Source organism: Paenibacillus sp. DRB1-1 (assembly GCF_052119485.1).
Lineage (GTDB): Bacteria > Bacillota > Bacilli > Paenibacillales > Paenibacillaceae > Paenibacillus > Paenibacillus polymyxa_B.
On the sequence record NZ_JBODQH010000001.1, the window covers coordinates 2,018,504 to 2,076,174 of the forward strand.

The window sequence follows — 57,671 nt, forward strand, 5'->3', positions numbered from 1 at the left end:
ATCTTCCAGATTCATATAATTTTTCTTAATTTCCGGCATAGGATAATACTGGTCCAGACGATTGAATGCATCCACTACTCTGTGAAAGTAGACCGTCGTAGGATCTGTACCATTTGCTGTGAGCAGATTGTTCGCAATTGTCTTGAGCTCATTGATATCATAATCAGTTACTATCCATTTGGATTGGTAGTTCGAAAACGCTGTAATCAAATCCGTGTTAGCCTGGTCTACCTGCAGCTGTGTGCTATCCGGAGTATTAAGCACAAGGTTTGCCTGATTAATTTGCCCTTGAAGTTCTTCGTTATCTTGTTCGGTATAATGACGACCGAACGTCTGAACTTCATTATTAGCTAAATTTATGTTGAAATTTAACAACGTGGTATCCACCGCTATTGGTACAGCATACTGGCTCTTTACCTGTTGCAATTCCTCGTATACGGGAACAACGTCTTGTAATTTAAAGCTGGACAAACCCAAGAAGATGGAGGCATGCTCTGAAGCAGAAGACAAGGCTTGCTGGGCTTCAGCGCTTAATGCGCCTGAATTCTGCACCAAAACTTCATTGATCGATGTCTGCATTTCAATGATTTCGTGTCTCAATTGTAGCCTTTTCTCGTTATACTTTTCAATATAGGTCCCTTTAGCCTGGCTTAATTGATTATAAGAGATCACCAATTGCTCCTCAGGGGTAAACGGCATCATGAGTGCAAAGTGCGCTTGTACTGTTTGTTGATCTAAAAGCTGCATTTCCGTATTCAAGTAATTACGAGCCACAGGGTCAGACAGCAGTTTAAGTTGAACATCTTGAACCAGCTGTTGCAGTTTTTCCCGAGTTGTAGCAGGCACTGGCGCAGTGAATTCCGCAAGTCTTTGACTCAGCTCCATGTTCAAGGTCAATACGTCCTGCTGCGTCATAGCGGTGTGCATCTTCTCTGTATATTCCTGAATGAGGTTGTCTAGTTCAGCATTTTGAGAACCACTCTGATCGTAGATAACCTGCGCTTCTTGTAAAGTATTTTTAAGCACTGAGAAGTCCGCTGCTTGTAGTGCCAAGAATGATTCTGTAGCAACTTCTATTTTTTGTGTCCATTCGTCCAACTGCTCAGTTGTAGCTAATGGATTCACATATACATTTAATCCTTCTCTCACTAAGGACTTGTAACGTGCTTTGTCTGTTTTCAAATTCTCCACGCGATCCGTTACATCAAGAAAATGCAGATAGGCATCTCTGAGTTTTACTGATGCATTGTAGACTTCAATTACTCGACGCAAGCTTTTTACTTCCCGATCCACAATATTTTGAGGCGCATTCCCTTCCAACACATTGTTGCCAAATTGAATAGCTTGACTTAGTGATTCATCCCAAAGAGGCGGGAATTCGTCGCCAACCATTCGGTTTTGTTCAAGGGTAGTCGAAGCTACCTGAATCAGTCTAACTAATTCCTGTGTTCCAATCACCGGTTCTGTGACTGAAGCTGTGTACACAGAAACATTCTGTTTCAATGTGCTGAGCGCTTGATCTACTTCTGACTGTGTAGCTGCTGTATTGTTCAGTACCAGCGTAGCTTGATTGATTGCTATGGACAGGCTTTCCTTCGCTACGGCCGTGTAAAGCGCCTGATCCGGTCCACCCTCACCTGCACGCTCCAGCAGTTCTTTGGCTGCATGGACTTCTGTCTCCAGCTGACTTCGGTCTACGCTAACAATGTCGCTGTCGTGTTTTTTCTTATCTTTGCTATCTGTGTCTGTGACAACCGATCCAGCAGAGGTTGAGTTCTTCGTACCATTTACGAGACTAACAGCCTCTTTCATCGCATCATAGTTAATGATAACATCCTGCGGCTGTTTTTGTTCCGGCAGGTTAAGCTGGTTGATTGTAGCTCCCTTAGCCAGCGTAATAAAGGGAACGCCCACATATTGTGATGCATCCAGCAAACCAATACTACCGCTAACCAACAGCTTGCCCAGTCCCTGTTGCAATGAAACACGGCTAATCGCGGCACTTCCCTCGGTCACGATCGATGCATCATTTTTCAGCGTCAGGTTGTCGATCTTCGTCGTCCCGGTTGCGGTCAGCTTGGCATCCTTGGAGCCAAGCTCCACACCGGACCATGCCGTATTTTCCAAAATGGCCGATACAGGCTGAGTTCCTGAGCCTTTGATTTCCAGAACGCCTGTGGAGGACATGTTCTTCAAGGTTACTGAGCCATTAACGATTAGGCGTCCCTCAAAAGATACACCCTTACCGTCAAAAACGCCGCCGTCTGCGTTAATTTCCAGCTTATTTACACCTGTCAGTGTACGCAAATTACGGTTAAGGTCGAATTTTGCCCCTTTTAATACAGCTTTGTTATTTTCACCGAACAAACCTTGCAAAGACCCTTCTAACTGGTAAGGGATATTTCCGATTCGAACGGTATTGCCCTCTGATTTCACTTCTCCTACCGGATGATCCAGCAGGCTGACGAATACTTCTGCACCACTCTCCCGGTTCAATGGATTTTTCAAATCCGTTGCAGAAGCATCCTCTGATAACAGACCGTAAGAGCGGGCAACCTGAACTGCATTTTGCTGTGCATTCGCTGTGCTGGCATCCTGTAAGTCCATTGCACGTACTAGTGACACGATCAGTTCTTCCTTGGTAATGGCATCCCCCGGACGGAACAGTTCCCCGTTGCCTGTCATATACCCGGCTGCACGTACAGCCTCAATATAGGGAGCACCCCATGCATCGGACGATACATCCATAAAAGAAGTCTGCGGCTGATTGTTAACTTCCAACTGGAACAGACTGCACAAAATTTTAGCCGCTTCTGCGCGGGTCAAATTCTTTTGTGCCATAAAATCGCCCTGCTTACCGCCTGTCATCAAACCCAAGGTGCGGGCTTGTGCTACAAATCCAGTTTCGCTTTGCGTATCTGCTGTCGCTGCATAAGCAGTCTGGACGCCGCCCACCCAAGGCAGAGATACGATTGAACCTGAAGCAATACCCAATACCATCGCAGATGCAATCCATTTATTTCGATTTACAAGTTTCAACATTTCCACTCCTAGACGCTATTTATTGGCATATATCCTGTTTTATCAAAGTCTTTAGTCATGTTTAGTTCTACGGATTATGCAACCAAGGAACTATGCTAAGAGAATTATACGAAACCCTACTGAACCGATTCTGAACAATTAGTCCTATATGAAGACATCCCCGCAACAAAATTGCTTGACTTGGAGTGAACTCCAAATGTAATAATATCCGGTGTAAGTAGCTGGAGTAGACTACATTTGAAGAAAACAATATCTAGGAAAGCGAGGTATAATCAAATGGACTATGTGAAACTTGGAAATACCGGCTTGGATGTATCCCGGCTTTGTCTTGGGTGTATGGGCTTTGGGGTTGCAGAACGGTGGATTCACCCATGGATACTAGATGAAGAGCGCAGTCGTCCCATTATAAAAAATGCCCTGGAGCTAGGTATTAATTTTTTTGATACCGCGAATGTATATTCAGATGGAACTAGCGAAGAAATTGTTGGACGGGCTTTAAAGGATTATACAAATCGAGATGAAATTGTCCTCGCGACAAAGGTTCATTTCCGTATGCATCACGGCCCGAATGGTGCGGGACTTTCCCGAAAGGCTATCATGAGTGAAATAGATAAGAGCCTTAAGCGACTGGGGACAGATTATGTGGATCTGTACCAAATCCATCGCTGGGATTACAATACCCCTATTGAAGAGACGATGGAAGCATTACATGATGTTGTGAAGGCCGGGAAGGCAAGATATATTGGTGCTTCTGCCATGTACGCATGGCAGTTTCTAAAGGCGTTACATGTCGCTGAAAAGAATGGATGGACCCGATTTGTATCAATGCAGAATCATTTAAATCTCTTATATCGCGAAGAGGAGAGAGAGATGCTGCCGCTTTGTAAGGAAGAAAAAATCGGTGTGATTCCATACAGCCCGCTTGCAGGTGGGAGATTGACACGTGATGTGCAAGAAACAACACATCGTTCCGAAACCGATCAAGTTGCGAAATCTAAATACGATGCGACTGCAGATACCGATCGATTGATCGTGGAGCAGGTTGCGGCAATCGCGGAAAAACGTGGAGTTCCCCGCGTTCAAATCGCACTTGCCTGGTTGCTACAGAAAGAACCGGTAACAGCTCCCATTATCGGTGCTACGAAAACGTCTCATCTTGAAGATGCAGTAGCTGCTCTTTCGATTACATTAACACCTGAAGAAATTGCATTACTGGAAGAGCCGTATGTTCCTCATCCGGTAGTTGGCGCTCAGTAAATATGGATGAAATGACAGTTTCGAAATAAGAAACGACAAGAACGCCCTATCCATTTACATAGGGCGTTTCTTGATCAGAAATCAGGAGGTGAAGTCTGCATGTTGATCGCAGAAGTAAGCAAAAAATTTGAACTATCTCAGGATACACTTCGCTATTATGAACGCATCGGACTTATTCCGCGTGTGAACCGTAATAAAAGTGGCATCAGGGATTACACGGAAGAAGATTGCAGATGGGTTGAATATATTAAATGTATGCGAGGCGTAGGACTTCCCATTGAAATTTTGATTGAGTATGTTAGGTTATTCCAACAGGGTGATGAAACGATGAATGCTAGAAAAGAACTCTTAATAGAGCAGCGCAAGCAGCTCATCGCAAAAATGAAAGATATGGAAAATGTGTTGGAACGCATGGATTATAAAATTACAAGCTATGAACAGACAATAGGTGAAAAAGAAAAACATCTAATTTAACCCCTGCGTGCTTTACGAGACAATAGGTTGCCCAAGGACTGAACACCTTGTACAAATAAGACTAGAATGATGACGGTAATCAGCATAACCAGCGTATCGAAACGTTGATAGCCATACGCGATCGCCAGATCGCCAATTCCGCCTCCGCCGACCGCACCAGCCATAGCAGTAGCACCAATCAGACCAATAGATGCTGTCGTTAACGACAAAATCAGAGAACTGAATGCCTCAGGAAGCAAAAAGTATCGAATGACCTGGAATGGAGTCGCCCCCATCGCATCTGCTGCCTCCAGTATCCCCGGATTTACCTCCAACAGCGAGTTTTCGACCAGCCTGCCGATATATGGCGCAATATATACAATCAAGGGGACAATTGCCGCACTGGTCCCAATGGATGTATTTACAATCAGACGAGTTAACGGAATGATCGCAATCAGCAAGATAATAAAGGGTAAGGAACGAACAATGTTTATGATTGGATTCAAAATATTGTGCAGCCATTTGTTCTCGAGAATTCCGCCCGGACGGGTGATGACGAGTAAAATACCGATAGGGATACCGATCAGGGCGCCAATGAATAATGATATGCTGACCATGAGCACGGATTCATACAAAGCTTCCCACAGTTGATCCCAGGTTATCGTGGTTCCTGTAATCATCATAGACTCTCTACCTCCTGAATATGGACTCCTTTGCTCTTGATAAAATCAACAGCCTGCTGAACGGCATGCTGCTCACCGCGCAGCTGGAGTGTCATATAGCCAATCGTCGTTTCTTGAATTTCCGTCATGTTGGCAAACAAAATGTTCACATGGATATCATGCTTTCGAATCAATTCATGAACCACTGGGTCGGAAGCTGCCTGTCCGATAAATTCCAGCTTGTAGATGCGTTGCGACTCTTGTTGCTCGAACGTCTGCAGTACACTGTCCGGCACTTGATCGTGAATAACTGTGCGTACAAAGCTTTGCGTCGTCGGGTGCTGCGGCTGCCCGAATACCTCCAGGACATTGCCCTGCTCGATGATTTCCCCTTTTTCCATTACGGCTACCTTGTTGCATATTCGCTGAATTACCGACATCTCATGGGTGATAATCAAAATGGTGATCTTGTATTCCTTGTTGATTTTGCGAAGCAAGTCGAGAATAGACTGTGTGGTCTGCGGATCAAGCGCCGAGGTTGCCTCATCACAGAGCAAAATGGATGGGTTGCTCGCAAGCGCCCGTGCAATCCCGACACGCTGCTTTTGTCCGCCGGAAAGCTCGTTGGGATAGCTGTTCGCCTTGTCCGACAATCCTATGAACGCCAAAAGCTCTTTTACACGCCCCTCTATTTCCCGTTTGTTGCGCTTAAGCAGCACCAACGGAATTGCAATGTTGTCGAACACCGTTTTTGATTCCAGCAGATTAAAATGCTGAAAAATCATTCCAATCTTCTTCCTTACCTTCCGCAGCCCAGAGGTCGAATAGGTATTTAACTGCTCCCCCTCAACAAGAACCTCTCCGCTGGTTACTTTCTCGAGACGATTGACCAAACGGATCAGCGTACTTTTCCCTGCACCACTGAATCCGATAAACCCGAAGATATCTCCTTTATCCACTTTGATATTTATATTTTTTAACGCTTCAATACTTAGGCCTTTTCTCACGTAGGTTTTGGATACATTCCTAAGTTCAATCATGAGTCCTAACTCCTTCCGTTCTCACAAGTATGTAAGATGTTCTGAGCTGATTGCTTTTCTTTGGCATGAACGATCGAATTAAATCCGAGTATTTTAGTAAGTTTTATAAAGTATACTACTTCGATTTAATATTCATGTCAATATGTGTTTTGAGTCTGGTTAGTTCATGTCCTTGCATAAATCGGCATGATATTGCAGATGGTATGAAATATGCCGAAGCATACACACCTTACCCGAACGGGACGGAAGCGGAGGAACATAGATGAAGCGAATATTTACCTTGTGGCTATGCGTTGCAGTTATGGGGATGTTGGCAGTTACGGCGGAACCGGCATGGGCCACTCAGACTATTGACGGACAGCCTTATCATTTTGGGTTTAAAAAAAGTAAGGGAGGGGAGCTTCCTTCTATCGCACAAGAAGGCTTTATGCACCTGATCGAAAGACAAGGTGGCATCTTTCTGGGGGATACGACTAAAAAAGAATTATTTCTCACTTTCGACAACGGCTATGAGAATGGGTATACTCCGAAAGTACTGGATGTATTGAAGGCCAAAAAGGTCCCAGCCGCCTTCTTTGTGACGGGGCATTTTGTAAAAGACCAGCCTGCTTTGATGCGACGCATGGCAAGTGAGGGTCATATTATCGGAAACCATTCATGGAGCCATCCTGATATGAGCACCATTTCTTCGGCAGAGATCCGGTCTGAGCTGGATCGGGTACGAAATGCATCGGCAGAGCTAACCGGGCAAAAAGAAATGAAATATGTCCGGCCGCCTCGCGGCATTTTTAGTGAAAAAGCATTAGCTTCCTGTCGAGAGGCCGGATATACGAGCGTATTCTGGTCTGTAGCTTATAAGGACTGGGACACAAATATTCAGCAAGGAACAGACTATGCCTATCGCCAAGTCATGAGCCAGCTCCACCCTGGTGCGGTCATTCTGCTCCATTCCGTATCCAAGGACAATGCCGAGGCGCTTGCTTCTATCATCGACGAGGCTCGCAAGCAAGGGTATGAGTTTAAAAGTCTAGACGACCTTAAGGTGAAACATTATCACTAAATAGTAACTGAATTTAATGAGAGCCGATACGTTATCAGCCCGATCTCACACCTGCCCATGGTAGCCAGTGTGAATCGGGCTTTTTAGTTTACGACCAAGGAAGGTAATGGATATAATGACTGTAAGAAATGAATTGGAAAGCACTATTTTTTGGAGGTACATCATGCATTTTGTATTTGATCTGGATGGAACGATTTGCTTCAAGGGGCAGTGTGTGTCGGATAAGATCGCAAGCTGTCTGGAACAATTGTCTCAAGCGGGACATGAAGTCATTTTTGCCTCGGCACGGCCGATTCGCGACATGTTACCCGTACTTCCTAAACGCTTTTACACCTATTCTCTGATTGGTGGCAACGGCTCTATGGTCTCCCAACAAGGCAATATAACTCACGTGGAATCCTTTTTACCGGAAGTGAAGAATGCCCTGCTCGCACTACTGGAGGAACACCAAACCACCTACCTGATTGACAGCGAGTGGGATTATGCATATACGGGTGCAGCTGATCATCCTATACTCAACAATGTGGATATCAGCAAGTTGGCGCAAAAGCTGCCTTTGGCTTCCCTGAAATCCATCGTAAAAATGCTCATTTTAACTGCTGACGATATGGATGAGCTGGCCGCCAAGCTTCTGCCGCTCGGCGTAGTCATCCATCAACACCGTAATGAACAAGTGCTGGACATCAGCCCGCAAAATATCCATAAATGGAACGCGCTTCAGAAGCTTGGTGTGCAGCCACGTCAATTTATCGCCTTCGGCAATGATGCGAATGATATTCCGATGTTCAGGGAGGCACACCATGCCGTCATGATTCATCACCATGCTGAACTGGCTGCCTTCGCGACTGAATCGATCCCTAATGAGGGGGAAAATCAAGAAGACCAGATTATCGCCAAAATACGTGAGTTGGCTGCAACAGTTACCATTTAGCCAAACGCCAAGAAAGGGAAGGTCTCTCTATGAGCCTTTTCTTCCCTTTACCATTCTACAGATAGCAACGCCTATTGCACGCTTAGCTTATACACTCTGGCTTCATATGGGCGCAGCTTCAAGGCATGCAGTTGTTCCCCTTGTACCGGCTCGTAGTTGGACAGCAGCAGCTCCGCCTTAGCGACAGGAAAGTCCTCCTCGGGCCAGTGGTACACCGGATCACGATCAAAGAAATTCAAAATGACCAGCAAACGCTCTTTTCCCAACATACGAGTGAATACATACAGCTCCGTATCTAGTGGCAACAGTAGCTTGTATTCGCCATAGACTATGACCTCATGTTGTTTGCGCAGAGCAATTAACTTGCGATAATAATGGAAAACCGAGTCCGGATTATTTCTTTCTGCCTCTGCATTAATGTGTGTGTAGTTATCGTTAATCTTCATCCACGGCTCTCCATCGGTAAATCCGGCCGCAGGACCAGCATCCCACTGCATAGGAGTGCGTGCATTATCCCGGCTTTTTCGCCAGATCGCCGCCATAATCTGTTCCTCCGGTTCACCTATCTTCCGTTGCTGCTCATAATAATTCAACGTTTCCACATCCCGGTAATCATCAATTGACGGGAATGCGATATTCGTCATGCCAATTTCCTCACCTTGATAAATATAAGGTGTACCCTCTAACATATGTGTGAAGGTTGCCAGCATTTTGGCTGACTCCACGCGATATTGTCCATCATTAGCAAATCGCGAGAGGGCCCGCGGCTGATCATGATTGTTCAGATAATTGGCATTCCATCCTTCCTCATGAAGCACTGTCTGCCAGCTGCTCATTATTTTTTTCAGCTCCACCAATGTCCACGGCTTGGATTTCCATTTTTCCGTCCCTAGCCCTTGTGCATCAATAAACATGTGTTCAAACTGGAAAACCATATTTAGCTCATGCCGTTGGTCACCCACATAATCAAGCGCCTGTTCCGGTCCTAAACCGGACGTTTCGCCGACCGTCATTAAGGGATAACGCTCCAGCACCTTTTCATTCAGTACCCTAAGAAGCACATGTACCTGCTCCAAATTGGAAAAAAGCTGATATGCCCTCACCAAGGTTCGTTTGTCAGGATTATCGGCATCCGGCAACCCTTCGGCTTTGACAATATGGGCAATGGCGTCAAAGCGGAAGCCATCGACTCCCTTTTTCAACCACCATTCCACCATGCGGTAGAGTTCGCCCACCATCTCTTCATTTTCCCAGTTCAGATCCGGCTGATGCTCGGAATACAGATGCATGTAATATTCGTCTGTAAGCTTGTCATATTTCCACACTGAACCGGAAAAATACGATTCCCAGTTGTTCGGATATCCGCCATTTTTGCCTGTTCGCCATATGTAGTAGTCCCGCTTCGGATTATCCTTGGACGAGCGTGACTCCGTAAACCACGGATGCTCATCCGATGTATGGTTTAATACCAAATCCATCATGATTTTGATGCCTCGTTCATGCGCCTGGTGAAGCAGTTCGTCAAAATCCTCCATTGTTCCAAACTCATCCATAATGGCATAATAATCACTAATATCATATCCGTTATCGTGATTGGGCGATTTATATACCGGACAAATCCAGATTACATCAATACCCAGCTCACACAAATAATTCAGCCTGGACAAAATGCCTCGCAAGTCTCCTTTACCGTCTCCGTCAGAATCCTGAAAACTGATCGGGTAAATCTGATATACAACGACTTCCTTCCACCATATTTTTCTAGGCATGTTTCCCTCCTGTAGCTTCTCTGTACATCCAATAGCTTATGCTCTTAACATACACGCAATACCTGTTTGCGAATCGTTGGTGAAGGGGAACAACAGTCTTGTAAGCTTGCTTCCGCGCATTAACAGAGCCGCTATAACCTACGGAGATTTATTTTAAAAAATATTTTGCAAAACAGGTTGTATAAGTGAACCTGGCGTTACCTATATTTATGAACTGCCCATATACATGTACTCAAAACGGTGCCACTTTTGAATAAAAGGAGGAATTTACATGAACCATCGACCCAAGGAGCCAAAGGATCTGATTGTGGAAACTGCTGTGATCCCGCCCAACATCCATGTGGATGTGGAGTCAGCCACTGAGGGGGGAACACGCCGCCTGATGCTTAGCGATAACCCGGAGACGCTTACCCATGTGACGGTACCTACCGAGCAAGCCACCCTGTGGCATGATGTGGTTCGCACCACAACGCGGACGGTCAAGCATCGCATTTTCGGCTGGCATTATAACAAACTCGACAGCGCTGCTAAATTGGGCATCACCGTAGAGAACAGAAGCGCTGCTGGACTGGAAGTACGTCATATTGAACGTGCCCTTAAGATTGTGCCTGAGGACGGCAACTGGATTATAGATGTCGGGCAGTCTATTGCCAAAAGTTGTTTGGCGGGTACGATGGAACGTCTGAAGCCAGCAGACCGTCATAAATTCGGCAAAGGCACCGCCCTGCTGGAGGAATTTGAGCTGCCCGAAGGATCGCTGGCCGGATTCATCTATGACCTCACAGTAGAATTTGCTGAAGGTCACGGCACGCTGGATTATGTGATTCGCACCGTGATCAGCAAGGATACGCAGACCGATCTGCGCCAGATTCATACGGATGCGCTTCCTCCCGTACCTCCACCACAGGCGCATCCACGAGGGGTGTGGTCCTTTTGCGAAACGAATGCGCGGATGCCAGAGTACGTGGTGGGGCAGAGCGCCAACTATCGGGCGTGTGCCACCAAAAAGCTGAACGGCGAGACTCCTGCCGATCTGCTGTTTACCGGGGAACGCAGCGAGCTGGGGCCTGCGCTAGATAATCGCGGACAATTCGGAACCATATACAACGCGACGATTCCCATCATTAATGACAGTGACGAGGACCGTACGGTCCGCATCTACGCCAATCCGCGTGGGGGCGCGTTCGCCGGGTCTGTGCGTGTGGATGATCGTGTTTATGGTATCCCTCTGCTACGAGATAATACCAAGGTATGCCGATTGGCTGATATCAGCGTCCCTCCCGGCAGATCCAGCTATGATTTCAGCTTCATGGTCGCCGGCAGTGCAACTACGCCGCTAGGTCTGTACGTCATCACACTATAGCTGTGCTCACGATGACTGAATGAGCGAACGTGGAGCCAAAATTTTCACAGGGTATGGTCTGCTCTATAGTAAATGGAGCTGTCCCAAAGCTGGTTTTAAACTTTATTGGACAGTCATGCTTCTTCATTAGTATAAAAAAAGCGCGAGTGCAAGGGTTATTTCCCCCTGTAGCTCGCGCTTTTTGGTTCATGCTTACCCGGTTTGTGTCAGAATAAATATCGCTCTATTTGAACCGCTGGACCTGCCTCGAAGGCATAATGGTCAACTCTGGAATATTGACATGCTCCGGCTGCTCTAGTGCATAAAGGGCAGCTTCTGCAACATCATCGGGATGCAGCGGCAAAACGCTCGAAGCAAACGCCCGAATTTCCTGCTCGGGATATCCGGCCACCTGCGAAAATTCCGTCGCCACCGCCCCGGGGTGAATCGCAGTTACACGAATTCCTTGTGTACTGGTCTCCAAACGCAATGCAGAGGCTATGGCGCTAACGCCGTACTTGGTAGCGCTGTATAGTCCCCCTCCGGCAACCACTTCCTTCGCTGCAATAGAGGAGACAATGACAACATCCCCCTTGGCCTGTTCCCTCATTGGCTGAAGTCCGTACTTCAGTGTCAGGACAAGACCGTGCACATTCGTCTTGTAAAGCTCCTCCCATCTTTCCAGTTCCACTTCTGCCAGTGGGCTTCGATACCCGAAGCCGGCATTCGCAACGATAATGTCAAGCCGCCCCCAGCGTTCAAGAATGACGTGGACCGCCTGCTGTACGTCTTCAGCTTTTTGGATATCGGCAGGTATTGCCATGACCTCGTACAATTCCTCTTGGTGCAAGTCACGAACCAATTCATCCAATCGCTCCTGACGGCGTGCCAATACAGCTACATACGCGCCTCGCTTTGCTAGTTTTTTTGCAATCGATGCCCCAATGCCGCTGCTTGCGCCTGTTACCAAAGCTACTTTCCCGGCCAGGCTTTCCTTCGCTTTCCAGGATAATTTCAACTCATCCAATATCATGTTAAACCCTCCCCAAGCTTATTTGGTTAAAAGCACGCGATGAACACCCTGGCTGCCTCCAGGAGCTGTACCTATATATAAATATCCGTCATGGTTTACAGCCGTGGTTACCCCATAAAGCGAGCCTTCAGGATCATGCCAGCTTCCGATGAGTTTACCCTGCGTATTAAGCTCCACAGCAAGCCCATGCTTCACAGGTGCGCTTGCACCGCTGAGCAGCGATTGAGGCAATTTGGCCATCATTCCAGCCAGCCACGGGCTTCCATGCATCTGATCTACAAAGGGAATACGTGTGGTGAAGAGACCGATCCAGAAATGGCCTTGATCATCACGCGTAATGTTATCTGGAAAACCGGCGAGATTATCCGCAAAAATATCCGAAGTCCCCTTCTTCGGCCCTTTGAGCCAGTATCGGGTCAATTGGTAGTGATACGACTCTGCCACAAGTACAAAATCTTCGTCCGCAGACAAGGCAACTCCGTTCGCAAAATAAAGGCCTTCCAACAGAACTGTCGTCTGCTTGGTCGCCGGATCATATTTCAGCAAACGTCCATGCGGCTTGTTCTCGGCGATTTCTTTGAAGACTACACTGCCATAATTCGAGGTGTCAGAAAAATAAACGGTACCATCTTTGGCAATATCCAGCTCGTTGGCCAAATAGATCGGTGTGCCGTCGACTTGATTGGTCAACACCGTCACGTTTCCGGAAGGATCTACCGACAGCAGCCCCTTCTTAACATCCGTAACGATCAGATTTCCACTTGCGTCAAACATAAGTCCATTGGGCGTTCCTTTGGTATCTGCATATAGCTGGGCCTTTTGCGGATTGCCCTTAGTATCAAAGGCAACCTTATAAATTTTCCCGTCGGAGTCTCCCGTATATAAATTCCCTTTCATGTCAAAGGTGATAAATTCCGGAAACTTAGGGGCATTTGTAACAAGCTCTGCGGAGCTGAGTTTGTTGTTTTGTTGCCATGGACCCGCTTGTTCAAAAGAGGGGGCCGAAGGTGCAAGCCATTTTGCAGGCTGGACAGGGGAAGGGATGAGCATAAAAATAAACACTCCCAGAAGGATTACCGCCAGCAGCGATAATCCGGTTCTGCGTACCCATTTACGGGGTTTCTTAGTCTTTCTTCCTTGAGAATCTTTGACAGATAAATCAGGTTTACTGGGCATTAGAGTGCCTCCTATGTGATGTGAATAATATTTCAGCATTTTGCATAATTCGATTCCCAACGCTCGAAAGTACACTATATAGACGAACTAAACCGTTTCGATCTATATATTGCTGATTTGAAATCGCTCTTGGGATTTATGCAAAATGCTCATTTATATTTGAACAACGATTTTACCGAAATACTGTTTTCCTTCAGCCAAAAGTGCGAAGGCTTCGCCAATTCGGCTGAGCGGGAATACCCGGTCGATGACAGGATGTAAACGATGGCGGGAAATGGCACGATTCATGTTTTCGAAATGTTCCCGGTTACCGACTTGGCTGCCGCGAATCGTCGCAGCCTTCTGCAAAATGCTGGTGACATCGAACTCAGGAATGGTCAAGCCCGATAAGAATCCGACCATGCTCACAGTCCCTCCGGTACGAAGTACATTGATGGATTGCGCCATTGTTGCCGCTCCCCCTACATCCAGGACATGGTCGACTCCGCCGCCTGTCAGCTCCAGAGCCACCTTATCCCACTCGGGAACTTCCGAATAGTTGATTGTCTGCCATGCGCCGAGAGCCTTTGCCCGTTCCAGCTTGTCATTGCTGCTCGATGTGATAATTACCCGTGCTCCTGCCATCAGAGAGAATTGAAGCCCAAAGATGGAAACGCCGCCTGTTCCTTGCAAGAGCACCGTATCCCCCGCTCGCAGCCCGCCGGATTCCATCAGCATGCTCCATGCGGTTAATGCCGCAATCGGCAAGGTGGAAGCCTCCTCCCAAGAAAGGTGATCCGGAATAGCGACGACCCCTTCTTCATGCAGAACGATATATTCAGCCGCCACTCCACTGAGCGGGCCTCCCAGACTGTCCTTTAAGACCTCCGCTCTCGTGCTCCCGCCAATGAATTTCTGTTGTAAATTTGCCGCTACCCTTTGTCCAACCTGAAATTTTGTCACCCCTTCGCCCACAGCTACAATTTCACCCGCTCCATCGGATAACGGAATGAAGGGAAATTGAATGCCGATCGGCATTACTCCGTTAATAATTACCAAATCTCGGTAATTCAGAGATGCTGCCCTTATGCGGATCAGAACTTCCAGCCGTCCCGGCACCGGTATGTCAAGTTCCGTCAAGGTTAACTCTTCAAAGCCAAAACCGTTTTTCAGTTGCACTGCTTTCATTTGGGTTGTCCTCCCTGTAATGTTAGACTTTTTACCTAGTATGGATACGATGTATTATGAAAGAAACACTGTTTCTTATACAATACACTGTATCCAATTGTCTTCAAGACGTCAATCTTTACTTTGAAAATAAAACGGTCATAAACTGCTTCCGGGCTTTTAACGTTCCTTACCAAGTAAAATTGGAGACTGGGTGGCTTCGATTGTCCAGAACTTGCTCAGGTGGGCAAGCATGACCAAAAAACGCGAGTTGCAGGGGTGAAATAACCTCTGCAACTCGCGTTTTTTACATTAATGGTGATAAAGCGCTGTCCAATAGAATTGAAATTTGCTTATGCCACAGCCTTATTTAAGCTCCAATTTTTATAAACTACGTCTACTTAAATTTGTTCCTGACTATATTACACTACTAAGTATAAAATTGGAGGGCGGACCAGGCTCCGGCTTGCCAAACAAATAACCCTGAGCCAGTGATACACCTGCTTCACGACAAAATTGAAAATCCTCCATCCGCTCTACTCCTTCAGCTAACACTTGGCCTCCAAAACGAAAAGCCGATTCTACAATCCCTGTAATTTGCCGCTTCTGATCACTATTACTATGACAGCCGTCAATTATACTGCGGTCAATTTTAACATAATCCGGCTGAAGGCAATTCATAAGTTCGGTCGTAGAATAACCTGCCCCCACATCGTCCAGGGCTACCGAAACTCCTCGATTGCGATATTGATCAAAGATATGATGCAGAAAATTAAGGTCGTCTATCTCTTCCGTTTCTACGACCTCAAATACAAAATCCTTCGTACTCATGGATAACCGATCAATCGTCTCAAAGGTGTGATTCAAGCAATAAGCCGGATTATAAATGGTGGAAGGAAGAAAGTTAATAAAACGTTTAATTCCCGCCGGAAGGCATGTTGCACTTTTTTCAATAGCGGAAATACGAGCCGAGCGATCCAGATGAGCATGCAAGCCAGCTTCACGGGCGATTTCAAACAGCCGGAAAGGCTGAAAAGGTCTCTCTGCATGTGACGGACGCAGCAAAAACTCAAACCCGATAATATCCAGCTTGTGGTCAACAATGGGCTGCATATGGCTGGAAAAACTTTGATCCTTAATAATACTCACGATATCTGGATGTTGCAGTCTGGCTTGCAATTGACTAAATAAAAGCCAGTCCTCATATCCTTCGATATGATGCAAACCCGTTACCACAACTTGCATATGGTTCAGGTATTCCTGCGGCAGACGAGCCAGTCCGTTAACCAGCTGTTCCAGCTCTGAACGGCTGTCAAAGCGAAACTCTATGCTGCCCTCACGCCCATGTTCCTGCTTCAGTTGTTCCGATAGCATACCCAAACCATCTAATGCTGGAGTAAGCGACACCCTGGAATGCCTAATTATGAGCAATCCTTGATCCTTAATAGGTAATATGATGCTGCAATTGCTGCATGCCATAATGGTCCTCCTCGGAACAATTTTCCGGTTTTTTCACCATTATATCACAAATAACTAGAACAAAAGCACTATATAATTACGTGTTTTTACAAAAAAGTAGCTTATTCTTAACGACAACTTAGGACTTAAGTACATATTCGACAAAAATCAGAAAACTTTTTACAATCATGATAAATTCGGGGCTGTTGTTTTTGGCATCAAAAAAAGCAGCAAATCTCTTGGTTAAAGAGACTTGCTGCTTCATTCTGATATTGAGTGGAAAATCCGAAGTTATTTGGACGCCTTCGGCTTCGTTGTTTTAGCTGGTTTAACAGCTGCAGGTTTGGTCGTTTTAACAGCTGGTTTTGCTGTCGCTTTCGCGGGAGCCACAGCTTCCTTTACAGGAGTCGTTGTTGCACTAGGCTTAGCGCCAGCTTTTAAGCTGTATTTGGCAAAGCCGTCTGCCGCGCTGCTCAAGTATGAAATTTGTTGATTTCCTGCCAGCACGTCTTTGGCATCAGGAGAGGACTCGAAAGTAACCTTTGCCTGACCAAAAGGAGCAAGAGACCAATTGCCATCCGCCGATGGATTAATCGTTCCGTTCGTACGGATATAGTCAATAATGACCTGGCGACTTTCATCCGGTGCTGCCATCACAATTCGTTTGCCATCTGGGTTGGCCAGTTTGGATGAGGAAGCACGATAGTTATTGGTGGCTACGATAAATTTCTGCGCAGGATCAATAGCCTTCCCATTGTATTGCAGATCCTTGATACGATGAGCTGAAGAATCAATAATAGTTCCCTTGGCATCATATCGTGCAGGCTGGGTTACATCAATCTGGTAATTCACACCGTCAATGACATCAAAATTGTAGGTTGGGAAATCTTTGTTGATCAGCGATTGCTCCTCAGTTTGCTTTGGATCAATGCGGTTGAACTGACCTGCAGACCACTCCAGCCACTCCTGAATTTCAGCACCGGTCACTTCTACAGCATGAACCGTGTTCGGATACACATACAGATCGGACACGTTTTTAATCGCTATCGTACCTTCAGGAATGTTGGTGTAATACTCGGCTCCGTTTCGACCACCGGCCTTGAATGGAGCGCCTGCCGACAATACGGGAAGTTTTTCGTATTCAGTTCCTTTAAGATGGTTTTGAACATACCATTTCTGTGCATTCGTTACGATTTGAATAGAAGGGTCGTCCTGCACTAATGCAAAATAACTGTTAATCGGTGCAGTCGTTGTTCCAACAGGTTGACGAATATAGTCCAGCGTTCCTTTATGCTCTTCCCTGATCGAATCTGTCAGTTTGTAGTCAGGAGTAAACTGCACAGCCTGGTTTGTGGTACTCACAACCGGACGCACTTGAGACTGGGAGTTGATTACGTTCCACTCGTTTTTTTTCTTTTCCAGGCTCAGATCAATAATCCCCAGATCCTTGCCCCATGAAGAAGCTTCCACGGCCGGTACGCCATTAATGGTTCCCTTATCCAGATCTACACCCTTCATATCTTTAAAATCAGGGCCAGGGAAAGATTTATGAGCATGCCCAAACAGAATAGCGTTAATTCCGTCCACCTGGCTCAAATATTTAACGGCATTCTCCATCATTGGCGTTTGTGGCACATCCTCATAACCTGTATGCGCAAGAACGACAATAATGTCGGCACCTTCCGTTTTCATTTGAGGAATAAACTTTTTCGCCGTTTCCACAATATCCTTCGTAACGACTTTATCCTTTAAATTGGCTTCATCCCACTGCATAATTTGAGGTGTGACCAAGCCGATTACGCCCACTCTAAGGATATGCTCTTGGCCCTTCTCGTCGGTTACCGTTTTATCAAGAATTCGATAAGGGGTAAAATAATTTTTAGTAGCTTGCCCCCCCTTATCAACATAAACATTCGCATTTACGTAAGGAAAATCGGCTCCCTTGAGCGACTTCTCCAGAAAGTCGAGGCCGTAGTTGAATTCGTGGTTGCCCACTGTCGCCGCATCATAGCCCATCAGGTTCATCATCTTGTAGACCGGATGGACACCGCCTTCTTTCTCGAAGGTTTTATTTCTGGCCATATAATCGCCTAATGGATTGCCCTGTAACAAATCACCGTTATCGAACAGCATGCTGTTTCTCGTTTCACTACGCGCCTGTTGGATCAAACCGGCTGTGCTAATCAGGCCATATTCGTTGGTTTCTTTGTCCGAATAGTAATCATAGTTCATCAGGGACGCATGAATATCCGTTGTTTCCATAATCCGCAAATTCACTGTAGCGCTATCGCGAGAATTGCTAGCTGCCCAGGATGGAGCGGCTGAAAACACCAGCATACTACAAGCTACAACTGCTGCTGTAAACCCTTTAAACCAATTTTTACGAAATAACAAAATATACCCCTCCTCATTAAGGTGTATGCCTCATATACATACTTTTGCACATATATGTAAGCCTTGAACCCACCATTTCTATTTTAATCCAACGCCAGGCAAAAGAGTAGTCATTTACTTAAATTATTTATGAAAAAATAATTAATTTTCTCAAAAAATAAAAACCAGCAAACCTCCTTAAAAACTCGGAGATTCACTGGTTTGTCGATTTATATTCTTATTATTTATTCCACACTTGGCGCTCAGTTTGCTGACCCACATACTCAATGCGTGTCGGATTCACGTCCAGAATGACATAATCGGGATCATCCGGTCCGGAAAACCATTCCTTCAAGGAATCGTTCCACACTTGTTTGCGCAGCCCCTCATCAGCTGTGATCTGGACGGTAGCCTCCACTTCTACGACTTCCTTCGTACCACCAACTTCATAACCCAGCAGCAGATAAGCATTCGGATTGTCCTTTAGCTCATCCACTTTATGCGTTTTGCGATCTGTCGCCAGATGAATGTTCATTCCATCGTTAAAAAGGGCCATATAGCGTACTTTTGGTTTGCCACCCTCTACCGTACCTAACGAGCAAAATTTGTTGTTATCCAAAGCCTTCACAATGGCTTGTTCCAGTTGGTTGCGATCCAATGTTTCCGTTTTACCCACAGTACAACAACTCCTTTTCACGAATTAGAATTCTCTACGGCCACGCCATTGGGCACCAGCCCATCTGAACCTACCTGCGTAGCTGTTCTAAAAATAACATGACCGGATCGAATCGGATTGATTCATGCTCATTTTCAGATCAAAGCTCACAGTAAAAGTGTACCCTGTCGTTCGGCAAATGAACCGTCATCTCTCCCTTCATGCTGGACAGACCCGCATTCAAGGCATATAATCGTCGTAGTAAACCCGAATAAATGAACCCATTAAACCATACAATGCCAGGGGTGCTGGAATCGGCCGGCTGAGAGTGTGTCCCAAGACACTGACCCTTACAACCTGATCTGGGTAATGCCAGCGTAGGAATGCTTAAGCAAGATGTGCCTTTTTTACATAGGACCATCCCTTACTTTGGTATATACAAGCGCAAGCGTCCCGGAAACTCGGGGCGCTTTTTTTATTGAAGATTATGTTGTTGGAAAGATCGCGTCCGGCAGATGTTATTTTTAGAAAATGGGGAACTTAAGCTGTCTGATTGGACGGATAACGGGTAATTAAAGGAGAGAACACAACGATGAAGCGCATGAAAATGTTAAGCCTGGGACTGATCAGTCTGTGGCTCATGGCCCTGATCCTGACCGCTTGCGGTGGAAGTGCCCCCACATCCCAAGAAGCGGCTCCCGCTACCGACACCCAAACGTCTACTCCGGCAAAGGGGCTCAAAGATGTTAAAGTCGTGCTCGACTGGACACCCAATACGAATCATACGGGACTCTATGTCGCTAAGGACAAAGGATTTTACGAAAAAGCGGGTTTGAATGTCCAAATTGTTCAACCTGGTTCAGGCGGAGCCGATCAAATGGTTGCTTCTAATGCTGCTCCTTTTGGTATTAGCTACCAAGAAGGCGTCACACAAGCTCGTACGCAAGGTGTGCCGCTTGTATCCATCGCTGCAGTGATTCAGCATAATACCTCAGGCTTCGCAGCCCCAGTAGATCGCGGAATTAAGAGCCCGAAAGATTTTGAAGGTAAAAAATACGGCGGTTGGGGCTCTCCCGTAGAAGAAGCGGTCATGAAATCCATCATGGATTCAGACAAAGGCGATGTGAGCAAAGTGAAGATCATCAACATGGGCAATGCAGACTATTTTACAGCCGTGAAGCGGGATATTGACTTTGCTTGGATTTTCTATGCATGGACCGGAATCGAAGCCCAGCTTCGAGGTGAGCCATTGGATATGCTGTATGTAAAAGATTATTCCAAAAGCCTTGATTACTATACGCCTGTAATTGTAAGCAACGAACAGACGATAGAAAATGATCCAGAGCTAGTCAAAGCATTCATGGACGCTACCGCACAAGGCTATGAATACACTATCGCCCATCCAGAAGAAGCTGCGGACATCTTAAGCAAAGCTGTACCAGAGCTGGATAAAAAACTGGTGCTCGCCAGCCAAAAATGGCTAAGCCCGCGTTATCAGGACGATGCCGCGCAATGGGGCGTGCAAAAAGCAGAGGTATGGCAAAACTATTCGGACTGGATGTACGAACGCAAGCTGCTCAGCAAGCCTTTGGAAGTCGATAAAGCCTTCACAAATGACTTCTTGCCCAAGCGCTGATCATTTGTTAAAACGCAAAATAAGACCGAACTAGAGAAGTGAACGAAGCGCCACTACGCAGTCGGATGCTGCCTCCCATCGCTGTTGTACCCAGAATTCTTTTATGAATATCCAGAGGTTGAAATCTGGGTACAAAGGCGAACGCTAACGCTTGTACAGCACCATTCCGCCCACTTCGTTCTCGTTCCACTTGGTTTATTCTTTAGTTTTTCATATTATCTAAGCGCTAAGTAGGTGCGCTTGTGTGTTAAAAATGCCACACAAACCAGCTTTAAAAACAGGGTGCTTTTAAGGCGGTTGGCAGCGGAGCGGTTCATTTGAATCTGGAAAAGCGCAGCGTTCGCCTTTGCCGTTGGATTCTTACCTTTTAAAATTTATTCAAAGAATCCCACGGCAACAGCGATCGTAAGATCAAATGAAACGCGAAGCGGTCTCCCCGCCTTAAACCACCATATTTTTTTAATAACACTCCAAATAAAGGACAGGTGAATTTGCATGGCTAACACACTGCTCAGTATTCAAGTAATCCCTAAAACTCCTAATAATGAGGACTCTTACCCGTATGTAGATAAGGCGATTGAGGTCATTCAGCGCTCCGGCGTCAAACATCAAGTGAATCCATTGGATACGACCATGGAGGGCGAGCTCGACGAGTTGCTGAAAGTGGTCAAAGAAATGCACGAGGCTTTGACGGAAGCGGGCAGTCCCAGCGTCATTTCACAGATCAAAATCGCACATAACCCACAAGGCATCAGCATGAACAAGCTGACCGAGAAATATCGCCCATGAATCCGAAAGGCAAGAACGCATCCTGGTGGAAAAGCGTATGGCCGCCCCTTGTGGCGGTCCTCTTCTTTTTAGCGGCCTGGCAGGGGGCGGTTTCCTATTTGCATGTTGAATCCTGGCTGCTGCCTGCTCCATCCCTCATCGTACAAGAGGGCATGGCACAAACGGCGCTGCTTGGTGCCCATACATGGGCTACGATTCGTCTGACACTTGCGGGATTCGCTATAGGGACAGCAACGGGACTGTTGATCGCCATCGTTCTTCATACAATTCCTTTTCTCAAATCCGCCCTGTATCCGCTGCTTATTCTGAGTCAAAACATTCCGATCATCGCTCTAGGGCCGCTGCTCATGGTGTGGTTTGGTTTTGGCGTGCTGCCCAAGCTGATGGTCATTACCCTAGTATGCTTTTTTCCCGTGGCTGTAGCGGCCATGGACGGGCTGACTCGAACAGACCGTACGATGATGAACTATATGCGGATGTCGGGTGCAAGCCGCATGGCTATTTTTATGAAGCTGGAGCTGCCACATTCCCTGCCGCAAGTCTTTTCTGGCGTTAAAATTGCTGCTACCTATAGTGTGATGGGTGCGATCATTGCGGAATGGATCGGAGCTAGTGAAGGAATTGGATATTATATGCTGCTGCAAAAATCAGCCTATCGCACGGACCTCATTTTTGCCGCCATCGGCATTATTGTTGCACTCAGCTTACTCATGTTTGTGGTTATTTTACTACTGGAGAAATGGCTGGTTCGCTGGAAACCCGATCAAGAGTAGCTTCCTCCTTGAATTACATACAGCAAAGAAAGGACGTGGCGCGTATGAGTCTGCATCCGACTGAATTATCATCACACAACGCGGCTAATGAACAACGAGCCGGGGAACAACAGAGTCCTTCAACTGCTCCTCCTGCTTTGGAATTGGACGGGATCAGCCTTGCCTTCCGCGAAAAGCGAAGCTTACTGCCCGTACTACAGGATGTATCCCTCACAGTCAAGCCGGGAGAATTCGTTTCCCTCATCGGTCCGTCAGGCAGCGGCAAAAGCACGCTGTTTCATATCATCGGTGGGCTACTCAAACCCCAGCAGGGACGTATCCGTATGCACGGACGGGACATGACTGGTGAACGTGGGCATATCAGCTATATGCCGCAGCAGCCCGCCCTTTTCCCGTGGCGTACCACGCTGAACAACGTACTGCTCGGGCAGGAAAATTCTCCACGTAAAAATAAAGCAGTACCCCCTCAGTACGCCAGTGAACGCGAGCGTCGCAAAGAAGCCTTGCAATGGCTCGAACAGGTTGGACTTGGTAAATTCGCCAAGGCGTATCCACATACGCTGTCTGGTGGAATGCAACAGCGCGCAGCCTTTCTTCGCGCACTGCTCAGCCCGCAGGAATTAATGCTGCTGGATGAGCCGTTCAGCGCACTCGATGCGCTGACACGTGCAGACATGCAGCAATGGTTATTACGGATGTGGGAAAAGAACCGCCGTTCTGTGCTGTTTATTACCCACAGCATTGAAGAAGCGTTGCTGCTCTCCGACCGCATCTATGTGCTGTCGGCGCGACCCGCTTCAGTGGTGCATGTCGTAGATGTTCCTTTTCCCCGCCCGCGTAGGGAAGAAATCACCCTCGATCCGCTCTTTATTGAATGGAAGCGGACCATGACCAGCTGGATGCGCGAGGAAAAACATAAACTGGACGGCGACATGGACACCACTGAAAGTGTCCGTAAAACTACCTCAGACGACGGGGTAAATCATTATGAATAATCTAAATAGGCTCTCTGCATTGAAATTGAACGCTTCCGCAACCGCTCCATTGATCGACGCGCATATTCATTTAGACAGCTACCCGCCCGAACAACAGGAATTACTGCTCGCTTCACTTGCCAATAGCAGCGTCCAAGCCGTGATAGCCGTGTCGATGCATCTGGGCTCCAGCCGAGCCAATCTGCAGTTAGCCAAGCGTTACCCCGGGCTGGTACGACCAGCCTTTGGCTTTCATCCCGAACAGGCTCTCCCACCGCAAGCTGAGCTTAACCTCTTGTTCGACTGGATGGGCGAACATGTACAGCAAATGGTCGCCGTGGGTGAAGTCGGCTTGCCCTATTACAATCGGCTGGAAGCCTCACAGAGCGGTTCACCTTTTGACCTCGCTCCCTACATAGTGCTACTAGAGCGCTTTATCCAGTTTGCAAGCAAGCATAACAAACCCATTGTCCTGCACGCCGTTTATGAGGACGCAGACATCGCCTGTGACCTTTTGGAACGTCATGGCATCACACAGGCGCATTTTCACTGGTTCAAGGGCTCTGCCGCCACGACCGAACGTATGGCCCGGAACGGCTATTATGTCTCCTTCACACCGGATCTCCTGTACGAAGAAGATATCTGCAGTTTGGCAAGACAGTATCCGTCTGATCAGATCATGGCAGAGACAGATGGTCCCTGGCCGTTCGAGGGACCTTTTACTGGACAAGAGACACATCCCCGGATGACTGCCGACGTCATTCGTGCGTACAGCAAGCTGACCCATCAAGATGAATCTGCCGTCCGTCAATTATTTTATGAAAACACGAGACGCTTTTACTCACTATCTGATTGATAAAGGCATACCAGCAAAGAACCTCCTTATTTACGCGGGACTTCATCATGCGTAAATAAGGAGGTTCTTTTATTTTGCAGAGTTTTTTGTCACTTCTCAGCTTTTATTGCTTCAAGAAACCCTTATGTTCCAAAAATGGCTTCAACTGCAAGCGTGCTGGCTCGGTCAGTCTCGCAGCCATTTGCTCAGACCATGGCGTAGAACGTTGACCGCCTGTACGTTCCTTCAAATATTCCGCAGATGTGTGATCGTATACCTCTACAGCTTTCATCGTCTGGTTTTTATCGTAACCGTTCATATGCATAACACCGGACAGTGGAAGACGTGGACGCAAGCCCGTTTCCTGATCCGGTACACCAATACACATACCGAACACTGGATACACCAGCTCTGGCAACCCTAACAACTCAGATACCTCTGCTATTTTAGTACGAATACCGCCGATGTAGACGATGCCCAGGCCCAGTGATTCAGCGGCTACCGCTGCATTTTGTGCAGCTAACGCGGCATCAATGGTCGCAACCGTATAATTTTCGACGGAACCTTCATAGGAAGGCTGACCTGGCTGATGGTGGAGCGTGACCTGCTTCAAACGATACAGGTCTGCGCACCATACCAGAAACGCAGGGCATTGCTCAACGTAAGCCTGCCCTCCTGCCAACTCGGCCAGTTTTGTCTTTAAAGAAGGCTCGGTAACGGCAATAACGGTATATGCCTGCACATTGCTGGACGAGGATGCCATTTGGCCAGCTGCCACAATAGCTGCGAGCTGCTCGTCGGTAATGGGGTCTGACTTGAATTTTCGCACAGACCGGTGGTTCATCAACAAGGAAATCGTATCATTCATGACTGCTTCACTCCTAATCCATAATATAAGCTCTTTATCTACTTCAAGCTGTGAGTATACGAAGAAGTTCTTGCATGCTTGCATGGCACTCCTACAAATATTATGGAACTTTCGCGAATGATAAGCAACCTGACGTGATGAAAGTTGAATGGTTTAAAAAAACAAACGCAACAAAAAGCAAGCACGCAGAAAACCAATTGTGCGTACTTGCTCTATACTCTGATAATAACTTTATCTCGCAACAGATGTCCGACAGCACGCTATCCTGCTAATACATCCATACATTCACAGCTTCACCCGTTGGAGACGCAGTGCATTCAGCACAACCGAAACAGAGCTAAATGCCATGGCTGCTCCCGCCAACCATGGGGCGAGGAAGCCCAAAGCGGCAATCGGAATACCGATCACGTTATAACCGAGCGCCCAAAACAGATTTTGCCGTATGTTTGTCATGGTCCGGCGGCTCATTTCGATCGCATCAGGAATGCTGTTCAGGTTGCCGCGCATGAGGGTAATATCCGCCGCCTCCATGGCCACATCCGTTCCCGTGCCCATCGCCATCCCAATATTAGCAGTAGCCAGTGCAGGCGCATCGTTAATACCATCTCCAACCATAGCTACGATCATGCCCTGCTCCTGAAGCCGTTTCACTTCTTCAGCCTTTCCTTCAGGCAGCACCTCCGCCAGCACTCGTTCAATTCCAGCCTCGGCGGCAACAGCCCGCGCAGTCCGTTCATTGTCACCCGTAATCATGATGACTTCAATGTTCATCGCGCGCAGACGGGTAACTGCCTCCCGTGAGGTTTCTTTAATCGTATCCGCCACGGCCACCAGTCCAGCATAGGAACCATCCACAGCAACAAGCATCGCGGTTTTGCCTGCGCTTTCCAGCTCATTCATATGCTGCTCAGCTGAGTCATCTATCGCGATGCCTTCCCTGCTCATCAATCGGCGTGTACCCGCCAATACCTGCTTACCTTCCACATGCGCCTTCACACCATAACCCGGAATATTTTCAAAATCTGTCGGTCCTACCAGCTCAATGCCTCGATCTGCAATCCCCTTTACAATGGCTTCCGCCAGCGGATGCTCCGAGCTTTTTTCTGCCGCACCGAGCAACCGCAGCAAATCCTTTTCAGCCAAGCCGCTTGCTCCAACCATCACATCCGTCAGCTCTGGCTTGCCATTCGTAACTGTACCTGTCTTATCCAACACCACTGCGTTGACTGAACGGGTCATCTCCAAATGCTCGCCGCCCTTGAACAAAATACCGTATTCAGCGGCACGTCCCGATCCTGCCATAATGGACGTTGGGGTTGCCAATCCGAGCGCACAAGGGCAAGCAATGACGAGAACTGCAATCATTTTCTCCAGTGAGCCTGCAAAATCAGTCGGCGTCACAAGGAAAAACCAGACGATAAAGGCCAACACAGCGATAGCAACAACAATGGGGACAAAAATACCGGAAATCTGATCTGCAATCCGCTGAATCGGGGCCTTGGAGTTTTGCGCATCTTCCACAACCTTAATAATGCGGGACAACGCCGTATCACCACCTACACGCTCAGCCTGAATACGTAGTACCCCGTTTTTATTGAGCGTCGCCCCTGTAACTGCGGAACCCGCTTCTTTTTCAACCGGAAGACTCTCACCACTTAACATGGATTCGTCCACTGCCGAACGTCCGTCCACGACCACACCATCGACAGGAATTTTCTCGCCGGGCCGTACAATAAAGATATCCTTCACACGTACCTGTTCGATCGGTATATCAAGCTCTTGTCCATCACGTACTACACGTGCCGTCGTAGCCTGTAGACTCATCAGGCTCTTGATCGCCTCGGACGAACGCCCTTTGGCTACCGCTTCAAACCATTTACCAACTAAAATAAGCGTAATTAGCACCGCGCTTGTCTCGTAATACAGCTCTGGCATGGTCATGACAGACATTCCCGCCATTCCCTCCATGACATCAGACGGACGCAGAGTAAGGTACAAGCTGTAAAAATAAGCCGCAGACGTACCCAGTGCAACTAACACATCCATATTCGAACTGCCGTTACGAAGCGCTTTGTACGCACCCACATAAAACTGCCAACCAATGACGAACTGAATCGGCGTTGTCAGCACTAGTTGGAACCATGGATTCAAAAACAGTTCTGGAACATAAATCCATGATGTAAAGGAAAAATGAGCCACCATCGCCCACAACAACGGAAATGACAGCACTGCGGACACAATCCACTTCCATTTTTTACGATGGATATCCTTACTGCGCACATCGGCGATATTGTCCTCAGCGCTCTGCGGGATCGCTCCGTAGCCTAGCTGTTCAATCTTGCTCACCAGATCACCAACCGCAATACTCCCCGCTGCATATTCCACATGAGCTGTTTCCATCGCCAAATTTACCGTGGCACCTGTTACACCAGGCATACGATTCAATCCCTTTTCAATCCGGGTTGCACAGGCCGCGCAAGTCATGCCCGTTACATTCAGATTGGCTTCTTCACTTACAGTTCCAAACCCAAGAGAAGCAATTTTATCGCGAAACTCAGGGATCTCCACCTGCTTGGGATCATAGGATATCGACGCCTGCTCCAAAGCCAAATTTACATTAGCCTGTGCTACACCGTCTATTCGATTTAAACCTTTCTCAATACGGCTTGCGCAAGCGGCACAGGACATCCCCGTAATATGAAGCGTTGTCTGCTTGTCACCGTCGGTCGCACGGTTTTCCATGGTAATCCTCCTCCTATACCCCAGTGGGGTATATCATATCCAAAAAGAAAAAGCTTCTAATATGGAAGCTTCTCCTTCGAAACAAGTCTGTCACACATAAAGCATCTTCAGCCTAAACAACATCATAGCCTTGGTCTTCAATGGCTGTTTTCAGAGCTTCAACGTTCAGCTTGGACTCGTCATATTCTACATTCACTTGTTTCGTTTCGAGGCTGACCTTGCCGGTAGCGCCCACTTTCTCCAAAGCCCCTTCTACTGCTTTCACGCAATGATTGCAGCTCATGCCTTCTACGTTCAATGTAACTTGTGCCATTTTCTTTTCCTCCTCAGGGGTACTTCCATACCCATAATGTGTATGAATACTACTCTTAACGGATTAGCTTCTTGACCGTAACCAGCAGCTCGTCAATCACTTCCTGCTCTCCTGCCTGCATGCGCTCAATGACACAGCTTTTCATGTGCCCTTCCAGCAGCAGCTTACCGACACCATTCAGCGCGGACTGGACAGCCGCAATCTGGTTCAGTACATCGTCACAGTAGGTATCCTTCTCAATCAAGCCCTTAATTCCGCGAACCTGACCTTCAATACGGTTTAACCGGGATACGAGGCTGTTCTTGAACTCTGCCGAATGATGACTTTTTCTAACTGTCTTTTCCCCGTCTGTTCCACAGTGATTCTCATGGACTTCAGTGTGGGAAACAGGTTGCTCCTCAGCCATACATCAGCCTCCTGTGTGGTGTATATATGCATTTATGCATTTGTTATATCCCTATCATAATATACCCCCATGGGGTATGTCAACATTCTGGAAAAATGTCACTTTTTCGCCCTATTTTAAGCCTTAGCGCGTGCTTCCTTAGCAAGTACAACAAAGCTTAATAGCGCACCAACCTCGGCTATAGCTATAACGACAGCCATCGGTACGGGGGTGGTTCCACTCCCCAAGCCTACTAGCGGTGAAGCGATGGAGCCAAGTAATAGAGGCAGCAAACCAAGCATGGCGGACGCACTGCCTGCGGAGCGCTGTTGACTCTGCATTGCCAATGAAGTCGTCGTTGTACTCACAATCCCTACGCAGGAAACGACAAAAAACAGAGGAACTAAAACAGCAAACAATTGGCCCCCGGTAAAAGCTACAGTAAGCAAGCTAATTCCGGCTACAGCCGCAATTACCAGACCCGACAAGAGTAACTGTCGTTCGCTGAAGCGACCCACGAGTCTACCCGTCAACTGCGAAAACAGTACAATCCCCAAACCATTCACTGCAAAAATGATGCTATACGTCTGAGGAGAAACCCCGAAAATATCCTGAAGCACAAATGGTGAGCCAGCGATATACGCGAACATCGCTCCTGTAATCAGCGCCTGCGAGAAGGCATAGCCCATAAAGCGTCGATCGGCAAACAAGTGACCGAGTGTTCCTAGCGTCTGCTTCAAGCCACCGGATGAGCGGCGGTTAGTTGGCAACGTTTCAGGCAAACCCAATACGACGGCAATCAGCATAGCCACGCCGACTACACAAAGCACCATGAATACACCACGCCAGGAAACAAAGTTCAAAATGACACCGCCCAGTACTGGTGCAGCAATGGGGGCCACGCCGTTCACCAGCATAAGTAGTGAGAAAAAACGTGTCAACTCTTTGCCCGAGTATAGATCACGGGCTACAGCTCTGGAAATCACGATCCCCGCCGACCCCGTAAGCCCTTGAATAAAGCGAAGCGCAATGAGCATACCGATATTCGGCGCAAACACGCATAACAGCGAAGCAGCAGCGTACAGGATGAGCGAGATCACCAGCGGTCCTCTGCGACCCCTTACATCGCTAAGCGGACCAGCAACGATCTGGCCAACAGCCAGTCCCAACAGACAGGCGGTCAAACTAAGCTGCGCCAGCGAAGTGGTCGTATGCAAATTGTCGGCTAATGTAGGCAGCGACGGCAAATACATATCTATGGACAACGGCCCGAAAGCACTCAATGCACCCAGGACAAAGGCGATCCATAATATTCGCGATTTGGTCATATCTGCGGCAACCATAACAGTATTCGATAACCGGTTCATAATAATAATCATCCTTTTCACAAAAATATAAACAATTACTTCAATACATCATAATATCACTCATTTCGTCTGGCTTCGAATAATTACACGCTAATCCGCAATTTTTTTTCAAAACTGCTATATATCAGGCAGGAATTTACCAATTTCAGGTCGAATTATACGGTAACCAAAACAAAAAATTTGTGGAATCTGGAGAATGATAATGGTCTATGATGGAGTGCTACTAGGTCTCATTGTAGGTCTGTTCAGAGGAGGCTGGCGGCAAGGTCTGATCCGTTTCAGTCAAATTCGCCTTATAGCCGGTTGGATGTTCCCCGTGCTGCTGCTGGTGCAATTCATTATTTTTTATTTCCAGGAAAAGTGGGCTTGGTTGGCAGCCATTAACGGGTATCTATTTATGGGAGTCTACGTGGTTGGATTGATATTTCTCTGGTTGAACAGACATCATAAGGGATTCAAGCTTATTATAATCGGCGTATTGATGAATTTTATCGTTATGGCGGTGAATGGCGGCAGGATGCCGGTCTCGTTGAGCGCTTCGGAGGTGCTGGGACCCTATTATACAAATATGCTTAAATCCGGAAGTGTCATCTCGAAACATTACATGATGGATGCGAGCACGCGTCTATCATTGCTTGGTGACATTATTCCTCTCTCCAAGCCCTATCCCCGCACACAGGTAATTAGTATTGGAGATGTTGTCATGAACTTCGGGATGTTCCTGTTTATCCAAAGCATTATGGTCGTGAAGAGAACTAAGGATAAGCAGCAAGAAACCAATCCCCGCCACGCTTAGTGCACACCTTATTCCAAGGAAGGGAGGGAACCCTATGAAAAACTTGAAATACTCCCGTGTGATTATCAATGCTATTATCGTAGCTTCTGTCATAATTGCTTTGACTTCCGGTTACAAAATCGGGGGCTAGTCACCGATAAGAAAAAAAGGAAGCACAGGCTCAACAAAACAGGCTGGATTCCGGCCTGTTTTTTCATGTGAAATTTTCGATTACAAAATTGTAAATTATCCCATTCACCCCTGGTAGCTTTGACATCAAGATACGACAAGGCAGGAGAAGAAATGATGAGTATAATAAAAAAGCTGCAAGAACGGGTTACCGCGACGGGAATATATGTGTTTTTCATATGTTTGGCAGGCGTGATCGTCCTCCTGTATACGAACCAATGGTCCTTTTTGCAGTATACGACAACAGAATGGGTCACGATCTATTCCCTGTTGGGAGCAGTTCTGATTCTGGAGCATTTTACATTCCAGCTACCACCGGCCAGTAACAAACAGTCCATGGATTCCTCCGTGTATCTGGCTTGTATTTTTGTGCATAGCACCGAAATTGCTATTCTGATTTTGTTGTTAAATGTAATCATTGCCATGTTCCGGCACACAGAGCTGTCCTGGTGGAAGCATACCGTCAATTTTTCCATTTACGCCCTTTCCATTTTCCTGTCTTCAACAGTATTTGAACTAAGCGGCGGAACGCAGGGGGCTTTAAACCAAGATCATTTCGCTTCCTACCTGCTGGCGTTGATTTGCTACTTTGCGGTGAACACCATCACACTGGGCATCTACTTTTATATCGCATACAAAGGGTCCTTCAATGAGCTTAAACAGGCTTTTTTGGCTGAATCCCTGCTCGTATACTTATGTACACTCATTCTGTCTTTGGTATTGACTACACTGATTTATAACAACGGCATTTTAGGACTTTTGCTGTTCCTTGGGCTAAGCATGCTCCTGTCTCACGCATTCAAGCAAATGTTCACGCTGTATCGGGAAATCGAAGAAAAAGCGAACATGGATCGCAGAACAGGGCTATACAATCACAGCTACTTCGAAAATACACTTGAAGCTGAATTAAATATATCCAGATCCGAGAATACTCCTCTCAGTCTGGCGCTGATTGATATTGATGATTTCAAAAAATACAATGATCATTTCGGTCATCTTAAAGGCGATCAGCTACTGGGATTTCTCGGTGAGTTTCTTAAAAAGGAAACCTCCGGCACCCACATCACCGTATCACGCTATGGTGGAGAAGAATTCACCCTGCTTATGCCCGGTCATACCGCTGAACAAGCATATGAAACAGTCAATGCTATTCGAAAAAGATTAAATGATTCTCGTTATGAGGGTGTTGAAATTTTTCCACACGGCTGTCTGTCCTTCTCCGCAGGTATTGCACAAAGCCGCATTGACATCTACGACAAATCACAGCTGGTCGATCTGGCGGATAAAGCCCTCTACTACGCCAAAAAACAGGGCAAAAACATCGTTCATACGCACGGAAGTTTAAATGAAGTGGAGCGCGAGGTTGATCTGGGGCAGGATATTCGTGATCTTGAGCAACAGCTTAATTTGTTCTTGTACAAGGATATTAACACCTTCAAGCATTCCAAACGGGTATTCAGATATGCAGCAGACATGAGCGATGTGCTTCAGCTCGGACCGGAGGATAAGCGACGTTTCATACTAGGCGCCCTCATTCATGACATTGGTAAACTGGAGATTCCCTGGAATATCCTCAATAAAAAAGAGAAGCTGTCCGGTGAGGAATGGCAGATGGTGCAAGCGCATGTCATGTGGGGCAAACGTATTGTCGAAGCCAACGAACGATTCATAGATTTGGTTCCTTTTGTGGAGCTGCATCATGAACGTTTTGACGGAGGAGGCTATCCATTTGGCTTTAAGGGCGAGCAAATTCCACGTTTATGTCGGATGCTGACGATCATCGACTCTTTTGACGCGATGACAACCGAGCGCCCCTATCAACCCACCAAAACGTTCGAGGAGGCCATTGAAGAACTACGTGCTTGCTCGGGTAGCCAATTCGATCCCAAACTAACGGCTATTTTTATCCATTATATTCAACATAAGCAATCTGCTTTCACGGATCTCATGGAAACAGGGCTCTAGTTCCTTCATAGGCTCTTCCTCTTTGCCCCTAGCGTGGTTGAAATCGTACTGAATTCAACCACGCTAGGGGTTTTCATATGATTGGCATTTTGTATAATGCTTATTATTTCAAATTTCATATAAATGTCATAATTCGCTCCATCTATTCACGCTATATGCACTATGATTAAGATAGGAAGGGGTTTGTCCGTCAGGATTTTGCAAAATTCGATTCCAGTCGCTCCAAAGTGCAATATCTAGACGAACTAGGCCATTTCGATCTATATATTGTTCATTGGAAGTCGCTTATTGGATTTTTGCAAAATCCTCCTGTATAAAATGTTACAAATGGGGATATCCTCGCTTCAAGTAATCGAGAGAAGGTGACTTCACAGGCATGTTGTACCTGTCCAGACCAGCCCGTGTGGCTTGTCTTTTATTGCTGTGTCTCCCCCTTCTGATCCTGTTTCCTCACTCTTCGTGGGCTCATGCATTTGTCATTGAATCCAGTCCGACCGAAAATCAGGTTTTGGACAAGTCGCCTTCTCAGGTGACCATCACCTTCAATGAAGATTTGCAATCTGCCTTCATGTCGATCAAAGTGACCGATGAAACAGGCAAGCGGGTCGACACAGGAAAAGCACAGCTTGACCCGAATCACAAAGCCACCATGGAAATTCAATTGGTTCCAGGGATGAAAAATGGAATTTACTCCGTCAATTGGAGAGCTTTATCCGCAGACGGACATCCGGTTAATGGAGTTATTCCATTTCAAGTGGGCAGTGGTTCCAATGCGCCTACCCATCAAGCTACCGCACCTGAAGGCTCAGGGACATCACGAATCGACTTAATCGCTGTCCGTTGGTTTCTTTACATAGGACTATCGCTGCTTTTTGGAGCGATTTGTTTCCGGCTGTTCATCTTACCGAGCATAAGCCAAGACAAGAATCAAAGTGAACAGCATAAGCAAAATCAGCGGCCCTTTGAAACATTGCCCCGCTGGACTAAGCTGCTATGGAGCGGCTACGGCATAACGTCTGCCGCCATTCTGATCAGCCTGCCACTTCAGGCTTCATGGGATGCCGGAGTTTCCATCAGGGAGGGCTTCTCACTCCCGATTCTCGGAGAAGCTCTCCAGTTTACTGGAGCCGGACAAATTTGGTTTATCCAGATGATTCTCGTGCTGCTCCTAAGCGTAACGCTGATTTACGCGCTGGATTACAGCATTTCGAATCGCCAGCGCCGTCTTTGGGGCTACAGCTCAGCTCTCCTAACGCTATGCCTCATGCTGTCCAAAGCCTTTGTCGGCCATCCGGCAGCGGCTACGCATCCAGCTCCAGCCATTGCGGCGGACTTCGTCCATCTCGCGGCAGCAACCTTTTGGATCGGCTCACTTGCCGTCATGGTCGTGTGCCTGCCGGTTGCCGGAGCAGAGTTGCCCGTATCCGAGCGGGCAACTCTGCGACAAGCCGCCTTGCGCCGCTTCGCCGGCTGGGGCATTGCGATGGTGGCAGCGTTACTCGCCACCGGTATATATGGAGCCGTGCTGTACATTCCGGCTCCCTCCATGCTGCTGAACACGTCCTATGGACTCGTTCTGCTCGGCAAAGCAGCGCTGCTGCTAGTCATGCTGGCCTTCGCGGCCAGCCAGTTCCGCAGCGCACGGCAAGCGGCGGCGAGCAAGCGAGCCGCTGGGGGATTGCGTGCCGAGTTGTCCGTCGGCCTGCTCGTGATGCTGTTGACCGCGGTGCTCACTCACCTGTCACCCGGCCAGGCACCTGCTATACCGTTTGAGGAGACTCGCACTACGGGCGGATACAACGTTACGCTCGCAGTCAGCCCCAATGCTGTGGGCAGCAATGAATTTAAGGTATCCGTTCAGGATAGCAAGGGTGCTGCCGTTTCAGGAATCCAGCAGGTTACATTAACGCTCACTCCAGCAGACCCTGACCAAGACCAACAGGAATTTGTTCTACCCGTGAAACAGCAACAGCCATTCCGCAGTCAGGAATTGATGACCTCCGAAGGAACATGGGCCGTAAAAGTACATGCTCTGACGGCATCACTCGATGCCGTTGATGCTGAATTCACCCTGCATGTAGGCGGTAAAAAATAATTATTTTATACTTAAAAGGAGCGAAATGAATATGAATACAACGATTCAAACAGCAAAATCCAGATTTTCCAGGTTTGCAACCTCTGTGGGTCTAATTGCGGCGGGTGCCTTACTTTTTGCAGGTATGGCCAGTGCACATGTGACAGTTAAGCCTTCTGTTTCACAACCTAATGCGTGGGAAACGTACACATTGAAAGTACCCGTGGAAAAAAACATTCCAACCACCAAAGTCGCCTTGAAAATTCCGAAAGAGGTCGTTTTCAAACAATACGAGCCTGTACCGGACTGGAAGGTAGCCACCGAAAAAGACAGCTCTGGCAAAGTAACCACCGTGACCTGGACGACTGAAAAAGACGGAATTCAAGCGGGTCAGTATCAGCGTTTCAGCTTTGTAGCGCAAAATGCAGACCAGAATACCGCAGCAGCCTGGGACGCCTTCCAATACTACAGTGACGGAAGTATCGTGGAATGGACAGGCGACGAAGGAAGTAACAATCCTCATTCTATTACCGAAATCACGGCGGATGCCACGTCCGCAACTCCTGCCCCTGCCGCAGACAACGGACACGATTCGGCGGGTACGGCAGCAGGTCACGCGAGTACAGATACAACTAAAGATAGCAGCAGCACCGCACCTGCTTCCAACAATGCTGTAGAAGCTGCACCTGCCGCTTCTGTTCCAGCCAGCTCTGTTGCACAAACGACAGCACTTGTCCTCTCGATCATTGCAGTCGTTCTTGGTGCCGCAGCTGTCGGCATTGCACTCAAGCGCCGCAAGTAATCTGGGTTACGTATAAAGTTAAGATCGTTTTAAAAAGAAAAAGCTGACACCTAGTTAAAGGGGTCAGCTTTTTTTGTATGAAAGAAAACGATTAATATTCAGCTTTAATACATACTCAGATTCATCTTATCCTATTATTTCACATTCACCTTTCTATCATTTTTTTGGTAAAATGGTAGATACCTCACGATTCTAACATGATAGCATTGCAATCTATTGAGCATAGGAGATCATAGGATGAAAATCGTAAATAAGGCTCTGTTATCTAGTGCTATTTTTCTGAGTACCGCAGCGGGCTTCTATAGCCCTTTGGCACAAGCCGAGACCGGTAAGATCAGCATTATGCTGGACGGATATCCATTACCGTTCCCCGTACAACCTGCCATGATGAACGGCACGACCATGGTTCCCTTTCGCGCTATTTCTGAGGCTCTTGGCATTACAGTGAAATGGGATCAAGCCAGCCAAAGCATCACTGCTACCAAGGCGCAAGGCTCTGCTACCAAGCAGGTGGTTCTAAAGATGGGTAGCCGCAATGCCACAGTGGACGGACAAACGGTTCAACTAACAGCCGCTCCGCAAACCGTGCACGGCAGCACGATGATTCCGCTGGGCTTTTTCGGGCAGCAGTTTGGAGCCACGGTGAACTGGAACCAGGGAACACGGACGGTCTCCATTACATCGCCACGTGAAGCTATGTATACAGTAGGCTTCTATGCGCTGTCTTCCTTTGACCAAAAATCCAAAATACCGGATTTTAACGCAGTTGCCTTCGGCTGGAGTCGAATTGATACGAACGGACAATTTACGACAAACGGCAAGGAATACAAATGGCCTCAAGCCGCTGGAACCGTAACACCGGAGTCCATTGTGCAGGAGGCAGACAGCCAGGGGACTTCCCCTTACCTGATGGTCTATTCCGGAGATGGCAATCACGAGCTGACCAAGGTTTTGGAAAATGCGCAGCTTCAAGAACAAACCATTTCCCAAATCGTCAGCACCGCCACCGACAAACAATTTAAAGGCATTACGCTAGACCTGGAAGGATTGGGCTGGAGCGGCGATAAAGCCAAAGCGCGTTCAGACTACAACGCCTTTATTAAAAAGCTATCGGCCAAAGCGCATCAGACCGGGCTCAAGCTCACCGTCGTTCTGCATCCGCTGAACAGCTCTTACTCTGGCTATGACTACAAAACGCTGGGCAATCTGGCGGACGATCTGATCATCATGGCCTATGATTACGGACAAAAGGCTACGCCTGAGCCTTTGGATAAAGTGGATGAAGCCATACAACTGGCCTTGAAGGAAACCTCGCGGGACAAGCTCATTTTGGGGATTTCGATGGGTAGTGAAAAAGATAGCACCGTTAACGCCAAGATCGGTTTAGCCAAACGTTATGACCTCAAAGGAATCGCTATCTGGCGCTTGGGCATCATTGGAGAAACGGCCTGGGCGCAGATGAACGAAGCCATCGAGTTTAAATAAGTGTATCAGACCTTATTCCGCCCGCTAATGATTTCTTATGCGTCTTCTATGAAATCATTTGGCGGGCTTTCTTCATGCCCTTTAACAAAAGTGCTTGCCTGATTTGGAAGTTGCCGTCACAGGCTCGCAACCCTGTTCTCCATAGAAGATCCCCCAGTCTCTCATAAAATCCAGCAACGGCCTTAACGTATCTCCCAACGGGGTAAGCGAGTATTCCACACGCGGTGGGTTCTCATTATAAATTTCACGGTGCACAATGCCATCTCTCTCCAGTTCACGCAACTGCAAGGTTAGCATCCGCTGGGTAATATTAGGCAAGGTCCGTCGGATTTCGTTATAGCGCCGCGGTCCTGTGGTCAAATGATACAAGATGACTCCCTTCCATTTGCCGCCTATAACCCCGACGGTTTTCGCTACCGGACATCCAAAATTAACGCTAACTGCATGCTCCATCTCCTGTGCCATGTATACCCCTTCTTTCTGTAGAATGTGCAGACCAATAGCCCCAGATGTATGACAAGGAACAAATATGTGCGTACTTGTTCCCTGCAAAAACTTTCTATATGATAACTATATATTCGATATTAGCTCTCATTATAGTAGCAGAAAACCCATAGAGTACCAACTAAACCCATTCCAAAAGGAGTACATTTTATGTCTAATACATCAGCTAAAAAACAAGAAATTCTGGACGCCTTTCTGTTCAGGCACGCCACGAAAGAATTCGATCCCAATCGCATCATACCAGAAGAGGATTTTCAGTTCATTCTCGAAACCGGGCGACTTTCTCCAAGCTCCGTTGGTTTTGAACCATGGCAGTTTGTAGTTGTACAAAATCAGGCATTGAGAGAAAAGCTGGCTGCAGTTTCCAGCGGCGGTCAAAAACAGATTCCTGCGGCTAGCCACGTCGTCCTGATTTTGGCGCGCAAGGATGTTCGTTATGATTCTCCTTACGTGGAGTATATGTATAAAGAGGTTAAAGGTATGTCTGAGGAGGACTTTGCTTCACTGCCAGGCCGCTATAAGATTTTCCAGGGCGAAAATCAACGCTTACTGGAAAACGAACGTACGTTATTTGACTGGGCTTCCAAGCAAACCTACATTGCCTTAGGCAATATGATGACAGCGGCGGCTCAGATCGGTATTGATTCCTGTCCAATTGAGGGCTTTAACTACGATCAGGTGCATGCCATTTTGGAGGAAGAAGGACTGCTGGAGAACGGGCTGCTCGATATTTCAGTCATTGCTGCCTTCGGTTATCGCGTTCATGAACCCAAACGGGAAAAATCCAGACAACCGCTGGAAAAGGTCACCCGCTGGATTCTATAATCTAATTTCCCGAGTCTCTTCCCAAACATTGAACATTGAAGCATCAAAAAAGCGGGCTTGCGGTATGTTCATCTGAATGATGAACATACCGCAGCCCGTCTTTTTCAGGTCACTTCAATCTCTATCAAAATACCCTTGGAAGCCAGGTTATCCAGGCACTCCTTCATATACTCATCGTCATGTTCCACATATGCACCCGCGCCTGCCAGTTCCTCACCCAGCTCCGCCTCCCAAGGCTCACACTGCTTACCGCGATACAACGGCTGTTCCCATAGTGGATCAACGTTATACCCTCTGCTTTTCATTTCGTCCATAATGAGCCTATGATAGCGCACCAGCAGCATTGGGTGATAATCGAACACATAATTCACGGTGGCGTGTGGCTTGCCCCACCCATTCCCGCGCAGGGCACAGCACTCACGATGTTGCCCCAGCAGTTGCGGACGGGGTAATTTGTCGATTAAATGTTCATGCCAAAGCCTCATGCTTCCACAACCTTACTGTAGCTTTTTCTGGTCTATTGGATTAGCATACGGATACCTGTCAGCACAATGCCGATCAGGAAGCCTGTAACTGCGCCGTTAATACGTATCCACTGCAAATCCTGTCCCAGTTTGTCCTCCATCAGTGCAATCAGGGATTTGTTATCCATTTTGTCTACATTTTCGCGTACCAAGTTACCAATTCGACTATGGTTGGCTTCCACCAGTCCAGTAATACCTTCCACAATTCGCACATTGATCTTGTCCAGCAGCTCGGTATTCCCTCTTAAATCAGTCAGCATCCGATCCAATAGCGGTAAAATATAGGTCTGCACATAGCTTCCGTCTTCCATGTAGTCCAATAAGCGTATACGCAGTTCTTCCATTTTGCCCAGCACTGACGCATCGCCTTCCCAGGCTTCAACAAGGCTACCCTTCCAGCCGTTCAACCCTTCCTGAACCGTATCTTTCGTCGTCAATCGGATCACCTGTGTTCTCAGACCATCCAGCACAGCCTGACGGCGCGGGTGCTCTTCTCTTTGCAGTTCTGCTACCTGATCCAGCAGGAAATGACGAATCATTTCACCCATACGCTCTTCGTTCAGATAGCCGAGGAATGCGTTCAAGGCAAACTGCATCAGCCCGCTCACCTGCAAACCGCTAACAGCCTGCATCCCTAAGGTGCCCAGCGTATAACCCGTTTCTGGTCGCAAAAGCCATGACTCGGCTTGCTCCAACGTGTAATCCAGTGCGCGGCGATCATAGCCCTTCTCGCTGGTTTGACGAGCAAGCGCCTCCAGCAGCGGTCCGGCGTCAACGTCAGTCACCTGCCGCTTGAGCTCCGCCACGATGACCGGAGCCAATTCCGCGAGCGGGAGCGACTGGACGAGACGCTTGGCAAGAACATCTATAGATGCTGCCGCCTCCGGGGTACGCACTCCTTTTTCCACACCGCCCAGCACCAAATCGGCCAAACGAATATCTGCAATTTTAGACGCAATGCTGTCTTTGTTTAGCAGGTTATTTTCCACGGTACTCACCAATGCATTCGTGAGCTTGTCCCTATTTTTAGGAAGCAGCGCCGTATGTGGTATCGGAATGCCTAGCGGATGGCGGAACAAAGCAGTGACAGCAAACCAGTCTGCCAGTCCCCCTACAAGTCCTGCCTCAAAAGCTCCGGCTAACAAACGAGCCCAGCCATATTGCTGGAAGGGCAATGTGGCTGCAAAGCCTGCCCCTAGAATAACGAGCGACCAAGCCGCTGCGGTTTTCGTACTTTTTGGTTTTCCCATCCTGTAATCCTCCAAACTGACTATCGAGTAAGTAAAGCACTATACCTGTATTACCCATCATATCATTGCCCGTGTCATTTCCAAAGTTAAAAGCACTTTTGATGAAACGCGCAAGGGCACTTTTTGCGTATTTTTTTATGCATATATCTCTCTTTTTTACATTCATGTTTGTGAACAAAATCACAGTAGTGGGCCCAAACTCTTATTTTCAATAATAAGCCTTACGAACCATTTTATCAGAACCAAGTCCCATTTTTTTTAAACCGAAAGGAGAAGTGAACAAGAAAGTTGAATGGGCATAAGATACCTTTTTTCAGTAGCATTTTGGTATTTGACCTCAGAAAGGATTTGAATCCATGATAACCCCAGATTCTTTCAACAGCATTCGACTTTTTCATATGGATTATCAGGTTAAATATCCATAAAAAGCGAGACTCCCATAAAGCTCACACACATATTTTGATATATAGACATATTTGTTGTGATAAAATAAACTTTTATAAATAGGAAATCATGTTTAATCAGCCATTATATATTGGTAAATCAAACCAAGATATGCTAGATAAAATTGCTTTTTTGTAAAGGAATTGAATATGACAACAGACCAAAAAAACAACTTGGGCCTCTGGAATAGCGATCCGGTCGTAATTGTACGTACTCCCTCCGCTTTTGCCAAGCAATCCCTTTTATATATTCAGGAATTAGGCTACTTCCAAAAAACCTCTGCTTTTACGATGGAAAGGAAAGAACTTGCCTCTTTTTTGCTTGTCTTTACGTTGTCTGGTAAGGGAGAATTACTGTACCGGGACAAGAAATATATCTTAAAACCTCAAGATTTGTTCTTTATTAATTGCGAGGAATATGTTCAATACAGTACCTCCGGTCATGAATCCTGGGAGTTTATCAGCCTGTACCTGTATGGCAACCTGATCGAAAATTTTTACGAACAATTTGCCAAGCATAATAAACCGGTCATTTCCATGCATAATCCGTATATTATATTGGATAAGCTCCATGCCCTGATTTGCGGGCAGTCTGACAGAAGTCTTTCCGCTGAGCTACTAACGTCCAGGCTCATTGGTGAAATACTGACGTTCATTTTGCAGCATCCCTATGATCATCCACATGTGAATGCTGAAACCCTCAGCGAAGTACGCCGGGTACAGCAATATTTGGATCAGTCTTACTGTGAGCGAATAACACTGGACTCGCTGGCAGATATGTTTGAATTAAACAAGTTTAATCTGGCTAAAAATTTCAAAAAGCAGATCGGTTTCTCTCCGATTGATTATCTCATTAATGTCCGTATCACAGCCGCTCAAAGCTGGCTTAAAACCAGTGACATGTCCATTGTGGATATCGCAAGGTACGTAGGGATTCCCAATACGAGCCATTTTATTAACCTATTCAAGGAGCATGTAGGAGAAACACCTCATTCCTTCCGCAAAAAATGGGGAAACCGTTCCAAGTTGTAAATGAGAGGTTACATGAAATCAGTTTGATAGATGATAGACGCACAAGCTATTCAAGTTAATGGCAAAACTGTCGAAAGGCAGTGACGCAAAACTATAGGGCCTTCCTATCCAGATGGCAGCCAGCTACCAGATGAACGAGCTTTTTATTATGTCTTTTTTACATAGATCCATCACAAATTGCTATGCCTCTCTCGAAGAAAGCCCTGATCACTATGATCAGGGCTTTTTTTCTATTGGGATAGTCATGTCAGCCTAGCATGCTGAATATACTAATTTCAAAGCATTACCCATATTACGATGAATAGGAGAATCACTTGGAGCATGAGAACAAAAATAAATGTTATGATCATTGTCTTATTGCTCATTGTCCAAAGCTTTTTCAGCGCAACGCTGGCTTACGCAGATGCTCCAGCCCCAGAACTGCCGCAGAGTGCTGTATCTGATCCTACACATACCGTTACAGATGCTGTATACGTTGTCCCAAACCTTGAACCTCCTGGGGAGATTCCTTCAAACACGGTCCCCTTCGTTCAAGGAGCAGTCAGTTCAAAATCTCAACATGATGCAGCTCCGCAGAGCATACTAACGAAGTTGAGTCTGACCGACGAAACAGGTCGTGTCATTGATGCGGTATATAGTCCCGGCAGCCAATTCGACATCGGATCAGCCATCCAACTAGGATATGAATGGGAGCTTCCTGACAATACCTATAAGTCAGGGGACACCTTCACCTTTCATTTACCAGAACAGTTTGTCATCTACTCTGATATCTCATCTCCGTTAGTCACTACCGACGGAACCGTGGGATACTTCACAGTAGATCGTCAGGGCAAGGTTATCATGACCTTTAACCAATATGTAGAGAATCACTCCAATGTCAGCGGTAAACTACAAGTTAAAACCGAGTTTACAAAAGAAACGGTGAAAGGCAGTACAGAAATCATCATTCCGATTCCGATCAAAGGCGGGGTGCAAACGGTCATCGTGAATGTCAAACCCCAGTCAGGGCCAACCCTAAGCAAACAAGGGAAAATAGCTGGCACAAACCAGATCGACTGGACCATTGATGTGAACAAACAGCTAAACACCGTAAAACATGCCCTCATCTCCGATCCCATTCCTTCAGGGCTGGAACTCAGAAGAGACTCTATCCGGCTCTATCATCTACAAATCAATATCGACGGCTCAACCGTTGTTCGAGACCTAGTAAATGCGAGTGAATATGCCATTGAAGCAGATCAAGCCGGGACAGGGTTTGTGATTCGTTTTCAAGACGATAGCATTAACACGGCCTATCAGATTCAATATTCCACGCGTATTATTGGCGACGAAACACGTTTTTCCAACACAGCGACACTTTCAGGAGATGCAATAGAGAACGTTGCTGCTACCGCTACTGTTCAGGTAGAACGTGGTGAAGAATTCTTGTCCAAAAAGGTTGAAAAATATGATCATGCCACACAAACACTCTCGTGGGCCATAAGATATAACTTCGGCGAGACAAAAATCCCCGAAGCCAAAGCTCTTTTAATTGATCATTTCAACAAAACTCAAGAGTTGCTGCCCGGTTCTTTGAAAGTATTTAAGGGAAACACACTGGAGGAACTCCCATCGTGGGCGTATACTGTCATCCCAGTTGATTATCCGGACCGCAACGGCTTCAAACTTCAATTCAACTTCGACGTAGATTCAGCCTATACCATCCGATACCAGACTCAAGCCAGAGGCCGTGTCTATGAAAATGAAAAAGTTATAAACATCATAACCTCAGATGGAACCCAGAAGATCGTATCGACGGAAATCATAAGTGGAGTTATGACTAAAATGTATGACACACCCAATTACAACACCAAAATCATACCTTGGGTGATTACCATCAATACGGACTTGTACACCATGAAAAATATTGTCATTCAGGATGTGTTTCCAAACGGGGGCTTGGCCTTGTTACCGGACACCCTGAAAATTCAAAGTGTTGACGGAACAACGGAGCTACGTGCGCCCACAGATTATGAGCTGGTTCCGCTATCACAGGACTATAAACAAGGATTTACGCTCATTTTTCATAAAACCATTCAGAAAGCTTATACGATCAAGTATTCAACCACCTATAATAATGACTGGAAAACGGATACGACGAAGCCTGAGTTTCGTAATAAATCCCTTATAGAATACCAGTTTGAAAACGGAGAAAGATCATCGCAAGACGTGGAGTGCCCAATCTGGCCGGACTTTATGACACAACGAAACGGTGCCAAGCAAGGAAGCTATAATGCGACCTTCAAGCTCATTACCTGGGACATTAAAGCTAACTACAATCGCAAGATTCTGAATCACGCGGAAGTGAGAGACCCCTTGTTGCAAGGTCAGAAGTTACTGCCCGCCTCCGTAAAGGTATACGATATGACCCTGCTGGGATGGTGGGATGGCGTACAAAAAGGGGCTGAAATCCCGGCAGATCAATACACCATTATTCCCCCCTCCGAGCAAAATGGTAATGAATTGCGTATCCAGTTCAAAAATAAGATACAGACTCCCTACTGGATTACCTTTCAAACTTCATTGGAAGGAGAACTGATTGAAAAGGAAATCCATAATCAAGCCCTTCTACTGGATGGACAAAAAACAGTCTCCGAATGGGCAGCGCAAGTCACGTTACCTCATGGCGGAGAATATGTCTCTAAAGTCGGTACACAAAATGGAAATAAGATCGATTGGAGCATCCGCATCAATGAAGGACAGTCCCATGTATCCAACGCTAAAATTATAGATCAGCCTAGCAACAATCAAATCCTAATTGAGGATTCCTTTCATTTGTACTCTACAATCATCGCTGCCAACGGAAATACCACCAAAGGCACCGAGTTGATTAGAAACCAAGATTACAAGCTGTATATCAAGACAGACGCTCAAGGCCAGCAAACTTTTGAAGTTTCTTTTGCCAAGGATATTTCCACTGCTTTTATACTTGAATACCAATCATTCATTCATGCTGAAGACAAAGCCAAGGTGAGTAATAAGGTTGCCTTTGAGGGGGAGCGCTTGACGACAGAGATGCGGGAAACCAGCCAGGAAATCATCGTGCGAACGTCTTCCGGCTCCGGTTCTGGCGGAGGTGTGACCGAAAGTCTTGAGCTGACCAAGGTAGATCAAGATATGCCTGACAAGGTACTGCCTGGCGCACAGTTTGCGCTCTATGATAAAGGTCAAAAAAGAGCCCCGCTCATTCAGACTACCAATGCGGAAGGCAAAATCATCTTTTCCTCCTTGCTTCATGACGATTACATCTTGGAAGAATTGGCAGCACCGGAGGGCTATAAAGTCACCGAGGGCAAGCTCGAGATCAAAATAGACGCAACACTGCGACAAAGTTCTGGTGTAAAGAGGGTTGTGATCACCAATCGTAAAGAAAAGAAAAACGACCCTTCACCCCCGTCCGGAGGCTCAGGTAAAAAACATGACAAAGATCCAGAAATACCCGATAATCCGTCTATAACCGTTCCTCCGTCATTGCCAAAGTCTCCGGAGGACATAGTCCCTCCACAGGAGGAACCTGCGCCTATACCGCCGGAGCCGGAGCCACCAGCCGTCATACCTCATCAAGATCCTCCTCCTCCGGTGGATTCGAAAGACGATCCCGAACCTAAGATCCGTCTCAAGGTTCCGGGAAAAGAACCTGAAGAGCCAGAGGATACACCTGCGTTACATCAATTGCCCCAAACAGGTGAAAGCAGCCCCGTTCCGTTCTATTTGACAGGCATAGCGATGGTTATATGGGGCGTATTTTTGAAATTCAGACGAACAAACAAAAAATAAAACCGATCACCTGCCCTGATCTCCCGACTCATTCCCGATTGGAATGAGTCGGGAATGGGGCATTTTTCAAAAAATATGTATAATCCGTATATTGCTTAGGGGAGGCGAGATTGCTGAGTCTGCGTAAACTTTCCTACGTATTTATTGTGTTAGGCTTACTTTTTATTTTGTTTCCTAAAGCGATGGAATGGAATGAGGATCGGGAACAAAGCAAGCTATTAAAAGCAGCCGAGCCACCATCAGGAAAAGGCGATGCGCTATCGACTCCCAGTCTTACAGACAGCTATGCTCGCTTGTCCACTCGTCTTACAGAAGTTCCGGTTAGTGAAGCACGACAAAATACTTCCCCATCCCCTGCTTCCATGGCAAGCGCTAATGAACAAACTCCCATAGCCACTATTAGTATAAGTCGTATTGCTTTAAAGCTCCCTGTATTGGAAGGCGCAACGAGGATAAATATGAGACACGCGGCTGTACATATGCCGGAAACGGGGACGCTGGGACAAGCGGGGAATGCCGCCATTGCTGCTCATCGAGCCCGTACCTCTGGACGTTTATTTAATCGTCTAAATGAATTGAAGATCGGGGATAAGATTGTTGTAAACACTCAGGGTAGCCAATATGTATATAGCGTTTATAGCCTGAAGGTGGTCGATCCTACGGACGTGTCTGTTCTGAAAAGCTTCAAAAAACAAAAGCTGCTTACACTGATTACATGTGATCCTCTCGTAAACCCCACCCATCGTCTCATTGTTCAGGCCAAACTAAGCACCTAAAGCTATTTTAAAGATCCTATTTCTATGAGTAAACATAAATCAGGCGGGCCATTCCTGTTCATTACAGAAATACACCCGCCAATGCTCACATCATAATTCAGTTGGATTCTTGGCAATCAGCTTGAAATCATCAAAGTGGAATCCTGGTGCAACCACACAGGTTACCAGCACGGGCTCATCCCCAAGCGGACGTGCCGTTTGCCATACTGCTCCTGGGACGAGTGCTTGTGGATGCTGTCCTGCCTCCACATCCGCACCGACGATAATCACAGTTTCTTCACCAGGCTCTTCTCCGCTTCCACCCAATTTCAACTCTACAGGGCTTCCGCTATGATATAACCACAGCTCATCAGAATGGACCACATGCCACTCGGAGAACTCGCCCGGATGCAGCAAGAAATACGTAGACGAAGCTGCAAAGCGCGGACCGGAATACACATCCGGCAGTACAGGCTTCGGAATTTGGAAATGGGCCTTCCACATCTCTTTGTACCAGCCGCCTTCTGGATGGGGCTCCATGCCCAATGCCGTTACTAGCGGTGAAATAGCTTTCGTCATTGTCTAACCTTCCTTTACCCTAAATTCCTTCTTCCCTACTGTAAAACATAGCGTTGCTTTTGTCACGTTTCTCCCTTGGCATGTCGAGGATCAATAGTTTATGTCAAATTTAATAACATAAAATTACGGATATTCATTCATTCCCAACATATAAATAACAGTTTACTAGCAAAAAACACACCAAAATACATTACACGTAAAGTTTAGTGACATAAAATCTTGTTTTTTATTGTAAGCTTATAGTATCATGAGAGAAATTTTTAAATTCTAATAGAGCTTGATCATGTCAATCCGTCTACTAAGCTATGTATCCAAGCCTAAAAAGGGGTGAGCTCTCTGATCCAGTTTCGCAATGTCAACAAGCATTACGGTCACTTCCATGTACTCAAAGACATTAATCTTCAGATTAAGGAGGGCGAGGTCGTCGTAATCATCGGTCCCTCCGGCTCGGGTAAAAGCACCTTGCTTCGCTGCATCAATCGTCTGGAAACGATATCGGATGGGGAGCTGATCGTTAACGAGATCCCTGTACACGACAAAAAGATTGATATTAATGCCTTCCGCCGCAATATCGGGATGGTGTTCCAACATTTCAATCTGTATCCCCACAAAAAGGTGATTGAAAACATTGTACTGGCACCTATGAAGGTACTGGGCATCTCGAAAGAAGAAGCGACCCAAACAGCCATCACCTATCTTAAGCGCGTCGGAATCGAAGAAAAGGCACAGAGCTACCCCGCCCAATTGTCCGGTGGACAGCAGCAGCGGGTCGCGATCGCCCGCGGGCTCGCGATGAATCCAAAAATTATGTTGTTTGACGAGCCTACTTCAGCTCTTGATCCCGAAACGATCGGGGAGGTACTGGATGTTATGCGCTCGCTCGCCCATCAGGGCATCACAATGGTCATTGTCACTCATGAAATGGGCTTTGCACGTGAAGTGGCGGACCGCGTGATTTTTATGGACAAAGGACAGATTTTGGAAGACAGCCAACCTGCCGAATTTTTTCAGAATCCGGGTGAAGAACGGGCTCGTCTGTTCCTGAGCCGTCTGATTCATCATTAAACAGACTACCAATGCAGCGTAAATCGAAAGGGGAATGTTCTGATGAGAAAAAGATTTCAATGGAGTACTTTGGTGCTGGTAGCTTTATCTTGTCTGCTCGTCTTGGCAGGCTGTGGAGGCAAAGAAGGAGCGGCAACGTCGGCGAATGAGCCGGCAGCAGTCAACGGGCTGAAAGCGATCAAACAGCGTGGCAAACTGGTCGTTGGTGTGAAATATGATACCAAGCTGTTCGGACTGAAAGACCCGGCTAGCGGAAAAGTAGAAGGCTTTGATATCGACATCGCCAAGGCTGTAGCCAAACATATTTTTGGCGATGAAACCAAGCTTGAACTAAAAGAAGTCACGTCCAAAACACGAATCACCTTATTGCAAAACGGGGACATTGACGCCATTATCGCGACGATGACCATTTCGGATGAACGTAAAAAGCAGGTCGATTTCAGCGATGTCTATTTTAACGCCGGGCAATCTCTGCTCGTGAAAAAGGGGAGCCCCATCACCGGGCTGGAGTCTCTGACCTCGAATACCAAGGTGCTCGCCGTGAAAGGCTCTACCTCCGCCAAAAATATCCGTGAAAAAGCACCTGAAGCAACGATATTGGAATTCGAAAACTATCAGGATGCTTTCAACGCCCTCAAAGCAGGTAAAGGAGAAGCCTTGACTACTGATAACTCTATTCTGCTCGGCATGCAGCAGCAAGACCCGAATTATACTCTTGTAGGCGGGAACTTCACAGAGGAACCTTACGGCATTGCAGTAAAGAAGGGGCAAACCGAACTGCTACAAGCTATTAATGATACGCTCAAGGAACTGAAAAGCAACGGTGAATACGATAAGCTCCACGAGCAATGGCTTGGGGTTAAACCCGAATAGTATTCTTGTGAAGGAGCCGCGATTGCGAGCTCCTTCCTTTCTTAAGTCTGGATAAGGAGGTAAATTCGCAGATGCTTACTTTTGATATCAACGTACTTTTCGATCATAGCGACCGTTTCAGAGAAGGCTTGCTTCATACCGTTCAAGCTAGTGTCATTGCCTTGATCGGAAGCTTTATTCTGGGGGCTATTATTGCCATCCTCCGAATTGCGCCTTTTAAATGGCTGAACTGGATCGGTACCGTCTATGTAGAGGTCATCCGCAATATCCCATTGCTGATCGTCGTACTGTTTTTTTATCTCGGACTTCCTACTTTGGGCATCCCTTTGGACGGATTCGTATCTGGAACGCTCGGATTGACTGTATACACAGCCTCCTTTATTGCTGAAGCCATACGTGCCGGCATTCAATCTGTGCCCAAGGGGCAATTTGAAGCGGCAAGGTCCTCCGGGTTGAGTTACAACCAGACGATGATCAGCATTATTTTACCGCAAGCCATCAAAATTGTACTGCCTGCGATCGGCAACCAATTCATTAATCTGGTCAAAAACTCTTCCGTGCTGGCTATTGTGGCCGGACTGGACCTAATGTATTACTCGGATCTCATTAACTCGGATACCTTCCTGCCCATCACAGTCTACGCCATCACGGCGCTGTTGTATCTTATCTTGACGGTTCCGCTTAGCTTTCTTGTACTATACATGGAACGGCGTCTGTCCAAAACATCCTAAGGAGGGAAGCCCGTATGGATTTCGGTGGATTGTTTGTGTGGCCTAATGTGCGTTTTATACTGGAGGGCTTCCTGCTCACGCTAGAGGTTGCTATTTACTCTATCGTGTTCAGCTTCGCTCTCGGTATCTTATTCGGCATCCTGCGCTATACCCGCTTACCTGTCATTTCACAGGTTGCAGCCTTTATCATTGATCTCATTCGCAATCTTCCATTATTGCTCATTATTTTCTTCATCGGTATGGTTTTACCATCCATCGGAATTTCGATTTCCCTCAAGTGGGCAGCCATTACAGGCCTGTCGATCTTCGAGGGAGCCATGATCGCCGAGATTGTGCGCAGCGGCCTGAATTCGGTCCATAAAGGACAGGTGGAAGCCGCACGTTCCTCCGGTCTAAGCTACTCTCAAACCTTGTGGCATATCATTCTGCCCCAAGCGCTTCGTCGCATGGTGCCTCCGATGGTCAGCCAGTTCATTTCCCTATTCAAGGATACCTCACTGGCTGTCATTATCAGTTTGCCGGAGCTGACGCATAACATTCAGATTGTCGGTGGGCAAAATCAATCCTTTGTCATTCCAGCCCTGCTGTTCGCAGCTTTCCTGTACTTTGCTGTCAATTACAGTATGTCACTGATTGCACGCAGGCTGGAAGTTCGTACACATTAAAGCTCCTGATACTCATTAGGGTTGCCACTAGTTGGAACGCACTATTAGTACAGCTTGTATCTTTTCAATCAATCGCTTCAACGCTTCTCCCTGATAACGGCCTGACTGATAAATCAACTCTAGTTGACCCTGGATCACGCCGCACAAAATAGGTACAGTGCAAAATTGTGAGCGATCCAATTCTGCCGCAAGGGACTCCGTCTGTAGGGTTACGGCAAGTCCCTCCTGCACCCAGCGCAGGATTGAAGGTATGGAATTTGTCTCCAAGACGGTTGCAAAGGGATACCCGCGATCACGGAAGCACTTCTCAATCAGCTTCCTGCCGGAATGACACTCTGGCTGCATCGCCCAGGGTACATGCCTCAATTCGTCCAGTGTAATGGATGAACGGTTGGAAAACACATGCTCTACGGGAACAACAAGACAGTAGTTCTCCGTACGAAGAGGAAGCTGGACAAGCCTTTCATCCGTACCCGAATGCAGCGTAATGCCAACATCCACTCGGTTATCCAGCAGCTGTTCTGTTACATCAAATGATGGATGGATGTGCAGGCTGACTTTAGGAAATGACTGATGAAAATGGATAAGCATTTCTTGTAATGGTTCCTCCAGCTCCGGTAATGCAATGCCAATCCGCAAACTCCCGCGTTGCTCGGTGCGCAACTCCTCAATGGAAGCCTTTGCTTGCTGTAAATCCTTGAGCGCATGTGCACTGTGTTGCAGCAACAATTTCCCGGCATCTGTCATTTTAATTTTCTTGCCTGCACGGTCAAAAAGTGTCATGCCCAATTCCTCTTCCAACGCCTTAATTTGCAAGCTAAGCGTGGGTTGGGAGATTCCGATCTTTTCCGAAGCTTTCGTAAAGTGCAGTTCCTCGCATACGGCAATGAAGTATTGAAGCTGACGTATTTCCGTCTTCTTTCTCTCCCTTCGAGAATCCCCAGAATGATTGCATGAAAAGGTCAAAAGAAGCGCAAAATCGGATCCATCCGGTTCGCGCTTCTTCTTCAGGTTATTGCGCTTTTTTGAGATTATTGGGCTACTTCTGCTTTTTCCGCAGTTAACGTAATATTCGCAAACGTGTCTGCATCATACTCCTTGCCACGGGTAATATCGTAATTAGCTACCCGATTATTCACTGCCTCCAACGAATAACGGAATAACGTCGGTACAATGGGCGCCTCCTCGCTCATATACGCCTGCCACTGATTGTATATATCTTTACGATAATTGTCGTCAAAGGCTTTCACAGACACCCCTTCCTGCAACAGCTTATCATTCTCTTCACTGGTAAAGCGCGAGTAGTTAAAGCTGGCTCCGCGTCCATACAGCCCACTAGGGTTTACATCTGTACCTGTACTCCATGCGCCGCCAAAAATATCAATGCCGGGGTCATCCTTCTGCACACGATCATAGAAAGAATTGAACTCAAGCAGACGACCGTCCACCAGCTCGACATGAAGTCCGACATCCTTCCAGTTTTGCAAATAAAACTTTGCCAGCGATTCAGCCGTCGCATCTCCGCTCATTGCCGCATAATGGAGCACCAGTTCCTTGCCCTTGGGGTCCTCACGGTATCCATCTCCATTGGTGTCCACATATCCTGCCTCGTCCAGCAGCTTTTTCGCCTTGTCTGGATCATATGTGATGCCCTTCGCATTCACATCATGATATCCCTTAAAGGCAGGCGGAATCAGGGATGTTGCTGGAATCCGAAGTCCATGATAGAGCTGCTTGCCGACCTGCTCATTATTCAGCGCATAGCCAAGGGCCTGACGCAATGACTTGTTCGCCAGCTTGGCGTTCGGGTCCATGATATTTAGATTCTTGGCCTGATCGAATTTGCCCATCTTAAAGCCCACATAGCTATAAGATAATTCCTCCTGACCGAGAAACTGTACATTTTTCGGATTGCTGGCCTCATTGTAACGGGTGGTTGGATAGCTGGCCCAGTCAACTTCTCCACTTTTCAGCGCCTCGGTAATGACATTCGGGTTCACCACCTTCAGATGAAGTCCATCCAACTTGGGCTCACCGTGGAAATAATCTTCATTTTTGACGAATTCCACAGATTCACCTGTGACCATTGATTTAATTTTGAACGGTCCATAGCCAATCGGATTTTTGCGGACAGGATCAGATCCGGCCATATCTTTCACGGGGATATTCTGAAACACCTTTTTCTCCAGTGGTGTAGACCACAGCCCCGATTTCACCGAAGGATTAGGTTCCTTAAAACGAATGGTAACCTCTTTCTCATTCAGCACCTTGATACCGGAAATGGTTTTGGCTTTACCTGCGTGATAATCCTCCATGCCCACAATGTTGGTCATAAAGCTATCATAACGCGGACCTTCGTAGTCTTTATGACCGATCACTTCATAGGAAAAAGCATAGTCCTCCGCCGTTACGGGATTACCATCCGTCCAGTTCAGTTTGGGATCAATTTTGACAGTCACCGCCTTATTGTCTGGGGAAAAGGAAATCGTCGCCGCCCCTTTATCGTCAATATTTAGATTGGAGTCAATCGAAAACATAGAAGGGTAGAAAAACTGGAAGACTTCAAAATCAGGATTGCCTTCATAAAATACAGGATTCAGAATACCTTCAAAAGGGGTATCAGACACGAGTGCATAATTGATGATGCCACCCTTAATCGGGGCCTTATCGTTCTTGATCGCCTTCGCCAGCGCTGTCGTATTCACCTGCTTGCTGTCGGACCCTGAGCCGCCTGTACCGTCAGACGATTTCCCTCCATTTGAAGCGGAAGGCGAGCCGCTGCATGCGGCCAGTGAAAGCACCAAAATTGCAGATAGAACAGGCAGAATTCCTTTTTTCCAGCGTTTAACCATTGCAAATCCCTCCTTGTCATTGTCCTTATCCTTGAACTTCGTTTAACCCAGTCGTTGTCTAGCATCCGTGGCGCGTTTGAGCGCCTGACCAATAAAGTTAATCGCCAGCATTAACACCAAAATAAGCAGTGAGGCAGGCAACCACATCCACCAGCTATTCTGCAAAACATCCGGGTCATTCGCATAACTCACCAGTGTACCCAAGCTTGGCGTAGATTCCGGTAAGCCAAAGCCGAGATAAGAAAGCCCGGTCTCAATCCCGATATTTCCCGCGAGGCTGAGGGTCAGATTAACGATCACGACCGAGCTAAGATTAGGCAGCACGCCAAACCAGATGATTTTCCAATTGGGTGTGCCAAGGGTTTTGGAAGCCTGCACATAATCCAGTTCGCGCTCCGACAACACCTTGGCCCGGATCAGACGTGCTTTTCCAATCCATAAAAAGGCGGTCATAATGAAAATAAAGGACCCTATCCCGCTTTTGGGTACAATGCTGACAAACACGATGACCAGCATCAAAAATGGAAGTACCAGAATAAAATCAATGATCCGCATGATGATGTTATCGACCAGCCCCCCATAAAAACCAGCCAGCAAACCTAACGTTAAGCCAATAGCGGCGGATAACAATGTAATCGTAAAGCCGATGGTGAAGGAATTGCGGGCTCCAATGACCAGCTGACCGAAAATATCCCTACCCGCTCGGTCTGTACCCAGCCAATGCACTGAGCCGGGAGCTTCACGGATTGCGCCCAAATCCACCGTCGTGACTACATCCTGATTTACAAACAGGACAGAGGCATAGATAAAGATCAAAAACAGAATTACAAAGCCAATGGAAACCAAGGCCATTTTGTCACGCACCAGCTCACGACGTAGTACAGACCAACTGGATGGTGATTCACGAATGATTTCCGGCGTGAAGGCCTCCTCCACCTGTATAGACACCATAATCCCTCCCTTTCTCTAGACTTGTTCGCTATTCAATTCGAATGCGGGGATCAACTTTACTTAGGATGACATCAGATAAAAGGGTCCCTAATAGCGCCAAGAAGCCAGAGATCATGACCAACGCGTTCACGACTGAAAAATCCCGTTGAGTGATGGACTGGAGAAATAATTGGCCCAACCCCGGATAACCGAAAATAGATTCAAGGAAAATATTTCCTGCAATTACTCCCGTCAGGTCATAGCCCAAAAAGGCAGCAATCGGCAATAGAGAGTTTTTGAAAATATGGCGAGAATAAATTTTACCTTCGGGCACCCCTTTGGAACGCGCTGTTTTCACAAAATCCTTCAGTCGTGTGTCAATGACCTCATTGCGCAAATACTGAATCGTAGCCGTTGTACTGAGCAATGCGCCTGTAACCGCCGGTAAAATGAGATGATACGACTTGTTCACATAATATGACCATGTTCCCGGCTCCACGCCTACATCCACACTGCCGCTGGTTGGAAACCAGCCAAGCCTGAATCCGAATACGTATAGCAGCAACAACGCGAGTATAAATAGAGGTGTCGCAAAGCTGAGATAGGTATAGCCCACTACGGCTTTGTCCAGCAGACTATGCTGATAACGACCGCTGAGTACGCCGAGCGGAATGGCGATCAGATACGTCAGAACCAGAATTACTACGCCCAGAAAAAACGTGTTTCCCAGACGGCTGCCAATCAGATCGGTAACGCTAATTTTATGTACATAAGATTTGCCTAGATCCCCGTGAGCAAGCTGGACGAGCCAGTTCCCATACTGCACCCACACCGGGTCATTCAGTCCCAGTCTTTGTCGCTGTTCTTCCAGTGCAGCCGGATTCAGATTGGGTGTCGATGTAATAAGTCCTGTCAGGGCATCCCCCGGCATAGCCTTAGCCAGGAAAAATATAAGCACGCTCAGTGCAAAAAGTTGAGGGATCATAACCAGCAGCCGACGCAGTGTAAATTTCCACATTTCTGTACCCCCTTATGGTAGCGCGACTTGATGGGATGGACTTACTGATTTTAGTGCAAACGGCTTTCCACTCGCGTCTAGATGTTTGGGCAGCTCTGTTTTGTAGGAGGATAAAAGCATTCGCCTTTTCTTGGCATTTTCCAGCCGTTTTGTAGGATCAATATTGGGAATGGTTGCAATGAGGCGCTGGGTATACAGATGCTGTGGACGCTCATAAATGTCTTGCTCGCTCCCCTGCTCCACTAGACGGCCTCGGTACATAATACCGATTTGGTCACACATATGGCGGATAATACCTAGGTCATGACTAATGAACAAATACGTTAAATTAAACTCCCGCTGCACATCCTTCATAAAATTAAGCACTTGTGCCTGCACGGAAACGTCCAGCGCCGACACCGGCTCATCTGCAATGATCAGCTTGGGGTTTAATGTCAGCGCACGCGCGATCCCGATCCGCTGCCGTTGCCCCCCGGAAAATTCATGCGGATATTTGTAGGCTGCATCGGCGTTCAAGCCGACCTTTTCCAGCAACGTCTGTACTTTCCTCCGTTCTTCCTCACTGCTCAGCCTTTCAAAATTTCGCAGCGGTTCAGCAATGACATCCAATACGCGTTTGCGCGGGTTGAGCGAAGAGTAGGGGTCCTGAAAAATCATCTGAATGTTTCTACGCAGCGGATGACGGTTGTTACGGCTCAGAGCCGCAAGGTCCTTTCCCTTAAAAAGAATCCGTCCGCTCGTCAGCTTATTTAGACCGATAATCGTCCTGCCTGTCGTCGTTTTTCCACAGCCGGATTCTCCCACCAGCCCGTATGTCTGGCCTGCCTCAATGCTGATCGACACGCCATCCACTGCTTTCACCTGATCGATAACACGCTGGAAGAAACCACCGCGCACCGGATAGTGGACCCTCAAATCATTTAACTCCAGTAGTGCCATGAGCAGCTTCCCCCTTTGCCTCGTGTTCAAAATGAAAATGCTGGTAACATGTACAACGGACCCAATGTCCAGCGGAAATTTCATTTAGTTGGGGATGGTCTTCATGCACTCTCTGCTGAATCCAGGGAATACGCGGGGCAAAGCGACAGCTATTGCGGGGGATATCTTGTAATGAGGGAACAATGCCGCCGATGACATGCAGTGATTCCCCCTTGGTATGCGATCCCGGCATGGAAGCAAGCAAAGAACGCGTATACGGATGCTGTGGATGCCTGAATAATTCAAAAACATCAGCGCTCTCCACGATTTCTCCGGCATACATGACCACCACGCGGTCGGCTACTTCTGCCACAACACCAAGATCGTGCGTAATCAGGATAATTCCACTTCCGGTCTCCTGTTGAAGCTGTTTGAGCAAGTCGAGAATTTGCGATTGGATCGTTACATCGAGCGCGGTAGTTGGTTCATCTGCAATAATAAGAGAAGGTCGGCAAGCTATGGCAATTGCGATCATCACACGCTGTCGCATCCCTCCTGACAGTTCATGCGGATACTGCTCATACACACGCACAGGATTCGGTATATCTACGTTTTCCAGCAGCTCCAGCACACGTTCCCTTTTTTGCTTCGTAGATAGTGACGTATGATAATCAAGATTTTCCTCAATCTGCTTGCCAATGCTCATCAACGGGTTGAGTGCTGTCAGTGGGTCCTGAAAGATCATGCCAATGCCCGCTCCGCGGATTTTATTCATTTGCCCTGAAGAAAGACGGTTAAGGTCCGTACCTTTAAAAAGGACCTCTCCCTCTACACGTGTGCGTTCCATGTCATGCAGTTGTGCGATCGAAAGCGCCAGCGCGCTTTTGCCACAGCCGGATTCTCCGACTACAGCCAGCACTTCATTGGGGTTGACCGTCAGATCCAGATGGTCGACTGCGGGGTGATATTGATCCTTGATGCGAAAAGATACGGATAATCCTTTAATTTCCAACACGGGTTCGGTATTCAATGCGCGCTTCCTCCATTCTCCATGGTCTTGTCCCGCTTATTCTCACCATGTTTGATGTTTAAAACCTCTCATGAACATTACATACCGTTTTTATCGGAATAATTTGAATACATCCTATCACCAGTATATGGATATATCAATTAAGATTATGCTATCAACATCATTTAAAAAATCAATGATCCAGCAGTAGCGCGGCCTTTCTGGCACAAAATGTAATGAAATAACCAACCACAGGTTAATTTTCATTACAAAAAAAGTCGTTTGATCCCTCCGCAGGGATCAAACGACTAACTAATACCAGCTCACATTGAGCTTCTGGCGATAATTATGAAGCCGCTCCATAGGAGCCAGACTTGAACGTTCTAGGATCGTACCATTTGTAACCTGCTGCCGGAGCAGACCAAGGCTCAGGCTGCGGTTCCGTGGAAGCCGCAGGCTCCTCGAATGGCAGAAGCTTCGTTGGTTGATCCAGAGTCAAACCTTCCACATCGG

50 protein-coding genes, 1 pseudogene and 2 riboswitches (2 of these 53 running past the window's edge) are annotated in these 57,671 nt (G+C 47.1%); of the genes and pseudogenes, 23 read left to right on the top strand and 28 right to left on the bottom strand.

Features of this window, described 5'->3' with window-relative positions; genetic code table 11:
- Positions 1-3,042, bottom strand: the 5' portion of a protein-coding gene (locus ACQW03_RS08910; RefSeq protein WP_441949358.1) for an S-layer homology domain-containing protein. It extends 375 nt beyond the left edge of the window; the window shows 3,042 of its 3,417 coding nt (coding positions 1-3,042); its start codon is at positions 3,040-3,042; its stop codon lies beyond the left edge, outside the window.
- 276 nt (positions 3,043-3,318) lie between these two features.
- Here ACQW03_RS08910 and ACQW03_RS08915 point away from each other — a divergent pair, with 276 nt between their 5' ends.
- Both ACQW03_RS08915 and ACQW03_RS08920 read left to right on the top strand, forming a co-directional pair.
- Positions 3,319-4,299, top strand: coding sequence for an aldo/keto reductase (locus ACQW03_RS08915; protein ID WP_441949360.1), 981 nt, complete (start codon positions 3,319-3,321; stop codon positions 4,297-4,299).
- Between the two features lie 99 nt (positions 4,300-4,398).
- Positions 4,399-4,773 carry a MerR family transcriptional regulator gene (locus tag ACQW03_RS08920; protein WP_025722906.1) on the top strand — a complete coding sequence of 125 codons (375 nt, stop codon included), beginning with the start codon at positions 4,399-4,401 and terminating at the stop codon, positions 4,771-4,773.
- On the opposite strand, the gene ACQW03_RS08925 is transcribed toward ACQW03_RS08920, so the two are convergent.
- Complete coding sequence (locus ACQW03_RS08925) at positions 4,770-5,435, bottom strand: methionine ABC transporter permease (RefSeq protein ID WP_023986716.1); 666 nt, start codon at positions 5,433-5,435, stop codon at positions 4,770-4,772. The two genes, ACQW03_RS08920 and ACQW03_RS08925, sit on opposite strands and share 4 nt — an antisense overlap.
- Positions 5,432-6,454 carry a methionine ABC transporter ATP-binding protein gene (locus tag ACQW03_RS08930; RefSeq protein WP_220030642.1) on the bottom strand — a complete coding sequence of 341 codons (1,023 nt, stop codon included), beginning with the start codon at positions 6,452-6,454 and terminating at the stop codon, positions 5,432-5,434. Before ACQW03_RS08930 ends, ACQW03_RS08925 begins: the two co-directional genes overlap by 4 nt.
- A gap of 262 nt (positions 6,455-6,716) precedes the next feature.
- On the opposite strand from ACQW03_RS08930, the gene pdaA reads away from it, so the two are divergent.
- Together pdaA and ACQW03_RS08940 are read left to right on the top strand one after the other, a co-directional pair.
- Positions 6,717-7,514, top strand: a complete 798-nt coding sequence (gene pdaA, locus ACQW03_RS08935; protein ID WP_441949363.1) for a delta-lactam-biosynthetic de-N-acetylase — start codon at positions 6,717-6,719, stop codon at positions 7,512-7,514.
- Positions 7,515-7,677: 163 nt separating this feature from the next.
- Complete coding sequence (locus ACQW03_RS08940) at positions 7,678-8,445, top strand: HAD-IIB family hydrolase (RefSeq protein ID WP_441949365.1); 768 nt, start codon at positions 7,678-7,680, stop codon at positions 8,443-8,445.
- Positions 8,446-8,516: 71 nt separating this feature from the next.
- On the opposite strand, the gene ACQW03_RS08945 is transcribed toward ACQW03_RS08940, so the two are convergent.
- Positions 8,517-10,214 (bottom strand): glycoside hydrolase family 13 protein, encoded by a 1,698-nt coding sequence (locus tag ACQW03_RS08945; protein ID WP_441949367.1) that lies wholly within the window; start codon positions 10,212-10,214, stop codon positions 8,517-8,519.
- Between the two features lie 271 nt (positions 10,215-10,485).
- On the opposite strand from ACQW03_RS08945, the gene ACQW03_RS08950 reads away from it, so the two are divergent.
- Entirely contained in the window at positions 10,486-11,577 is a 1,092-nt protein-coding gene (locus ACQW03_RS08950) for a hypothetical protein (protein ID WP_076294511.1), read from the top strand.
- Between the two features lie 223 nt (positions 11,578-11,800).
- On the opposite strand, the gene ACQW03_RS08955 is transcribed toward ACQW03_RS08950, so the two are convergent.
- The 6 genes from ACQW03_RS08955 to ACQW03_RS08980 form a co-directional block, all read right to left on the bottom strand.
- Positions 11,801-12,589, bottom strand: coding sequence for an SDR family oxidoreductase (locus ACQW03_RS08955; RefSeq protein WP_441949369.1), 789 nt, complete (start codon positions 12,587-12,589; stop codon positions 11,801-11,803).
- Between the two features lie 18 nt (positions 12,590-12,607).
- Positions 12,608-13,765, bottom strand: a complete 1,158-nt coding sequence (locus tag ACQW03_RS08960; RefSeq protein ID WP_441949371.1) for an SMP-30/gluconolactonase/LRE family protein — start codon at positions 13,763-13,765, stop codon at positions 12,608-12,610.
- A 153-nt stretch (positions 13,766-13,918) separates the two neighbouring features.
- The gene (locus ACQW03_RS08965) at positions 13,919-14,932 is read right to left on the bottom strand and encodes a zinc-dependent alcohol dehydrogenase family protein (RefSeq protein ID WP_220030640.1); all 1,014 of its coding nucleotides are present in this window, start codon (positions 14,930-14,932) and stop codon (positions 13,919-13,921) included.
- 396 nt (positions 14,933-15,328) lie between these two features.
- A complete protein-coding gene (locus ACQW03_RS08970) occupies positions 15,329-16,390 on the bottom strand; it encodes an EAL domain-containing protein (protein ID WP_071639313.1) in 1,062 nt (353 codons plus the stop codon).
- 270 nt (positions 16,391-16,660) lie between these two features.
- Positions 16,661-18,763, bottom strand: a complete 2,103-nt coding sequence (locus tag ACQW03_RS08975; protein WP_220030639.1) for a bifunctional 2',3'-cyclic-nucleotide 2'-phosphodiesterase/3'-nucleotidase — start codon at positions 18,761-18,763, stop codon at positions 16,661-16,663.
- Positions 18,764-18,983: 220 nt separating this feature from the next.
- On the bottom strand, positions 18,984-19,418 hold the full coding sequence (locus tag ACQW03_RS08980; protein ID WP_028541212.1) for a pyridoxamine 5'-phosphate oxidase family protein: 435 nt from the start codon (positions 19,416-19,418) through the stop codon (positions 18,984-18,986).
- Between the two features lie 270 nt (positions 19,419-19,688).
- Positions 19,689-19,798, top strand: a riboswitch (TPP riboswitch).
- A 191-nt stretch (positions 19,799-19,989) separates the two neighbouring features.
- Between ACQW03_RS08980 and ACQW03_RS08985 the strand changes: the two genes are divergently transcribed.
- On the top strand, positions 19,990-21,033 hold the full coding sequence (locus ACQW03_RS08985) for an ABC transporter substrate-binding protein (protein ID WP_441949375.1): 1,044 nt from the start codon (positions 19,990-19,992) through the stop codon (positions 21,031-21,033).
- A 7-nt stretch (positions 21,034-21,040) separates the two neighbouring features.
- Here ACQW03_RS08985 and ACQW03_RS08990 read toward each other — a convergent pair whose 3' ends face one another.
- Positions 21,041-21,223, bottom strand: coding sequence for a hypothetical protein (locus ACQW03_RS08990; RefSeq protein ID WP_441949377.1), 183 nt, complete (start codon positions 21,221-21,223; stop codon positions 21,041-21,043).
- A 305-nt stretch (positions 21,224-21,528) separates the two neighbouring features.
- Between ACQW03_RS08990 and ACQW03_RS08995 the strand changes: the two genes are divergently transcribed.
- The 4 genes from ACQW03_RS08995 to ACQW03_RS09010 are packed head-to-tail and all read left to right on the top strand — an operon-like array spanning position 21,529 to position 24,425.
- Entirely contained in the window at positions 21,529-21,822 is a 294-nt protein-coding gene (locus ACQW03_RS08995; RefSeq protein WP_016818835.1) for an MTH1187 family thiamine-binding protein, read from the top strand.
- Complete coding sequence (locus ACQW03_RS09000; RefSeq protein ID WP_071639306.1) at positions 21,819-22,595, top strand: ABC transporter permease; 777 nt, start codon at positions 21,819-21,821, stop codon at positions 22,593-22,595. Before ACQW03_RS08995 ends, ACQW03_RS09000 begins: the two co-directional genes overlap by 4 nt.
- Positions 22,596-22,639: 44 nt before the next feature.
- On the top strand, positions 22,640-23,590 hold the full coding sequence (locus ACQW03_RS09005; protein ID WP_441952350.1) for an ABC transporter ATP-binding protein: 951 nt from the start codon (positions 22,640-22,642) through the stop codon (positions 23,588-23,590).
- Entirely contained in the window at positions 23,583-24,425 is an 843-nt protein-coding gene (locus ACQW03_RS09010) for a TatD family hydrolase (protein ID WP_071639304.1), read from the top strand. Before ACQW03_RS09005 ends, ACQW03_RS09010 begins: the two co-directional genes overlap by 8 nt.
- A 103-nt stretch (positions 24,426-24,528) precedes the next feature.
- Here the strand turns inward: ACQW03_RS09010 and nfsA are convergent, their stop codons facing one another.
- The 5 genes from nfsA to ACQW03_RS09035 all read right to left on the bottom strand — a co-directional run bounded on the left by nfsA (position 24,529) and on the right by ACQW03_RS09035 (position 30,079).
- The gene (gene nfsA / locus ACQW03_RS09015; protein ID WP_220030635.1) at positions 24,529-25,272 is read right to left on the bottom strand and encodes an oxygen-insensitive NADPH nitroreductase; all 744 of its coding nucleotides are present in this window, start codon (positions 25,270-25,272) and stop codon (positions 24,529-24,531) included.
- Positions 25,273-25,557: 285 nt separating this feature from the next.
- Complete coding sequence (locus ACQW03_RS09020) at positions 25,558-28,014, bottom strand: heavy metal translocating P-type ATPase (RefSeq protein ID WP_441949380.1); 2,457 nt, start codon at positions 28,012-28,014, stop codon at positions 25,558-25,560.
- 112 nt (positions 28,015-28,126) lie between these two features.
- Positions 28,127-28,327, bottom strand: coding sequence for a copper ion binding protein (locus tag ACQW03_RS09025; protein ID WP_013308457.1), 201 nt, complete (start codon positions 28,325-28,327; stop codon positions 28,127-28,129).
- A gap of 55 nt (positions 28,328-28,382) precedes the next feature.
- A complete protein-coding gene (locus tag ACQW03_RS09030; RefSeq protein WP_013308456.1) occupies positions 28,383-28,733 on the bottom strand; it encodes a metal-sensitive transcriptional regulator in 351 nt (116 codons plus the stop codon).
- Between the two features lie 116 nt (positions 28,734-28,849).
- Positions 28,850-30,079: a multidrug effflux MFS transporter gene (locus tag ACQW03_RS09035; protein ID WP_071639294.1), complete on the bottom strand. Its 1,230-nt coding sequence runs from the start codon at positions 30,077-30,079 to the stop codon at positions 28,850-28,852.
- A 202-nt stretch (positions 30,080-30,281) separates the two neighbouring features.
- Between ACQW03_RS09035 and ACQW03_RS09040 the strand changes: the two genes are divergently transcribed.
- The 5 genes from ACQW03_RS09040 (at position 30,282) to ACQW03_RS09060 (ending at position 37,369) form a co-directional block, all read left to right on the top strand.
- Positions 30,282-30,875: a DUF5317 domain-containing protein gene (locus ACQW03_RS09040; RefSeq protein WP_071639292.1), complete on the top strand. Its 594-nt coding sequence runs from the start codon at positions 30,282-30,284 to the stop codon at positions 30,873-30,875.
- A gap of 282 nt (positions 30,876-31,157) precedes the next feature.
- A complete protein-coding gene (locus ACQW03_RS09045; RefSeq protein WP_441949384.1) occupies positions 31,158-33,008 on the top strand; it encodes a bifunctional diguanylate cyclase/phosphohydrolase in 1,851 nt (616 codons plus the stop codon).
- 376 nt (positions 33,009-33,384) lie between these two features.
- Positions 33,385-35,103, top strand: a complete 1,719-nt coding sequence (locus ACQW03_RS09050; protein WP_220026794.1) for a copper resistance CopC/CopD family protein — start codon at positions 33,385-33,387, stop codon at positions 35,101-35,103.
- 31 nt (positions 35,104-35,134) lie between these two features.
- Positions 35,135-35,884: a YcnI family copper-binding membrane protein gene (locus ACQW03_RS09055; protein ID WP_220026793.1), complete on the top strand. Its 750-nt coding sequence runs from the start codon at positions 35,135-35,137 to the stop codon at positions 35,882-35,884.
- Positions 35,885-36,121: 237 nt separating this feature from the next.
- A complete protein-coding gene (locus tag ACQW03_RS09060; RefSeq protein ID WP_441949387.1) occupies positions 36,122-37,369 on the top strand; it encodes a stalk domain-containing protein in 1,248 nt (415 codons plus the stop codon).
- An 81-nt stretch (positions 37,370-37,450) separates the two neighbouring features.
- On the opposite strand, the gene ACQW03_RS09065 is transcribed toward ACQW03_RS09060, so the two are convergent.
- A complete protein-coding gene (locus ACQW03_RS09065) occupies positions 37,451-37,834 on the bottom strand; it encodes a winged helix-turn-helix transcriptional regulator (protein WP_441949389.1) in 384 nt (127 codons plus the stop codon).
- A 189-nt stretch (positions 37,835-38,023) separates the two neighbouring features.
- Here ACQW03_RS09065 and ACQW03_RS09070 point away from each other — a divergent pair, with 189 nt between their 5' ends.
- Complete coding sequence (locus ACQW03_RS09070; RefSeq protein ID WP_104497418.1) at positions 38,024-38,698, top strand: NAD(P)H-dependent oxidoreductase; 675 nt, start codon at positions 38,024-38,026, stop codon at positions 38,696-38,698.
- Positions 38,699-38,802: 104 nt separating this feature from the next.
- On the opposite strand, the gene ACQW03_RS09075 is transcribed toward ACQW03_RS09070, so the two are convergent.
- Positions 38,803-39,183 (bottom strand): TIGR02328 family protein, encoded by a 381-nt coding sequence (locus ACQW03_RS09075; RefSeq protein ID WP_029514679.1) that lies wholly within the window; start codon positions 39,181-39,183, stop codon positions 38,803-38,805.
- 32 nt (positions 39,184-39,215) lie between these two features.
- Complete coding sequence (locus ACQW03_RS09080; protein WP_441949392.1) at positions 39,216-40,472, bottom strand: DUF445 domain-containing protein; 1,257 nt, start codon at positions 40,470-40,472, stop codon at positions 39,216-39,218.
- A gap of 593 nt (positions 40,473-41,065) precedes the next feature.
- On the opposite strand from ACQW03_RS09080, the gene ACQW03_RS09085 reads away from it, so the two are divergent.
- The 3 genes from ACQW03_RS09085 (at position 41,066) to ACQW03_RS09095 (ending at position 46,539) form a co-directional block, all read left to right on the top strand.
- Positions 41,066-41,947: an AraC family transcriptional regulator gene (locus tag ACQW03_RS09085; protein ID WP_071639278.1), complete on the top strand. Its 882-nt coding sequence runs from the start codon at positions 41,066-41,068 to the stop codon at positions 41,945-41,947.
- A 50-nt stretch (positions 41,948-41,997) separates the two neighbouring features.
- Positions 41,998-42,078, top strand: a riboswitch (cyclic di-GMP riboswitch).
- A gap of 190 nt (positions 42,079-42,268) precedes the next feature.
- Positions 42,269-45,763 carry a collagen binding domain-containing protein gene (locus tag ACQW03_RS09090; protein ID WP_441949394.1) on the top strand — a complete coding sequence of 1,165 codons (3,495 nt, stop codon included), beginning with the start codon at positions 42,269-42,271 and terminating at the stop codon, positions 45,761-45,763.
- Between the two features lie 110 nt (positions 45,764-45,873).
- A complete protein-coding gene (locus tag ACQW03_RS09095; RefSeq protein ID WP_071639275.1) occupies positions 45,874-46,539 on the top strand; it encodes a class D sortase in 666 nt (221 codons plus the stop codon).
- A gap of 90 nt (positions 46,540-46,629) precedes the next feature.
- On the opposite strand, the gene ACQW03_RS09100 is transcribed toward ACQW03_RS09095, so the two are convergent.
- A complete protein-coding gene (locus ACQW03_RS09100) occupies positions 46,630-47,097 on the bottom strand; it encodes a cupin domain-containing protein (protein ID WP_220030625.1) in 468 nt (155 codons plus the stop codon).
- 327 nt (positions 47,098-47,424) lie between these two features.
- On the opposite strand from ACQW03_RS09100, the gene ACQW03_RS09105 reads away from it, so the two are divergent.
- From ACQW03_RS09105 to ACQW03_RS09120, 4 genes are all read left to right on the top strand, one after another.
- Positions 47,425-48,162, top strand: coding sequence for an amino acid ABC transporter ATP-binding protein (locus ACQW03_RS09105; RefSeq protein ID WP_029514673.1), 738 nt, complete (start codon positions 47,425-47,427; stop codon positions 48,160-48,162).
- Positions 48,163-48,204: 42 nt separating this feature from the next.
- Positions 48,205-49,035, top strand: coding sequence for a transporter substrate-binding domain-containing protein (locus ACQW03_RS09110; protein WP_441949397.1), 831 nt, complete (start codon positions 48,205-48,207; stop codon positions 49,033-49,035).
- Between the two features lie 71 nt (positions 49,036-49,106).
- Positions 49,107-49,766 (top strand): amino acid ABC transporter permease, encoded by a 660-nt coding sequence (locus tag ACQW03_RS09115; RefSeq protein WP_023986681.1) that lies wholly within the window; start codon positions 49,107-49,109, stop codon positions 49,764-49,766.
- A 14-nt stretch (positions 49,767-49,780) separates the two neighbouring features.
- On the top strand, positions 49,781-50,431 hold the full coding sequence (locus ACQW03_RS09120) for an amino acid ABC transporter permease (RefSeq protein WP_071639273.1): 651 nt from the start codon (positions 49,781-49,783) through the stop codon (positions 50,429-50,431).
- A gap of 27 nt (positions 50,432-50,458) precedes the next feature.
- Here ACQW03_RS09120 and ACQW03_RS09125 read toward each other — a convergent pair whose 3' ends face one another.
- The 8 genes and pseudogenes from ACQW03_RS09125 to ACQW03_RS09160 all read right to left on the bottom strand — a co-directional run.
- Positions 50,459-51,214 carry a LysR family transcriptional regulator substrate-binding protein gene (locus ACQW03_RS09125; RefSeq protein WP_441952352.1) on the bottom strand — a complete coding sequence of 252 codons (756 nt, stop codon included), beginning with the start codon at positions 51,212-51,214 and terminating at the stop codon, positions 50,459-50,461.
- 6 nt (positions 51,215-51,220) lie between these two features.
- Positions 51,221-51,397 (bottom strand): annotated as a pseudogene (locus ACQW03_RS09130) (LysR family transcriptional regulator); the annotation flags it as partial.
- Between the two features lie 65 nt (positions 51,398-51,462).
- The gene (opp4A, locus tag ACQW03_RS09135) at positions 51,463-53,283 is read right to left on the bottom strand and encodes an oligopeptide ABC transporter substrate-binding protein (RefSeq protein WP_441949400.1); all 1,821 of its coding nucleotides are present in this window, start codon (positions 53,281-53,283) and stop codon (positions 51,463-51,465) included.
- A gap of 42 nt (positions 53,284-53,325) precedes the next feature.
- Positions 53,326-54,234: an ABC transporter permease gene (locus tag ACQW03_RS09140; RefSeq protein WP_441949402.1), complete on the bottom strand. Its 909-nt coding sequence runs from the start codon at positions 54,232-54,234 to the stop codon at positions 53,326-53,328.
- Positions 54,235-54,262: 28 nt separating this feature from the next.
- Positions 54,263-55,231, bottom strand: a complete 969-nt coding sequence (opp4B, locus tag ACQW03_RS09145) for an oligopeptide ABC transporter permease (protein ID WP_071639266.1) — start codon at positions 55,229-55,231, stop codon at positions 54,263-54,265.
- 12 nt (positions 55,232-55,243) lie between these two features.
- Entirely contained in the window at positions 55,244-56,170 is a 927-nt protein-coding gene (locus tag ACQW03_RS09150; protein ID WP_441949404.1) for an ABC transporter ATP-binding protein, read from the bottom strand.
- Positions 56,148-57,179 (bottom strand): ABC transporter ATP-binding protein, encoded by a 1,032-nt coding sequence (locus tag ACQW03_RS09155; protein ID WP_071639262.1) that lies wholly within the window; start codon positions 57,177-57,179, stop codon positions 56,148-56,150. Before ACQW03_RS09155 ends, ACQW03_RS09150 begins: the two co-directional genes overlap by 23 nt.
- Before the next feature lie 325 nt (positions 57,180-57,504).
- Positions 57,505-57,671, bottom strand: the 3' portion of a protein-coding gene (locus ACQW03_RS09160) for a DUF6359 domain-containing protein (protein ID WP_071639260.1). 1,423 nt of this gene lie beyond the right edge of the window; the window shows 167 of its 1,590 coding nt (coding positions 1,424-1,590); the start codon falls outside the window, past its right edge; it ends in the stop codon at positions 57,505-57,507.

What these genes read in the sequence shown, in the direction of transcription:
- ACQW03_RS08915 (WP_441949360.1), top strand. Translation starts at nt 3,319, where the DNA reads ATGGACTATGTGAAACTTGGAAATACCGGCTTGGATGTATCCCGGCTT.
- ACQW03_RS08920 (WP_025722906.1), top strand. Translation starts at nt 4,399, where the DNA reads ATGTTGATCGCAGAAGTAAGCAAAAAATTTGAACTATCTCAGGATACA.
- ACQW03_RS08925 (WP_023986716.1), bottom strand. Translation starts at nt 5,435, where the DNA reads ATGATGATTACAGGAACCACGATAACCTGGGATCAACTGTGGGAAGCT.
- ACQW03_RS08930 (WP_220030642.1), bottom strand. Translation starts at nt 6,454, where the DNA reads ATGATTGAACTTAGGAATGTATCCAAAACCTACGTGAGAAAAGGCCTA.
- pdaA (WP_441949363.1), top strand. Translation starts at nt 6,717, where the DNA reads ATGAAGCGAATATTTACCTTGTGGCTATGCGTTGCAGTTATGGGGATG.
- ACQW03_RS08940 (WP_441949365.1), top strand. Translation starts at nt 7,678, where the DNA reads ATGCATTTTGTATTTGATCTGGATGGAACGATTTGCTTCAAGGGGCAG.
- ACQW03_RS08945 (WP_441949367.1), bottom strand. Translation starts at nt 10,214, where the DNA reads ATGCCTAGAAAAATATGGTGGAAGGAAGTCGTTGTATATCAGATTTAC.
- ACQW03_RS08950 (WP_076294511.1), top strand. Translation starts at nt 10,486, where the DNA reads ATGAACCATCGACCCAAGGAGCCAAAGGATCTGATTGTGGAAACTGCT.
- ACQW03_RS08955 (WP_441949369.1), bottom strand. Translation starts at nt 12,589, where the DNA reads ATGATATTGGATGAGTTGAAATTATCCTGGAAAGCGAAGGAAAGCCTG.
- ACQW03_RS08960 (WP_441949371.1), bottom strand. Translation starts at nt 13,765, where the DNA reads ATGCCCAGTAAACCTGATTTATCTGTCAAAGATTCTCAAGGAAGAAAG.
- ACQW03_RS08965 (WP_220030640.1), bottom strand. Translation starts at nt 14,932, where the DNA reads ATGAAAGCAGTGCAACTGAAAAACGGTTTTGGCTTTGAAGAGTTAACC.
- ACQW03_RS08970 (WP_071639313.1), bottom strand. Translation starts at nt 16,390, where the DNA reads ATGGCATGCAGCAATTGCAGCATCATATTACCTATTAAGGATCAAGGA.
- ACQW03_RS08985 (WP_441949375.1), top strand. Translation starts at nt 19,990, where the DNA reads ATGAAGCGCATGAAAATGTTAAGCCTGGGACTGATCAGTCTGTGGCTC.
- ACQW03_RS08995 (WP_016818835.1), top strand. Translation starts at nt 21,529, where the DNA reads ATGGCTAACACACTGCTCAGTATTCAAGTAATCCCTAAAACTCCTAAT.
- ACQW03_RS09000 (WP_071639306.1), top strand. Translation starts at nt 21,819, where the DNA reads ATGAATCCGAAAGGCAAGAACGCATCCTGGTGGAAAAGCGTATGGCCG.
- ACQW03_RS09005 (WP_441952350.1), top strand. Translation starts at nt 22,640, where the DNA reads ATGAGTCTGCATCCGACTGAATTATCATCACACAACGCGGCTAATGAA.
- ACQW03_RS09010 (WP_071639304.1), top strand. Translation starts at nt 23,583, where the DNA reads ATGAATAATCTAAATAGGCTCTCTGCATTGAAATTGAACGCTTCCGCA.
- nfsA (WP_220030635.1), bottom strand. Translation starts at nt 25,272, where the DNA reads ATGAATGATACGATTTCCTTGTTGATGAACCACCGGTCTGTGCGAAAA.
- ACQW03_RS09020 (WP_441949380.1), bottom strand. Translation starts at nt 28,014, where the DNA reads ATGGAAAACCGTGCGACCGACGGTGACAAGCAGACAACGCTTCATATT.
- ACQW03_RS09025 (WP_013308457.1), bottom strand. Translation starts at nt 28,327, where the DNA reads ATGGCACAAGTTACATTGAACGTAGAAGGCATGAGCTGCAATCATTGC.
- ACQW03_RS09030 (WP_013308456.1), bottom strand. Translation starts at nt 28,733, where the DNA reads ATGGCTGAGGAGCAACCTGTTTCCCACACTGAAGTCCATGAGAATCAC.
- ACQW03_RS09035 (WP_071639294.1), bottom strand. Translation starts at nt 30,079, where the DNA reads ATGAACCGGTTATCGAATACTGTTATGGTTGCCGCAGATATGACCAAA.
- ACQW03_RS09040 (WP_071639292.1), top strand. Translation starts at nt 30,282, where the DNA reads ATGGTCTATGATGGAGTGCTACTAGGTCTCATTGTAGGTCTGTTCAGA.
- ACQW03_RS09045 (WP_441949384.1), top strand. Translation starts at nt 31,158, where the DNA reads ATGATGAGTATAATAAAAAAGCTGCAAGAACGGGTTACCGCGACGGGA.
- ACQW03_RS09050 (WP_220026794.1), top strand. Translation starts at nt 33,385, where the DNA reads ATGTTGTACCTGTCCAGACCAGCCCGTGTGGCTTGTCTTTTATTGCTG.
- ACQW03_RS09055 (WP_220026793.1), top strand. Translation starts at nt 35,135, where the DNA reads ATGAATACAACGATTCAAACAGCAAAATCCAGATTTTCCAGGTTTGCA.
- ACQW03_RS09060 (WP_441949387.1), top strand. Translation starts at nt 36,122, where the DNA reads ATGAAAATCGTAAATAAGGCTCTGTTATCTAGTGCTATTTTTCTGAGT.
- ACQW03_RS09065 (WP_441949389.1), bottom strand. Translation starts at nt 37,834, where the DNA reads ATGGCACAGGAGATGGAGCATGCAGTTAGCGTTAATTTTGGATGTCCG.
- ACQW03_RS09070 (WP_104497418.1), top strand. Translation starts at nt 38,024, where the DNA reads ATGTCTAATACATCAGCTAAAAAACAAGAAATTCTGGACGCCTTTCTG.
- ACQW03_RS09075 (WP_029514679.1), bottom strand. Translation starts at nt 39,183, where the DNA reads ATGAGGCTTTGGCATGAACATTTAATCGACAAATTACCCCGTCCGCAA.
- ACQW03_RS09080 (WP_441949392.1), bottom strand. Translation starts at nt 40,472, where the DNA reads ATGGGAAAACCAAAAAGTACGAAAACCGCAGCGGCTTGGTCGCTCGTT.
- ACQW03_RS09085 (WP_071639278.1), top strand. Translation starts at nt 41,066, where the DNA reads ATGACAACAGACCAAAAAAACAACTTGGGCCTCTGGAATAGCGATCCG.
- ACQW03_RS09090 (WP_441949394.1), top strand. Translation starts at nt 42,269, where the DNA reads ATGAGAACAAAAATAAATGTTATGATCATTGTCTTATTGCTCATTGTC.
- ACQW03_RS09100 (WP_220030625.1), bottom strand. Translation starts at nt 47,097, where the DNA reads ATGACGAAAGCTATTTCACCGCTAGTAACGGCATTGGGCATGGAGCCC.
- ACQW03_RS09110 (WP_441949397.1), top strand. Translation starts at nt 48,205, where the DNA reads ATGAGAAAAAGATTTCAATGGAGTACTTTGGTGCTGGTAGCTTTATCT.
- ACQW03_RS09115 (WP_023986681.1), top strand. Translation starts at nt 49,107, where the DNA reads ATGCTTACTTTTGATATCAACGTACTTTTCGATCATAGCGACCGTTTC.
- ACQW03_RS09120 (WP_071639273.1), top strand. Translation starts at nt 49,781, where the DNA reads ATGGATTTCGGTGGATTGTTTGTGTGGCCTAATGTGCGTTTTATACTG.
- ACQW03_RS09125 (WP_441952352.1), bottom strand. Translation starts at nt 51,214, where the DNA reads ATGACACTTTTTGACCGTGCAGGCAAGAAAATTAAAATGACAGATGCC.
- opp4A (WP_441949400.1), bottom strand. Translation starts at nt 53,283, where the DNA reads ATGGTTAAACGCTGGAAAAAAGGAATTCTGCCTGTTCTATCTGCAATT.
- ACQW03_RS09140 (WP_441949402.1), bottom strand. Translation starts at nt 54,234, where the DNA reads ATGGTGTCTATACAGGTGGAGGAGGCCTTCACGCCGGAAATCATTCGT.
- opp4B (WP_071639266.1), bottom strand. Translation starts at nt 55,231, where the DNA reads ATGTGGAAATTTACACTGCGTCGGCTGCTGGTTATGATCCCTCAACTT.
- ACQW03_RS09150 (WP_441949404.1), bottom strand. Translation starts at nt 56,170, where the DNA reads ATGGCACTACTGGAGTTAAATGATTTGAGGGTCCACTATCCGGTGCGC.